This window comes from Gemmatimonas sp., from assembly GCF_021298855.1.
Lineage (GTDB): Bacteria > Gemmatimonadota > Gemmatimonadetes > Gemmatimonadales > Gemmatimonadaceae > Gemmatimonas.
On sequence record NZ_JAJTHI010000020.1, the window covers coordinates 115,343 to 173,013 of the forward strand.

47 protein-coding genes, 1 tRNA gene and 1 pseudogene (2 of these 49 running past the window's edge) are annotated in these 57,671 nt (G+C 69.6%); 3 read left to right on the forward strand and 46 right to left on the reverse strand.

The annotated features are described in order from the left end of the window. The 46 genes and pseudogenes from LW840_RS07775 to LW840_RS08000 form a co-directional block, all read right to left on the reverse strand. Window positions 1-627, reverse strand: partial view of a M14 family zinc carboxypeptidase gene (locus LW840_RS07775; RefSeq protein ID WP_291276757.1) — the start only. 2,241 nt of this gene lie to the left of the window's left edge; 627 of the gene's 2,868 nt are visible here — the first part of the coding sequence; the start codon lies at window positions 625-627; the stop codon falls past the left edge of the window. Between the two features lie 78 nt (window positions 628-705). After that, on the reverse strand, window positions 706-3,318 hold the full coding sequence (locus tag LW840_RS07780) for a protein kinase (protein ID WP_291276758.1): 2,613 nt from the start codon (window positions 3,316-3,318) through the stop codon (window positions 706-708). 93 nt (window positions 3,319-3,411) lie between these two features. Further along, on the reverse strand, window positions 3,412-4,665 hold the full coding sequence (gene ftsA, locus LW840_RS07785) for a cell division protein FtsA (protein WP_291267991.1): 1,254 nt from the start codon (window positions 4,663-4,665) through the stop codon (window positions 3,412-3,414). 374 nt (window positions 4,666-5,039) lie between these two features. After that, window positions 5,040-5,426, reverse strand: a pseudogene (locus tag LW840_RS17595) (FtsQ-type POTRA domain-containing protein); the annotation flags it as partial. Between the two features lie 2 nt (window positions 5,427-5,428). Beyond that, window positions 5,429-6,877, reverse strand: a complete 1,449-nt coding sequence (gene murC / locus LW840_RS07795; RefSeq protein ID WP_291267990.1) for a UDP-N-acetylmuramate--L-alanine ligase — start codon at window positions 6,875-6,877, stop codon at window positions 5,429-5,431. A gap of 64 nt (window positions 6,878-6,941) precedes the next feature. After that, window positions 6,942-8,045: a glycosyltransferase gene (locus LW840_RS07800; protein WP_291276759.1), complete on the reverse strand. Its 1,104-nt coding sequence runs from the start codon at window positions 8,043-8,045 to the stop codon at window positions 6,942-6,944. A 25-nt stretch (window positions 8,046-8,070) separates the two neighbouring features. Beyond that, a complete protein-coding gene (locus LW840_RS07805; RefSeq protein ID WP_291268928.1) occupies window positions 8,071-9,306 on the reverse strand; it encodes an FtsW/RodA/SpoVE family cell cycle protein in 1,236 nt (411 codons plus the stop codon). Further along, entirely contained in the window at window positions 9,303-10,730 is a 1,428-nt protein-coding gene (murD, locus tag LW840_RS07810) for a UDP-N-acetylmuramoyl-L-alanine--D-glutamate ligase (RefSeq protein WP_291267988.1), read from the reverse strand. Before murD ends, LW840_RS07805 begins: the two co-directional genes overlap by 4 nt. Window positions 10,731-10,740: 10 nt before the next feature. Continuing rightward, window positions 10,741-11,883: a phospho-N-acetylmuramoyl-pentapeptide-transferase gene (gene mraY / locus LW840_RS07815; RefSeq protein ID WP_291267987.1), complete on the reverse strand. Its 1,143-nt coding sequence runs from the start codon at window positions 11,881-11,883 to the stop codon at window positions 10,741-10,743. 9 nt (window positions 11,884-11,892) lie between these two features. Beyond that, window positions 11,893-13,302 carry a UDP-N-acetylmuramoyl-tripeptide--D-alanyl-D-alanine ligase gene (gene murF, locus LW840_RS07820; protein WP_291267986.1) on the reverse strand — a complete coding sequence of 470 codons (1,410 nt, stop codon included), beginning with the start codon at window positions 13,300-13,302 and terminating at the stop codon, window positions 11,893-11,895. Beyond that, entirely contained in the window at window positions 13,299-14,840 is a 1,542-nt protein-coding gene (locus LW840_RS07825) for a UDP-N-acetylmuramoyl-L-alanyl-D-glutamate--2,6-diaminopimelate ligase (RefSeq protein ID WP_291267985.1), read from the reverse strand. Before LW840_RS07825 ends, murF begins: the two co-directional genes overlap by 4 nt. Further along, a complete protein-coding gene (locus LW840_RS07830; protein WP_291261529.1) occupies window positions 14,837-17,014 on the reverse strand; it encodes a penicillin-binding transpeptidase domain-containing protein in 2,178 nt (725 codons plus the stop codon). The genes LW840_RS07825 and LW840_RS07830 overlap by 4 nt, the downstream gene beginning before the upstream one ends. Then, the gene (locus tag LW840_RS07835) at window positions 17,011-17,373 is read right to left on the reverse strand and encodes a hypothetical protein (RefSeq protein WP_291267983.1); all 363 of its coding nucleotides are present in this window, start codon (window positions 17,371-17,373) and stop codon (window positions 17,011-17,013) included. Before LW840_RS07835 ends, LW840_RS07830 begins: the two co-directional genes overlap by 4 nt. Continuing rightward, window positions 17,370-18,320 (reverse strand): 16S rRNA (cytosine(1402)-N(4))-methyltransferase RsmH, encoded by a 951-nt coding sequence (gene rsmH / locus LW840_RS07840; RefSeq protein WP_291261531.1) that lies wholly within the window; start codon window positions 18,318-18,320, stop codon window positions 17,370-17,372. Before rsmH ends, LW840_RS07835 begins: the two co-directional genes overlap by 4 nt. A 261-nt stretch (window positions 18,321-18,581) precedes the next feature. Beyond that, complete coding sequence (locus LW840_RS07845; protein WP_291276760.1) at window positions 18,582-20,282, reverse strand: hypothetical protein; 1,701 nt, start codon at window positions 20,280-20,282, stop codon at window positions 18,582-18,584. 158 nt (window positions 20,283-20,440) lie between these two features. Then, a tRNA-Val gene (locus tag LW840_RS07850) sits at window positions 20,441-20,514 on the reverse strand. A gap of 145 nt (window positions 20,515-20,659) precedes the next feature. Next, window positions 20,660-20,830 carry a hypothetical protein gene (locus tag LW840_RS07855; protein WP_291261533.1) on the reverse strand — a complete coding sequence of 57 codons (171 nt, stop codon included), beginning with the start codon at window positions 20,828-20,830 and terminating at the stop codon, window positions 20,660-20,662. 93 nt (window positions 20,831-20,923) lie between these two features. Beyond that, complete coding sequence (locus tag LW840_RS07860; protein ID WP_291267982.1) at window positions 20,924-21,931, reverse strand: hypothetical protein; 1,008 nt, start codon at window positions 21,929-21,931, stop codon at window positions 20,924-20,926. Next, complete coding sequence (locus tag LW840_RS07865; protein WP_291276761.1) at window positions 21,928-22,833, reverse strand: tetratricopeptide repeat protein; 906 nt, start codon at window positions 22,831-22,833, stop codon at window positions 21,928-21,930. The genes LW840_RS07860 and LW840_RS07865 overlap by 4 nt, the downstream gene beginning before the upstream one ends. Window positions 22,834-22,838: 5 nt before the next feature. Then, on the reverse strand, window positions 22,839-23,309 hold the full coding sequence (locus LW840_RS07870; protein ID WP_291267980.1) for a hypothetical protein: 471 nt from the start codon (window positions 23,307-23,309) through the stop codon (window positions 22,839-22,841). Window positions 23,310-23,319: 10 nt separating this feature from the next. After that, window positions 23,320-24,459, reverse strand: a complete 1,140-nt coding sequence (locus LW840_RS07875; protein ID WP_291273458.1) for a chemotaxis response regulator protein-glutamate methylesterase — start codon at window positions 24,457-24,459, stop codon at window positions 23,320-23,322. Continuing rightward, the gene (locus LW840_RS07880) at window positions 24,446-24,937 is read right to left on the reverse strand and encodes a chemotaxis protein CheD (RefSeq protein WP_291261538.1); all 492 of its coding nucleotides are present in this window, start codon (window positions 24,935-24,937) and stop codon (window positions 24,446-24,448) included. Before LW840_RS07880 ends, LW840_RS07875 begins: the two co-directional genes overlap by 14 nt. After that, window positions 24,934-26,634 carry a DUF4388 domain-containing protein gene (locus LW840_RS07885; RefSeq protein ID WP_291267978.1) on the reverse strand — a complete coding sequence of 567 codons (1,701 nt, stop codon included), beginning with the start codon at window positions 26,632-26,634 and terminating at the stop codon, window positions 24,934-24,936. Before LW840_RS07885 ends, LW840_RS07880 begins: the two co-directional genes overlap by 4 nt. Then, a complete protein-coding gene (locus tag LW840_RS07890; protein WP_291276762.1) occupies window positions 26,634-28,361 on the reverse strand; it encodes a DnaA/Hda family protein in 1,728 nt (575 codons plus the stop codon). Before LW840_RS07890 ends, LW840_RS07885 begins: the two co-directional genes overlap by 1 nt. 8 nt (window positions 28,362-28,369) lie before the next feature. After that, a complete protein-coding gene (locus LW840_RS07895; RefSeq protein WP_291261541.1) occupies window positions 28,370-29,074 on the reverse strand; it encodes a GTPase domain-containing protein in 705 nt (234 codons plus the stop codon). A gap of 83 nt (window positions 29,075-29,157) precedes the next feature. Further along, window positions 29,158-30,306 carry a DUF4388 domain-containing protein gene (locus tag LW840_RS07900; RefSeq protein WP_291267975.1) on the reverse strand — a complete coding sequence of 383 codons (1,149 nt, stop codon included), beginning with the start codon at window positions 30,304-30,306 and terminating at the stop codon, window positions 29,158-29,160. Window positions 30,307-30,314: 8 nt separating this feature from the next. Continuing rightward, complete coding sequence (locus LW840_RS07905; protein ID WP_291276763.1) at window positions 30,315-33,047, reverse strand: tetratricopeptide repeat protein; 2,733 nt, start codon at window positions 33,045-33,047, stop codon at window positions 30,315-30,317. 17 nt (window positions 33,048-33,064) lie between these two features. Further along, window positions 33,065-33,808, reverse strand: a complete 744-nt coding sequence (locus LW840_RS07910) for a chemotaxis protein CheC (protein ID WP_291267997.1) — start codon at window positions 33,806-33,808, stop codon at window positions 33,065-33,067. A gap of 41 nt (window positions 33,809-33,849) precedes the next feature. Then, entirely contained in the window at window positions 33,850-35,787 is a 1,938-nt protein-coding gene (locus LW840_RS07915; RefSeq protein ID WP_291267973.1) for a chemotaxis protein CheA, read from the reverse strand. Between the two features lie 14 nt (window positions 35,788-35,801). Then, window positions 35,802-36,167: a response regulator gene (locus LW840_RS07920; RefSeq protein ID WP_291262698.1), complete on the reverse strand. Its 366-nt coding sequence runs from the start codon at window positions 36,165-36,167 to the stop codon at window positions 35,802-35,804. Continuing rightward, window positions 36,164-36,556 carry a chemotaxis protein CheW gene (locus tag LW840_RS07925; protein WP_291262699.1) on the reverse strand — a complete coding sequence of 131 codons (393 nt, stop codon included), beginning with the start codon at window positions 36,554-36,556 and terminating at the stop codon, window positions 36,164-36,166. The genes LW840_RS07920 and LW840_RS07925 overlap by 4 nt, the downstream gene beginning before the upstream one ends. A 13-nt stretch (window positions 36,557-36,569) precedes the next feature. Next, complete coding sequence (locus LW840_RS07930) at window positions 36,570-37,586, reverse strand: RluA family pseudouridine synthase (protein WP_291267972.1); 1,017 nt, start codon at window positions 37,584-37,586, stop codon at window positions 36,570-36,572. After that, complete coding sequence (lspA, locus tag LW840_RS07935) at window positions 37,583-38,179, reverse strand: signal peptidase II (protein WP_291262701.1); 597 nt, start codon at window positions 38,177-38,179, stop codon at window positions 37,583-37,585. Before lspA (LW840_RS07935) ends, LW840_RS07930 begins: the two co-directional genes overlap by 4 nt. Window positions 38,180-38,181: 2 nt before the next feature. Then, window positions 38,182-38,718 carry a signal peptidase II gene (lspA, locus tag LW840_RS07940; RefSeq protein WP_291276764.1) on the reverse strand — a complete coding sequence of 179 codons (537 nt, stop codon included), beginning with the start codon at window positions 38,716-38,718 and terminating at the stop codon, window positions 38,182-38,184. A gap of 1 nt (window position 38,719) precedes the next feature. After that, window positions 38,720-39,154: a TraR/DksA C4-type zinc finger protein gene (locus LW840_RS07945; protein ID WP_291262703.1), complete on the reverse strand. Its 435-nt coding sequence runs from the start codon at window positions 39,152-39,154 to the stop codon at window positions 38,720-38,722. Then, a complete protein-coding gene (gene ileS / locus LW840_RS07950) occupies window positions 39,154-42,441 on the reverse strand; it encodes an isoleucine--tRNA ligase (RefSeq protein WP_291276765.1) in 3,288 nt (1,095 codons plus the stop codon). Before ileS ends, LW840_RS07945 begins: the two co-directional genes overlap by 1 nt. A 31-nt stretch (window positions 42,442-42,472) precedes the next feature. Beyond that, window positions 42,473-43,291 (reverse strand): purine-nucleoside phosphorylase, encoded by an 819-nt coding sequence (locus LW840_RS07955; protein ID WP_291276766.1) that lies wholly within the window; start codon window positions 43,289-43,291, stop codon window positions 42,473-42,475. Between the two features lie 98 nt (window positions 43,292-43,389). After that, complete coding sequence (locus LW840_RS07960; RefSeq protein WP_291262706.1) at window positions 43,390-44,001, reverse strand: DivIVA domain-containing protein; 612 nt, start codon at window positions 43,999-44,001, stop codon at window positions 43,390-43,392. Between the two features lie 17 nt (window positions 44,002-44,018). After that, window positions 44,019-44,726 (reverse strand): YggS family pyridoxal phosphate-dependent enzyme, encoded by a 708-nt coding sequence (locus tag LW840_RS07965; RefSeq protein WP_291276767.1) that lies wholly within the window; start codon window positions 44,724-44,726, stop codon window positions 44,019-44,021. Between the two features lie 11 nt (window positions 44,727-44,737). Further along, window positions 44,738-46,570: a DUF2723 domain-containing protein gene (locus LW840_RS07970; RefSeq protein ID WP_291276768.1), complete on the reverse strand. Its 1,833-nt coding sequence runs from the start codon at window positions 46,568-46,570 to the stop codon at window positions 44,738-44,740. A 13-nt stretch (window positions 46,571-46,583) separates the two neighbouring features. Continuing rightward, the gene (gene ftsH, locus LW840_RS07975) at window positions 46,584-48,554 is read right to left on the reverse strand and encodes an ATP-dependent zinc metalloprotease FtsH (protein ID WP_291262709.1); all 1,971 of its coding nucleotides are present in this window, start codon (window positions 48,552-48,554) and stop codon (window positions 46,584-46,586) included. 24 nt (window positions 48,555-48,578) lie between these two features. Next, window positions 48,579-49,115: a hypoxanthine phosphoribosyltransferase gene (hpt, locus tag LW840_RS07980; protein ID WP_291276769.1), complete on the reverse strand. Its 537-nt coding sequence runs from the start codon at window positions 49,113-49,115 to the stop codon at window positions 48,579-48,581. A gap of 31 nt (window positions 49,116-49,146) precedes the next feature. Next, the gene (gene tilS, locus LW840_RS07985; protein ID WP_291267969.1) at window positions 49,147-50,523 is read right to left on the reverse strand and encodes a tRNA lysidine(34) synthetase TilS; all 1,377 of its coding nucleotides are present in this window, start codon (window positions 50,521-50,523) and stop codon (window positions 49,147-49,149) included. A gap of 418 nt (window positions 50,524-50,941) precedes the next feature. After that, entirely contained in the window at window positions 50,942-52,312 is a 1,371-nt protein-coding gene (locus tag LW840_RS07990; protein ID WP_291267968.1) for an ammonium transporter, read from the reverse strand. Then, window positions 52,313-52,723: a P-II family nitrogen regulator gene (locus tag LW840_RS07995; RefSeq protein ID WP_291267967.1), complete on the reverse strand. Its 411-nt coding sequence runs from the start codon at window positions 52,721-52,723 to the stop codon at window positions 52,313-52,315. A gap of 252 nt (window positions 52,724-52,975) precedes the next feature. Beyond that, window positions 52,976-54,172, reverse strand: coding sequence for a glycosyltransferase (locus LW840_RS08000; protein ID WP_291276770.1), 1,197 nt, complete (start codon window positions 54,170-54,172; stop codon window positions 52,976-52,978). A 435-nt stretch (window positions 54,173-54,607) separates the two neighbouring features. On the opposite strand from LW840_RS08000, the gene LW840_RS08005 reads away from it, so the two are divergent. The 3 genes in view from LW840_RS08005 to LW840_RS08015 are tightly spaced (at most 2 nt apart) and all read left to right on the forward strand, a layout consistent with a single transcriptional unit that may run on beyond the window. After that, window positions 54,608-55,108: a hotdog fold domain-containing protein gene (locus LW840_RS08005; protein WP_291276771.1), complete on the forward strand. Its 501-nt coding sequence runs from the start codon at window positions 54,608-54,610 to the stop codon at window positions 55,106-55,108. Window positions 55,109-55,110: 2 nt separating this feature from the next. Beyond that, on the forward strand, window positions 55,111-56,154 hold the full coding sequence (locus tag LW840_RS08010; protein WP_291267964.1) for a nitronate monooxygenase: 1,044 nt from the start codon (window positions 55,111-55,113) through the stop codon (window positions 56,152-56,154). Next, window positions 56,151-57,671, forward strand: partial view of a penicillin acylase family protein gene (locus LW840_RS08015; RefSeq protein ID WP_291267963.1) — the 5' portion only. 885 nt of this gene lie beyond the right edge of the window; only the first 1,521 of its 2,406 coding nucleotides appear in the window; the start codon lies at window positions 56,151-56,153; its stop codon lies off the right edge, out of view. The genes LW840_RS08010 and LW840_RS08015 overlap by 4 nt, the downstream gene beginning before the upstream one ends.

Consider the following 57,671-nt stretch of genomic DNA (forward strand, 5'->3'; position numbering starts at 1 on the left):
CGACACGTACAGCTGTTCGCGAATCTGATTGATGACGGGCGAGCTTTCGGCCGTCAGCCGATACGCCAACTCCATGAGTGTTTCCGACGGGCCCGTCTCGCCCGAATGCAGACCACCCATGAGGTGATAGTGCGGCTTGGTCTGCGCCAGCAGCGTCTTCACCTGCGCGTCGGTCATGCCGCGCGGATCGGCGATGCGCGCGAGGTTCTTCCGGTTCTCGGCGAGCTGCCGCATGTTCGCGTCACTCGAGATCCAGACCACCACCAGCTCGCGTCCTTCGTCGGAGCGGCCGATGGTTTCGACCTTCACGCGCGGTGAGGCCTTCTCGAGGGCGCGGTAGTAGGCGAGCTGCTTCTCGTAGTGGGTGAGGATGCGCGGGGCACCCACGTGGTAGCCGAGTACGTCGCGCGGCGTGGGAATGCCCGGCGCCAGCGGGAGGTGGTCGACAAGGGGGCTCGAATGCCGCGGATTGGCGAGCCACTCCCGCAGGCTCTGCTCGTAGGTGGGGTCCTGCTTCTGGTTGGGATCGCGCGTATCGAGGGTTACCTGCTGAGCCTGGAGCCCGGCAGGGAGCGTCAGCGCCAGCGCGGTGGCGCAGCGGCGAAGCGAAGAGAAAAGCGTGGCCACGATGTCGGTAGGTGAAGGGGAGCGACGGTCATCGAAGTTACGCGGACGTACCGGGCGACGTTCGTTCGCGACCGTTGATCAGCGAGGCCGTCCCGTCTGCTGCTGCGCCCACCCGGTGAACACCTGCAGCTGCGACTCGCCGGTACGATCCTGCAGGACCGCGATTTCGGGCTTGGTGGGATGAACGTCCCACACGTCACCGATCTGGGTGACGGAGTCTCGCTGCACGATCGAGGCGCTGGCCCCGTTGAACGCGAGCGTAGCCCGCCACAGCGTGCCCCCGCTGCGGTAATAGAGCCGTTGCCCGTCGCCACCCCACGAGGCGCCGGATGCCCCCTGCACCGACACCTGCGTCACGGCACCGCCGGGGGCGAGCGCCTTGATGAAGAGATCGGCGCGCCCATTGCGCTGAGAGCGAAAGGCCACCCACTGCTCATTCGGCGACACCCGTGCGTCACGCGCGGACTCCCCCTCGGCAATCATCCGCGTTCGCGACGACGTGTCGTTCACCGGCATCGTGAACAACCCGTCGGGGCGTTCGATGAGCAGGACCGTGCCATTCGCAAGGATGGCCCGTGGTATCCCCAGACCCGCGATCACGCGGCGCGGCGGCGTGCTGCCGTCGACCGGCGCCAGATACACCCCGCGGGGCATGGTGCCCGTCGCGTTGCTCGTACGATACGCGAGCTGTCTTCCGTCGGGTGACCACACCGCATCGACACCATTGGTCACTTTCGTGGGCGCCCCCGATTGCGGATCGATGAGCCACAACTCGTCGGTGAAACTCTGCGACGTCGCGGCATTCAGTTCGGCAACGACGAAGCGACCGTCGGGCGACCAGCGGACGGACTGGTACTGCTTCCGCTCGGTCTCCACGGGTCGTGCGGTCCCGTCGAACGAGACGAACTGCACGTCCCCACCGACCGATCCTCGCAACACGGCCAACGTGCCGTTGGCGGCCATGACGGCATTGAGCCCGCCGGCACTCTTGGCGCTGATGCCCCCCATGACGCGCTCGGGCACCCCTGCGATTTCCCCGGTCGGGAGCGTGAAGCGCACCTTGTAGATCCAGCCGTCCAAGCGCCCGAAGAACAGATGCCCGTCGTGATACCCCACGACGTTCGACAACTCGAGATCGATCACCCGTACCGCACCACTGTCGATGGGCATGAGCACGAGCTTGTCGGCTTCGCCGACGTGAATCCGCGAACCGACGGTCCTGCCGTCGGGAAACGTGAACGGATTCGAGAAGTACGTCGCCTGAGGAACGTCGCGGATGTCGGCGATCACGCGCCCCTTCTGTTCCCCGATGCCGAGGCGCTGGATCGTGGAGGCGGGGGCAAAGACGAAGTAGTCGCCATGCGCCCACGAGGCCCCGAACAGCGAGCCGGGATAATCCAGCAGCGTCGTGGTCCCTCCGCCCTGGAGCGGAACGCGAAACACGGCCTTTTGGTCGCTCTCCGTACGCAGGAGCATGACGTTCTTGCCGTCCGGTGTGAACACCGGTCCAAAACCGTTCTCACTGCCAGCGATCGGCAGCGCGTCGAGACTGTCGAGATGCCGCACGTATACAACGGGATCACCGGCCTGCCCGATGCGTTCGGTCACCACCATCACCTGCCGCCCATCACGGGAGATTCCGAGGTTGAGTCCCACCGTAGAAGTGACCCGGACATCCGGCGGCAAGGCGACGGCGAATCGAACGGCGTCCGCTTCCGCGGACGGCGCGCTGCGCGCACCACCGAGATAGCCGCCGACAGCGGCGACCAGCACGAGCGCCGACGTCAGCCACAGCGCACGCGTGCGACGCGGCCCCGCCGTGCTGGTGGTGCCCGCTGCGACAATGGCGGCCGTTCGTGACGCATCCTGCAACGCGTCTGCCAACTCCTTCGTGGTCGCCCACCGATCCGCCGGGAGCTTCTCGAGCGCCTTGCGGATCGCCGCCTCCACGTGAGGGGGCACATTCCGGCGCGACGCACTGATCGCGCGCGGTTCCTCGGTCATCAGCCGCGCGATGATCGCTTGCGCGGTGGTGCCCGTGTGCGGCGGCTCGCCGGTGAGGCACCCGTAGAGGATCGCGCCGAGCGCGTACACGTCGCTGCGCGCATCGATCACGCGGTCGCCGGTGGCCTGCTCGGGGCTCATGTACTGCGGCGTACCGAGAGACAGTCCGGTTTGCGTAACGCGGGTCCCGCCGGCGTTGCTCACGGCCAGCGCAATGCCGAAATCGGCCACGAGCGGCTGGCCGTCCTGCAGCAGGATGTTTTCCGGCTTGAGATCGCGGTGAATGACACCGTTGCGGTGCGCATAGTCGAGCGCGCTCGCGATCGCCCCACCGAGCCGCATCGTCTCGCTCACCGACAGCTGCTTGTCCCGATCGAGCCGTGCCCGCAGTGTCTCGCCTTCCACGAACGGCATCACGTAGTACAGCAGCCCGTCCGCTTCTCCACTGTCGAACAGCGGCAGCAGGTTGGGATGCTGCAGCGTGGCCGTCACGCGTATCTCACTGAGGAACCGCTCGACCCCGAGCACCGCGCCAAGTTCGGGACTGAGCACCTTGACGGCCACCTTCCGGTCGTAGCGCACGTCGCGCGCGAGGAACACGGTGGCCATACCGCCGCGGCCCACCTCGCGCTCGAGCGCGTACGTGGCCGGAAACGACGACTGCAGTTGGTCGAGCAATGAGGTCATGGGGCGCAGGAAGGGGCGACCGACCGACACACTGGACAGCCTGCATATGCGAACGCCGATCACGGAGTGTGACCGGCGCCCACACCGCTACGATCAGAAGAAGTCCTGCAACCAGGTCTTCACCCGCGTGGCCAGCTTGTCCACGCCGCCACCACTGAGTGACGGCCGACGGGACACGACGCCACCCAGCGCGGCGCGATGCGCGCCGTAGAGCGCCAGTCCGGTCACGGTGGAAAAGCGGGGGTCCGCCACATTCTCCACGAGGCCGTCCAGCTTGGCCCCCGGCATCCCCACCCGTACCCCCAGGCCAAAGACATCGGCGGCCAGTTCCGTGATGCCCTCGAGCGACGATCCGCCTCCCGTGAGCACGATGCCGGCGTTGAGCTTGCCCTGATAGCCCGCCTGCTGCACCTCGCGCACGACCTTGTCGAAGATCTCGTCCATCCGCTGATGGATGATGTGCGTCATGAGCTCGCGCGAGATGTGCCGCTCGCCGTGCGTACCGGATGGCGGCATGGCGATGACTTGCGCGGGGTCGATGAGCGGCTCGTACGCGCAGCCGTACGCCTCCTTGAGCTGCTCGGCGTCGTGCTGCGTGATGCCGAGCCCCTGCACCAGGTCGCTGGTGACATTGTTGCCACCGTAGGGGATCGTGCCCAGATGCCGGATCTTGCCCTCGTGGAAGATGGCGAGATCGGTGGTGCCGGCGCCGAGCTCGACGAGCACGACGCCCAGCTCCTTCTCCTCTTCGGTGAGCACCGCCAACGCACTCGCGAGCGGTTCCAGCACGAGCTCGCGCGACTTGTATCCGGCCCGCTCGATGGCCTTGCGGAGGTTCATCGCCGGCGCGCTGCCGATGGTGACGAGATACATCTCGGTCTCGAGGCGCGTGCCGATCATGCCCACGGGATCGCGAATGCCGTCGGCCTTGTCCACCCGGTATTCCTGCGGAATGGCGTGCAGCAGCTCGCGGTCCTGCGGAATGGCCATGGCGCGCGCCACCTCGTTCACGCGGTCCACATCGGCGCGCGTGATTTCGTCGCCGCTGATGGCGACCACGCCCGTGGAGCACATGGCGCGCACGTGCTCTCCGGCAATGCCCACGTAGAGTCCGTCGGGCTGCACGCCCGCCACCCGTGACGCCTCTTCGACGGCGGCGCGGATGCTGCGGGTGGCCTCCTCGATATCACTGACCACTCCGCGGCGCAGCCCCATCGTGCGGGTGCTCCCCACTCCCAGCACCTTGAGCCGCGGCGCACGCGGCAGGTCGCCATGCACCGCCGCCACAATGGCGGTGGTGTGGGCGGTGCCAATATCGAGGGCGGCAACGATGGCTTCGGACGTCATGGCTGTCTTGCGATCACCTGGTTACGGAAGCGCAGGTCAAGCTCCACGGCGCGCAGGCGGTTGCGCGCGAGGTCGGCTTCCACCGGTAATATGTCCTTGAACCGGTCCACGGTCACCTCGGGGGTGGTCCGTACCGTCACCTCACCGAGCTTGACCCGGAATTCGTCGGGCGCTCCCCGCGTCTTGACCCGCTCGGCACGCTCCACCCGGCCATACAGCGCCGGTTCGGTGGCCCGGAGCCCGTCGAGCAGGTGCATGAGCGCACTGTCCGCGGTGGCCGAGAGCGGGACGTCCATGGGTACCCGGGCGGGGTCGATGGGGAGCCGATGGCCGGCGCCGTCGACGGGGTCGAGGCGTCCGTCCTTGCGCCGGACCAGTGCCACGGGCTCCCGCTCCACCACCTGCACGAGGATCGTGCCGGGCAGTTGACGCTCCACCTGCGCACTCGCCACCAACGGATGGGCTTCGAGCCGCTCGGCCAGCGGCGCGAGTTCCTGCCACACCGATTGCAGGGTGTCCACCTTGAGCAGCGCCAGCGCCTCGCCGCGCGGGGTGTAGCGCATCCCCTCGAACACCACGCGACGCACGTGGAAGAAGTCGAGACGGGCGAGCGCGCGCGGCCCCCACCACGGGCTGGCCAGGGTGGCTCCCACGGCGCAGACGATGAGGGTGACGCGTGCGAGCCGTTGCCAGCGCGGCGGTTCGCCGGCACCGGAGCGGTTCGGGGCACTCACACCCGTGTCCAGGATGCCAGCCGCCATGGTCAGTGGTGCGACGCCGTGGCGCGCAATCGTTCGAGTAGTTCGGGGCCAGTCCGGGTGATGTCGCCGGCCCCCATGGTGAGCACGACGTCTCCCTCACCGGCGAGGGCGTAAGCGTGTGCGGCGGCCTCCTGGCGCGGACCGCTCCAGCGCAGCACCCCCGACGTCATGCGCCCGCCGATCAGCGCCGAGGTGACCCCCGGTTCCGGGGTCTCGCGGGCACCGTAGATGTCGCACAACAGCACGGCATCGGCGGCGCTCAGTGCCGCCGCGAACTCCGCCTGGAGGTCTCGCGTGCGCGAATAGAGATGCGGTTGAAAGACGACGACGAGGCGGCGCGCCGGAAAGGCGTGGCGCGCGGCCGCGATGGTGGCCGCCACTTCCGTGGGATGGTGCGCATAGTCGTCGACGACGTCGATGCCACGCTCGCGTCCGAGGCGCTGGAAACGGCGTTCGACCCCGCGAAACGCGGCGAGCCCCGGTGCCATGTCGCCAACCGTCGCCCCCAGCGACAACCCGGCGCCGATGGCCGCCAACGCGTTGCGGACATTGTGCAGCCCGGGCACGGCGAGTCGCACCGGCCCAAGTGCTTCCCCATCGAAGTGCACGACAAAGCGGGCGCCAGTGCCATCGAGCACGAGGTCGTGCGCCACGAGGCGCGCATCGCCCGCCTGCGGGGCCGGTGCGGTGCCAGGCAGCGTGGCCGAATACGCGATGACGTCGCGACTGGTGGCCACCCGCAACGCCATCGCGCCCGCATCGTCGGCGCAGCGCACCAGCGCGCGCGCGGGCGTGAGAAACATCTCGAAGGCGCGGGTGATGTCGTCGAGATCGCGATAGATGTCGAGATGATCGGCCTCGACATTGAGCACGACGGCCACGTCCGGATGGAGGGCCAGGAACGAGCGATCGTACTCGTCGGCTTCCACCACGTAGGTGGAGCCACCCAGCCGGAGATTGCCTCCCCAGAGTCCCACCCGGCCGCCGACCACGCCAGTGGGATCACGACCGGCGCTCGCCAGTGCCTCGGTGGTCATGACCGTGGTGGTCGTCTTGCCGTGCGTACCGGCAATTCCCACCAGCGTCCCATCGCTGACCGCATCGGCCAGCGCTTCCGCTCGCCGCACCACGGCCAGACCGGCGGCCCGGGCGGCCTGCATTTCGGGGTGCGCCGCCGGAATGGCCGACGAGTACACGATGGCGCGCGCGGCGGCCACCATGTGCACATCATGCGGCGCCACGGTGATTCCGTAGCGCGCGAGATCGGGGGCGCCGGCCGGGTTGGCATCGGTGCCCTGCACCGGTACGCCGCGGCGTGCGAGCAGTTCGGCCAGGGCGCTCATGCCCGCGCCGGCGATGCCGATGAAGTGCACCGGCCGCGGATCGGCCGCATCGAGCAGCAGCGCGCGCGTGGGTGCGTGGTGTCGCGAGTCGGGGGGCGGGGAGGACATGCGGGAAATATGGCGGACTCGCCCGACGGCGCGTACTGCAGTCGAGCCGGTACCCGCTCGCCGACTAGGCGGTGCGGCCGAGGAGACGCAGCAGGTCGCGCGCGATGGCGTTGGCAGCATCGGGGCGCGCGCGCCGCGCCGCCGCGCGCTGCATGGCGTGCATCCGCACCGGGTCGTCGCGCAGTTCGCACACGGCGCGATCAAGCTGCTCCGCCGTCAGTTCCGATTGGGGCAGGTGAATGGCTGCGCCCGCTTCCGCCGTGGCGCGCGCATTGTGCGTCTGGTGATCCTGTGCCGCCGTGGGAAGTGGAACGAGTACTGGTGGAATGCCCCACGCGCACAGCTCCGCAATGGACATGGCACCGGCCCGCGAGACCGCCATGTCGGCTGCGGCATACGCCTCCGCGATGGGTGCCAGATACGGGCGAACGCGTACCAGCGGCCCTTCGTACTCTGCATATGCCGCCGCCTGCTGCCTGCCCGTGGCCCAAATGAGTCCGAGGCCGGTCGGGAGCCCGCGCCGTACCCACGCCGCCACCGTTTCGTTGATTGCGCGCGCACCCTGGCTGCCCCCCACCACCAGCACCACGAATGCGGCCTCCTGCAGCCCCCACGCGCGCCGTGCCTCCGCCTGCGCCAGGCGTGGCACCGGCGGTGGTTCGATGGGGCAGCCAAAGGCGTGGATGGTCGCGCCGGCAGCGGGCGAAAGGCGGGCGGCGGCTTCGGGAAAGCCGAGATAGAGGGCACGGGCGCCGCCGGCAAAGGCGCGCGTGGTGAGGCCAGGATGACTGTCGGGCTCGTGGAGCACGGTGGGCACACCGTGGCCGCGTCCCCAGGCAAGTGCCACTCCCGCCGCGTAGCCGCCCGTCCCCACGATCGCGGCCGGCCGCTGCTCGCGCGCCAGTGCACCGAGCCCACGCCACGCCGAAACCGCGCCGGCGAGCGTCCGCCAATTCTGCCACGGCCGCTGCCGGTAGAGCGGGTGCAGATCGAGCAACGTGTACGGGAACCCCGCCGTGGGCAACACGTCGCGCTCGACCCCGCGCTGAGCGCCGATGAAGTGCGGGTGCACCGCGGGGTCGAGTCGCACGAGGGCCCGGGCAATGGCCAGACCGGGATAGAGATGGCCGCCGGTGCCGCCGCCGGCGAACAGTACACGGGTGCTCACGGGCATGCACTCACGGCAACGCCCCTCACGTACGCGGCGCCACCAGCGGATCGGTGGCCGATACGCCGTACACCCGCTCCCGCTCACTGCCGATGTTCACGAGAATGCCGGTCATGGCGAGGGTGAGCACGAGATTGGAGCGCCCGTAGCTCACGAACGGCAGCGTGAGGCCGGTGTTGGGCAGCAGGCCGATCACGACGCCGAGATGGATGAACGCGGTAAACACGGTGGTGAAGGTGAGCCCCACCGCCACGAGGGTGAGAAACGGAGATCGGGCGTTTCTGGCAATGCGAAAGCCGAACCACCCGTAGAGGGCGAACAGCACCGTGATGCCCGCCAGGCCCACGAACCCGAATTCCTCGCCCACGACGGATCCGATGAAATCGCTCTGCGCGAGGGGAAGCCATCCCCGCTGCTGGTTGCCCTGTCCGAAGCCCACCCCCAGCAGCCCACCGGAGCCAACCGCGACAAAGGACTGGTATTGCTGATCCCCCGTGGGACTCTTGCGTTCGCTCGACGCCTGCTCCCCTTCCATGAAGCTGCGAATGCGCTCCCGCACGTAGGAGCTCTGCGACAGCTGGAAGGTGACGAGCGCGAGGCCGAGCGCGCCGAACATCACGAAATGCGCAATGCGCGCCCCACCCACGAACAGCAGCACGGCGGTGAGCAGGCAGAACATCATGGCCACCGAGTAGTCGGGCTCGAGAATGGCCAGCACACTGAGGGTGCCGATCACGACGGCGAAGGGCATGAGCCCCTTGCCGACGCGCCGTACGACCTCGCCCTTCTTGGCCAGCAGCATGGGGGTCCACACGAGGATCGCAAACTTGGCGAACTCGGAGGGCTGCAGGGATCCGCCGAAGAGATGGCGCCGCGAGCCGTTCACCTTCCCCGTGAACAGCACGGCGATCATGAGCAGGATACTGAGCAGCATGAGCGGCCAGGCCAACTGTCGCCATCGTTCGGCATCGATCTTGGCCAGCACGGCAAAGGCCACGATTCCCACGAGCGCGCCGGTGGCCTGCCGCAGCACGTAATGGTGGCCGGGCTGATCCTTGGCGACGGCCACGAGGGCGCTCGCACTGAAGAGGACCGCCAGTCCCACACTGAGCAGGATGGCGGTCACGAGCACGAGGGCGCGCCCCTCGAGCGACATGCGCCACCGTTCGCGCGTCCCCGCCAGCGCCGAGGCGCGCGCGGCACTCCCGCCGCCCCCGCCGACCGCGTCAGCCGGGTCGAATGTCGCGCCGAGGCCGGTCATGCGATGCCCTGCGCCAGTCGTGCGAACTCCTGTCCGCGCTCCTCGTAGTTGCGGAACATGTCGTAGCTCGAGCAGGCGGGTGACAGCAGGATGACATCACCGGCCTGCGCGGCCCCGCGCGCCACGCGCAGCACCGATTCGAAGTCGGTGCCGGCGGGCAGCAGGTGCACCGGAACCTGCCCCTCGAGCGGCCCCGCGAGGTCGGCCGCGATCTGCGGCCCGGCCTCGCCGTACGCCACGACGGCGCGCGCGATTCGGCGCAGCTCCGGTGCCAGCGTGGTGTAGGGTTCGCCCTTGTGACGACCACCGAGCAACAGCACGGTGGGACGTGTCATGCCGGCCACGGCCACCTGGGTGGAGGCGACGTTGGTGGCCTTGGAGTCGTTGATCCAGCGGATGCCCGCATAGTCCCCCACGGGTTCCAGCCGGTGCGCGAGCGCCCGGAACTCGCGGAGCGCACGCGCGAGCGTGGCCCGCGCCGCCGGTGTGCGGTGAGACTCGTCGGCCACCATGACGGCGAGCAGCGCCGCCAGGGCGTTGGCCACGTTGTGATCCCCCGCGAGCGCCAGGTCGTCGCGCTTCAGGAGAGGGGCCCCCATGACGTGCAGCTCATTGCGCTCGCGATCGAGCCAGGCATCCACATCGCAGCGCTGCGTCGAGAAGTGGTACCACTGGCCCGGCACCCCGCGCACGAGCTGGTGCACGTCGGTGTTGTCGGCGGTGGTGACCCAGCGGGATGCCATCGTGGCGTTGGCGAACAGCCGCTTCTTGTCGGCGTAATACGTGTGCACGCTGTCGTAGCGATCGAGATGATCGGGACTGAGCGTGGTGAGCACGCCAACGTCGGGGAGGAGGCCGGGCGTATCGTGCAGCTGGAAGCTGGAGATCTCGAGCGCGGCCCACGCTGGCGGATGCTCCCGCTGCGCCAGTTCGGACACGGGCGTGCCGATATTGCCGACCTCGGGGGCGTCATGCCCGAGCGCGCGCAGCAGATGCCCCACCATCGCGGTGGTGGTCGTCTTGCCGTTCGTGCCGGTGGTGGCGATGTAGCGCAGCGCGGGGGTGAGACGCAGCGCCACCTCCACCTCGCTCACGACGGGGATGCCGGCGGCCAGCGCGGTGCGCAGCGGCGGCGCCGACGGGGGTACGCCAGGGCTCACCACCAGGACGGCGGCGTGCGCCACGCGCTCGAGGTTGTGCTGGCCCACGTCCACACTGGCGCCCTCGCGTTCGAGCAGTGCCGCCGCCTCGCGCAGCGCCGGGGTGCTCCCCGCATCGGACGCATACACCGACACGCCCGCCTTGCGCAGCAGGCGCGCCACCGCGACCCCGCTGCGGCCAAGACCAATGATGGCGAACTCGCCAGTGCGCTCGGCGAGGCGCCGAGCCACCAATGCGGCGACTTCCTGGGGAGTGTTCGACATGGCGTCTCCGTCAGCGCAGCTTGAGGGTGCTGAGCGCGAGGATGGCGCACAGGATGCCGATGATCCAGAAGCGGATCACCACCTGTGTTTCCGGCCATCCCTTCATCTCGAAATGATGGTGCAAGGGGGCGCGAAGAAACACGCGATGCTTCTGCGCGTACTCGAGGCCGTACTTCCTGCGGCGATACTTGAACATGGTCCGTTGCAGAATCACCGACACCGTCTCGGCGACGAACACCGCGCCCACGAAGAGCAGCAGGAACTCGCTCTTGAGCAGAATGGCGATCGCTCCCACGGCACCGCCCAGGGCGAGCGACCCGGTGTCACCCATGAACACCTGGGCCGGGTGCGCATTGTACCACAGGAAGCCGATGCACGCGCCCACGACCGCCGCGCAGAACACCGTGAGCTCACCGGCGCCGCTCAGGTAGAACACCTGCAGATACCCGCTGGTATCCACGCGGCCAAGCACGTAGGCGAAGAGGCCGAGCGTGAGGACGGCGATGGCCACCAGACCGGACGACAGTCCATCGAGACCGTCGGTGAGATTCACGGCGTTGCTCACGCCGGTGAGAATGAAGGTGACCCACGGGATGTACAGCCACGCCGCCCAGCTCACCGCCGGTACGACCAGGATGTACTTGAAGAACGGCAGCGTGGTGCTCGCCCCGGGCAGTGTGGAGATGGGATCGAGCAGCAGATACGCGCCGAGCCCCAAACCACAGATCACCTGCCCCGCGAGCTTGTAGCGCTCAACCAGCCCTTCGTTCTTCTTGCCCTCGCGCTTCTGCTTGAGCTTGAGGTAGTCGTCGAGAAAACCGATGCCCCCCATCCAGGCCGTGACGGCCACGGCGAGCACCACATACCGATTGTCGAGCCGCGCCCACAGCAGCACCGGCAGGAACGTCGCGACGAGGATGATGAAGCCCCCCATCGTGGGTGTGGTGCCCTTGCCGGCGTGCGTGTCGGGAGTGCCCGCGCGCACCACCTGATGCACCGCCATGTCGCGCAAGCGGCGAATGATGGCTGGCCCGAAAAGGAAACACACCAGCAGCGCCGTGACGAAGGCGGCGCCGGCGCGGACGGTGATGTAGTTGAGCAGGTTCAGCACGCTGACATCACGTGCGAGCGGTTGCAGCAGGAAGTAGAGCACGCTGGATGGTTACGCGGTGGCCCAGGCCGTGATGGCCGGAACGAGCTGTTCGAGTCGCATGCCGCGCGATGCCTTGAGCAGGATGACGGCGCGCCGATCGAGTCGCGGCTCGAGCTGCGCCCACAGGGTATCGAGGTCGGTACTGGTGACCACGCGAGGATTGCCGGGCGCCAGCGCCTCGAGGGCGTCGGCAAACGCGCCCACGCCCACGACCAGTTCGGCCGGGGAGTCGAGCGCAAATCGCGCGATGTCGCGATGCAGCTGCGCGGCGCCGGCGCCGAGTTCGCGCATGCTGCCCAGAATCATCACGCGCTGCCGTCCCTGCCCCACATCGCCGAGCAGCGTGATGGCGGCGCGCATCGACGCCGGGTTGGCGTTGTACGCGTCGTTGAGCAGGATGGCGTCTCCCACCGGCTCCCACGTGCCCCGCATCCCCGGCACCGGCATCTCGGCCAGTCCCGCAGCGGCATCGGTCAGCGGCACTCCGCAGGCGCGCGCGGTCGCGATGGCCAGCATGGCGTTGGCGGCCTGGTGCGCACCGCGCACCGTGAGCGCGAAGCGCGTCCCGTCCACCTCGAGCCACGGGCGTCCCTCCGCATCCAGCCCCCAGGCCTCCGGCACCTGCCCGCTCCCCGTGAGTCCCGCCGCGATCACCGCCTGCGCCCGCGTGTGCGCCAGCGGCAGCACCTCCGGGTGCGCGGCAGGCACCACGGCGAGGGTCACACCGTGGAAGATGTCGCACTCCTCGCGCAGCACGCCCGCGAGATCGCCAAGCCCCTCGAGATGCTCCTCGCCGATGCTCGTGAGCACGGCCACGTCGGGGCCGGCGATCGCGCGCAGCGCGGTCACCTCGCCCGGCGCGCTGGTGCCCACCTCCACCACCGCCACATCCGCCTCGCTGGGAATGCCGAGCAGCGTGAGTGGCACCCCCACGGCGTTGTTGAGGTTGCCCGGTGTGGCGTACACGTGCAGCGTGCGTCCGAGCGCGGCCTTGAGCAGCTCCTTGGTGCTCGTCTTGCCGTTGGAGCCGGCCACGGCGATGACCGTGCGCCCCCACGCCTTGCGCCACGCGGTGGCCAGCTGCCCAAGGGCCACGAGCGTGTCGGGGACCACGTACGTGGGTACCCCGAGGCCCACCGCCCGGGAGGCATCGCTCACCACGAACGCCGCCGCGCCGGCGGCCTTCGCCGCGGCGAGGAAATCGTGCGCGTCGAACCGATCGCCACGCAGCGCCACGAACAGGTCACCACGCGCGATCTGTCGGGTATCGGTGGAGATACCGGCCAGCGCATTCGGCATGGCGGGCCCGGTGCCGAGCGCCTGCGCCACGCGTTCGAACGTCCAGTAGGGGTGGGCGCGATCGGGGGCAAGCGCCGGCACGGCATCGAACGCGGTGCCGGCCGTGGTGAAGGGGCTCACGTCGAACTCCCGGTGGAAGGCTCGGGGAGCTGCAGGTCACGCGCGAGCTCGTTCACGATGACGCTCTCATCGAAAGGATACGTGGTGGTGCCGCGGATCTGGTACGTCTCGTGCCCCTTGCCGGCCAGCACGATCACATCGTGCGGTCCGGCGATGCGCAGCGCGTGCGCGATGGCCTCACGACGGTCGGTGATGCGCGCCCGGGTGCCGTGCGACATACCGGCCGCGATGTCATCGAGGATGCGTTCGGGGTCTTCCGTGCGCGGATTGTCGCTGGTGACCACGGCCACATCCGCGAGCTCCTCGGCGATGCGGCCCATTTCGGGGCGCTTGCCGCGGTCGCGATCACCGCCGCAGCCGAACACGACGATGAGCCGGCTCGCGCGGTCGACGCTCTCCCGCGTAAAGGGACGTACCGCACGCAGGGCGCGATCGAGGGCATCGGGCGTGTGCGCGTAATCGCGCAGCACCGTGGGCGACGTGCGCAGCAGCTCGAGTCGTCCGGGCACCTGCGGCGCCGACGACAGCCGCTCGGCCACCCGGGCGACCGGTGCGCCCACCGCCAGCGCCGCGGCGGCTGCCCCGAGGGCGTTGGCAATGTTGAAGTCACCGATAAGGGGCAGCGATACCGGATGCGCGCCCGTGGGGGTGACGAGCAGGAAGCGGCTGCCACCCGCGTGGTACCGGATATCGCGCGCCGTGACGTCGGCGCCGGGATCGTGTACGCTGAAGGTGACGGCCCGCGGGGCACTGGTGATCCCCCGCCACGACGGGTCGTCGATGTTGAACGCCGCCACGCCATCGGCCGACAGCAGCCCCACGAGGCGCAGCTTGGCGGCGCGGTAGGCCTCCATGGTGCCGTGATAATCGAGGTGATCGCGCGTGAGGTTGGTGAAGACGGCGGCGGCGAAGGCGAGGCCATCGACCCGACGCTGATCGAGGGCATGCGAAGACGTCTCCATGGCCACCGCGCGGATGCCGCGGTCGACCAGCGCCCGCAGCACGCGCTGCAGCTCGACAGGCCCGGGCGTGGTGAGCCCCTGCCCGCCCGGCATGCTCTCGCCACGCGAGCCCAGCAGCACGCCCAACGTGCCAATGGAAGCGGCGGGCTGGTGCGGGTCATCGAGCAGATGGCGCAGCAGGCCCACGGTGGTGGTCTTGCCGTTCGTTCCGGTCACGCCCACCAGTGTGAGGGCGCGCGCCGGAAATCCGTGGAAGGCGGCCGCCGCGAGCGCCGCGGCACGACGTCCATCGCGCACGATGAGGGCCGGAAGGGACACGGCGGCAGCGGCCGCCGCATCTTCGGCGAGCGCCAGCGTGGCCCCCGCCGCCTGCGCGGCGGCCAACCAGGCGTGCCCGTCCTGCGCCGCCCCGCGTACGGCCACAAAGGCTGCACCGGGTGTTACCCGCCGACTGTCGTCGACCAGGTCGTGCAGCACCTCGGGGAGCAGCGGCGACGTGCCGACCAGCAGCCCGGCCTCCCGCAGCGTGTCGACCAGCAGCGCCACCGGCACGGCCGGCGGACGGGAAGCAGTCATCGGGGCGATTCCAGTTGCACGGTGGAGCCGGTGCGCACCACGACACCGGCGGCGGGACGGGTGCGCACGTGCGTGCCGTCCACGAGGTTCACCTGGAAGCCGGCGGCATACAGTGTGCGCGCCGCCTGTCGTGCCGTGAGACCGTAGACCGATGGCACGGGGCGCACGGCCGGTGACGGTGTGCGCCGCGATTCGCGCGGCGCCGCGAATGGCAATTCGACCACGATACGCGAGGGCATGGGTACGGGCTCCGCCTTGGGCGGCTCCGGGGCGCGCAGTGAATCGAAGCGGGCGGAATCCCGCTGGGCCGCCACCTGCTGCGCCGGCGTGAGGGCCTTGGGCGCCGGTGCCACCATGGGTCGGGCAATGCGGGCGAGTTCGGCGCGATCGAGCGAGGCGTTGCGCGTGGAGATGGCCGACTGCAACAGGTCGCTCACCATGGTGCCCGACACCAGCCCGCCGTAGTAGGTACCCTGCGGATCGATCAGGCGGGCCACGATGACGTACTGCGGGTTGTCGACGGGGAACATCCCGGCGAAGCTCGAGTTGTACCTGCCGATGTCGTACCCGCGGCCATTGTCGCGCACGCGTCGCGCCGTACCGGACTTGCCCCCCACATCGAAGGTCTGCAAGTCGGCGGCGGTGGAGGTGCCGCTGTCCACCACGCTCTTGAGCATCTCGCGCATCAGCGCCGACACCTCCTGGGAGAGCACGCGCCGCACGACGGTACGCGTGTGCCGGTAGAGCACCGCGCCCTCGGTGTCACGCACTTCCCGCACGAGGGACGGCTGCAGCAGTTCGCCGCCATTCGCGATGGCGGCATAGGCGGCAGCGATCTGCAGCGGCGTGGCGTTCATCGCGTACCCGATCGACATCTGGGCATGATCGAGGTCGGAGTACGGTGGCAGGCGCAGGCTGCCACGCGATTCCGACGGGTACGACACTCCGGTCGGGACCCCGAAGCCGAAATCGCGCAGGGCCTCGTACTCCTCGGCGTCGCTGAGCCTGAGCGCGGCCTGCACCGTCCCGATGTTGCTCGAGAAACGCACGATGTCGCGCACGGACATCTGCGCCGCTTCGTGGGTGTCCTGGTAGGTCTTGAGGGTGCCGTACTTCCAGCGTCCGTTGAAGGTGTTGAACTGCTGGTCGGGGGTGAGGCGCTTGAGATCGAGGAGCCGGGCAATGATGAACGGCTTCATCACGGACCCCGGTTCGAACGCCTCGGTGAGGCCGTTCCCGGTGGTGGCCTTGCCGTTGCGGGCGCCGGCAATGGCCAGCACCGCCCCGTCACGCGGGTCGAGGATGAGCACATCGCCGCCGCTGGCACGCGTACGCTGCTGCGCGTTGGCCAGCGCCTCTTCGGCGATTTCCTGCAGCTGCTGATTGATGGTGAGCACGACATTGTTCCCCGGCCGTGCCGCCACGGGCGTGAGCATGGGAGAGCCCAGTCGCCCGCCTCGTCCATCCTTCACGAGCGGATCACGCCCGGCCTCCCCCCGCAGCAGATGATCGAGTTCGCGCTCGATGCCGCTGATCGCCCCGCCGCTCGCCGTGGCCAGCCCGACGATGCCGCGCAATCCCTCGGGCGTGGAGTTCACCCGTTCCAGTCGCGGGCGCAGCCGGATGCCGTTGAGCCCCTTGAGCCGCGCCACGTCCGAGGGAGCGAAGCGCATGGGCAGCTCGACCCACTTGTACTCGCGGCGATTGAAGGCGCGCTTGACCCACTTGTCGGGAACCCGCAGCTCCTTGAACGCCTTGCGGAGCGCAACACGCGAGTCGACGGTTCGCACCGTGCCATCGACGCCCTTGCGCCGGGTGAGCCCCAGCTTGTGCGGTTCGACGATGATCTGCACCTCCTCGCGCGTCTCGACCAGCACGGTCCCGGTGGCATCGAGGATGGCCCCACGCGGCGGCAGCACCTGCACATCCACGACATGCTGGCGTTCCGCCTCTTTCCGCCAGCGCTCGTGCGCCACGATCTGCAGCTGCGCCGACTTCGCGACGACCGCCGCCGCAAACAGGACCAGGCTGATGTGCACCACCGAAGCCCGGGCGTGGCTGATGGCCGGGCCCTGCGATTCGCCATCGGCGGCGGCCCCCGCCAGCGGCGCCCGCGAACCGGGAACGGAGGGGGCGGGACGCGCATCGCTTCGCCCCGAGAACGGACCGATCATTGCGGCGGTACGCTGTCGATGATTTCGACATCGGTGACACGCCGGTCGGCGGCCACGGGCAGCGCGATGAATCGTGTCTGCGCCTCGCCGGGGCGGACCATGCCCAAGCGACGCTGCGCTTCCTGCACCACGGTGCGCCGGCTCGTGGCGCGACGCAGCTGACTCTCGAGATACTTCTCCTGCGCCATGAGCGAGCGCCGCTCCTCCTGCAACCGCTGGATCCGCGTGAGCGTGCGCACCCCCGTGGAGCGTCGCCACACCACGGTGGTCGAGACCGCCAGAAACAGGGCGAGTCCCAGTGCCACCACGGCGCGCCCCTTGAGGGGCGTGCGACGTCGGCGCGTGGCGGTGGCCATCACGGCGCGCGCCTCCACGCGCGCAGTCGGGCGCTGCGCGCCCGCGAGTTGGCCTCCACTTCGGCCTCGCCGGCATTGATGGGGCGCTTGGTGAGCGTTTCGCCTAGCGGTGCCCCGCGGCAGGTACAGACCATCTGCTTCGGCGGGCAGACGCAGGCGGTACTCCACTCACGAAACGCGTTCTTCACGAGCCGGTCTTCGCCGCTGTGATACGAGATGATCGCCAGCACCCCGCCGGGCGTGAGGCGGTCACGCAGCGCCGGCAGTGCGCGCTCCAGGCCGTCCAGCTCGTCATTGACGGCGATGCGCACCGCCTGAAAGATGCGGGCGAAATCGGGCGCGCCACTGCGCGGCCCCAGCACGGCGCGAATGGCATCGACCAGATCATCGGCCGTGGCCAAGGGCCGTCGTTCTCGGCGCCGGATGATCTCCCGCGCCAGTCGCGCGGCTCGTGGTTCGTCCGCGTAGGCGCGCAGCAGCGCCGACAGGTCGACCTCGTCGATGGAGTTGAGCAACTCGGCGGCGTCGAGATCGGCATCGGTGCCCATGCGCATGTCGAGGGGCGCGCCTTCACGAAACGTGAATCCCCGCGTCAGATCGTCGAACTGATGCGACGACACGCCGAGGTCGAGCAGAATGCCATCGAACCGCTCGGAATAGGCCAGCCCTGCTCCGCTCACGTCGGCGTAGTTGCCAAGGAGTGCGCGAAACTGCCCGGAGCGCTCGAACTCGGCGAGGCGCTCGCGCGCGGCCGCGAGGGCACGCGGATCACGATCGACGCCGGTGACGCGCATCCCTCGTTCGAGAAACGCCGCGGAGTGCCCGCCGCCCCCGAGCGTGCAATCGAGCACCGTGGAGGCGCCGGCAAGCAGCGCCACGATTTCCGGCAGGAGCACGGGCACGTGATACGCGCCGACGCGGCTGGCGGTCAGCGTACGGAAGGGGCTCACGCGCAGATGGGGCAGACGAACAGGCGCTTCATGAGAGCGGCAGAGGCGCCACGGTGGCGCGTGGAGGGGCGTCGCAACGGGGCATGATAGTGAGATGCGGACAGCAGCGTCAACAGACGATGACAGGCGCAACAATGTGCATTACCCGTGCATCCGCACGGATGTGATGCCCCTCGGTTGCCCCCTTCCCGACCGGGGCAAAACGTCTGCGGGCCCGCCGTCACGAGGACGGCGGGCCCGCGGGTACTGCGTGCGCTGCGGTTACTTGCAGATCGCCTTGATGAGCTGGTCGGCGTACGGATCGAGCTGCATGACGGCGCCCATGAGCTGCCGCATGGCATCGGGCGAGAACGAGCCACCTCTCGGCAGCAGAATCTGCGCTTCGACGAAGAGATCCTTGGCTTCCTTGGCCGGCGCACACTGCTTGCTCTGCTGCGCGGCCGTGAGCTTGGCCTGGCCGAACGCCACGTACGTGGCCCCCAACAGGAACTGCGACTGCGCCTTCAGGTTGTTGGGCGCGACCGAGTCGGCGTACTTGAGCACGTCCACCGCGGCGGTGAAGTCCTCGGTCGACTTGGACGCCGCGGCCTTCTTGTAGGCGTCATTGGCTGCCTGGAGGGCGAGCAGGCGCAGGTTCGTGGTGGTATCGCCCGCGGCGATGGCCGCCTTGATGGCGGGCAGTACTTCGTCACCCTTGCCCAGGTCCTTCAGCAGCGTGATGCGCAGCGTCTGGGCGTTCTCGACCGGCATCTTGGCGGCCAGCGCCTTGTCGAGCGCTTCGAGGGCCTGCTGGTTCTGGCCGGCGGCACGCAGCCCCACGATCTGCTCGTAGACGAGCGAGCCGTTGGCGGGGAACTTCGCGATGCCCTTCGAGGCCGTCTCCGCCGCCTTCTGGAACTGGCTGTCGGCGGCGTAGGCACGGGCGGTCCGGATGAAGTAGGTCGTGTCCGCGAAGGCCGTGTCGAGCTTGATGAGCTCGTCACCCTGTTCGAACGCCTGCTTGTAGTCCTTGGTGGAGAGCAGGATGAGCCAGCGCAGCTTGAGCAGCTCCGGGTCGCCCGGGTTGGCCTGCACCGCTTCGTCGATCACGGGCTTGGCGACCGCCGGGTTGGCCAGGGCGGCAATGGCTTCCACCACGTCCTTCTGGAGGCGCGGATTCTTGGGGTCGGTGGCCAACAGACGCGTGAGCGTCACGACGGCCGAGTCGCCCTGGTTGGTGTCGCGATAGCTCTGAGCGAGAATGGCAAGGCCCGGACGGCTCTTGGGATCGAGGTTCACGATCTCCTTGGCCAGCTCCAGCTGCTGGGCCGCGGGTGCCTTTTGCGTGACGAGCACGTTGGCCCAGCAGATGCGCGCCAGGGTGGCCTTGGGATAGGCCGCAATGCCCTCCTTGGCTGCCGCGATGGCCGCATCGTACTGCTGCTGCCGCGCCGCGTTGATGCACTTCTGCTCGAACTCGAGCTGCTTGCGCGCTTCCTTGAGCTCCTTGGCGATACCGCTCGACGCGTCGCCCATACCCTTCACGTCGTAAGTGCCGAGCGGCTGCACGAGCGCGTTGTCGCGGGCGAGCACCAGGTACGCCTCGACCTTGACGCCCGTGGGCGTCTTGGAGGCGATGCCGGTGATGTATTCGTCGGCGCGCAGCAGGGTTGCCAGCGCCTTCTGGTCATGCGGTTCGAGCGCCTCGGTAACGGGGAACCCGGACGCCTCGAGCGTGGCGGTGATGTCCTGCTTGGGCAGCACATACACCTGCTTGAACGGGAACTCGCTCCCCATGCGCGAGCGCACCGCGTCGGCGGCCTGCACCCCCAGGCCCTTGTCGCCGCTGCGGAACACCGCAACCATGACGCGCTTCGCGTTCGGATCGGGGACCCGGTTGTACTGGGCCGAAGCCGTCGAGGGCACGAGGGTGCCACCGAGGGCCAAACCAATCCCTGCGATCGCCTGGAAATGCCGTGACATCAATGTCGTAACCTCCGCACCTGAGCCGTGGACCCGGGAACCCCGGGGGGATGTCGCAACCCGTTGACTGTGCGAAGCCACGCGGGTCTGGGGGTAAGTCGAAGAAACTGCGGCCGCCGCGATCCGCCGGCAAGCTGCGGCCGTCGGTCTTGGTGGGATGGGCGAAGAGGGATTCGAACCCCCGACCCCCTGTGTGTAAGACAGGTGCTCTAACCAGCTGAGCTATTCGCCCGCTTTACGCCCCGTCGCGACCGCTTGCTGTAGCCAAACTACATCAAGGGTGGGGCGCTGTTCCCGGGAAGGCAGAACTTTAACCGGATTGTCACGTTGGGCGGGATCTTGTCCCTGCCACAAAGTGGAACATCCGTGCGGCGATCTCACCCCTTCAGGATCGCCAGCGGCACCAGGACCACATATCCCAGCACCAGCAGGATCGGCGCAACGGTTTCGCCACCGCGGGCAAGGTCGACGTAACCGAACAGAAGCGAGGCGGCAGCCAGGCCCCAGTACAGCAGGGGGCGCGAGCGCGAGGTGTCGTTCGTGGTCATACCGGGGAGATTAGGGCGCAGCGGGAGGCGCCACAAGGGACGGCAGCGAGCCGTGCCCCGGCGGCGGGGGTTGCCCCACAACCCAGCCGTGGCTCACGGCGTCACCCGGGACTCCGCCTCCGACACGCCGCCGTCGAGGATGGCCTGCAGCGCACTTTCCCGCGCGGCCGCCTCCTGCAGCGCGTCGGCGGCGCGCATGGCCTCCAGCTTCCGGCGATCGCGGCGCCGGCGGATCATGAACAGCGGCACGAGCACCAGCGAAAACAGCCCGACGGCGGCCGAGACGTTCGTCACGAAGGCGAGGGCGCCGTAGCGCGTGCGCGTTTGCGCGCGCCAGTGGTTCTCGAACGCCTCGCCGGTCATGCCGTACGCGGTGCGCACCGCCCGCTCGAACGAGCCGCTCTGTTTCCAGTACGTCAGGAAGTTGCCGAGGCCGGCGTCGCCGCCCAGTGCGTCCAGCTCGCTCACCACGCGGTGCGCCATGGCATAGCTCCACGACGCTTCCATGCCGCCACGGACAAAGCCGCGCTCGAGGGCCTCGAGCGTAGGCAGGGTTCGCCACACCATGCCGAGCGAGGTCTCGAAAGCCTGTTCGCGCGTCCACTCCCCGGCGGCGAAGCTGGCATAGCCCTCGTCGAACCAGCGTGGGGGCAGCGGCCCCAACGCCTCGTGCAGGGCGAGATGGGCCAGTTCGTGACGCAGCACCACACGCGGATCACCGGCATCGGAGCCTGCCCCGCGGCCTTGCATGACAATCCGGCGCTGGTCCGGGAACGCAAAGGCGGCGCCCCATTCGGGCGCGTGGGGACCGACCCAGGCCCGCAGTCGGGCCGCGTCGGGGGCGATGGCGATGAGTACCTGCTGCCGAGGCCGCGGCAACCCGGGGAACGTGTCGCGCCGCTGCGCCTCGGCCAGCAGTGCGCGGGCCAGACGTTCGTCCTCCCGCTCGGCCACGATGGTGAAGCGCCCCGCATCGAGCCGCACGCCAGGGTCGCGCGGCCCTCCCTGCGCCAACGCCGAGGAACGGAACAGGACCGCCGACAGGACCGTCAGGCGCAGGACCGCCGCCGCCAGCCGGCGCCGCAGCGGATGCCCGCTCACCCGTCGCGCGGCGGCGTTCCCCCCTGCTCCACCATGTCCAGCACTTCCGCGCAGCGTTTGCCCCATGGACTGAACTTGTTGGCCTTGCTTCCGGTTTTCCACGCCAGGCACGCATCGCCATGCCGGCCAGCGAACCAGTAGCACCTGCCCAGTTCGTACCACGCCTGGAGCAGGTTGGGTCCGAGTTCAAGTGCCTTGCGGAAGAATCCCTCGGCATCGTCGTACATCTCGCGCTCGCGATAGGCCATGCCGAGGTACAGGTGCGCGTAGAGTACGGCGCGGCGATCGAGATCGGCACGAATGACCGACGTCAGGTGCTCGATGGCCTCGCCATGAATCCCCTTGCGGAGGCAAATGTAGCCGACGTTCACGTGCGCCAACGGATACTGCGGTTCGCGCTGCAGGACGCCCCGCAGCACCTGCATTGCCTCGTCATGCGCGTCACGCAGCATGAGCGCCCACGACAGCAGGGTCTCCGCCTCCACATGGCCGGGGGCCAGCTCGAGTGCCCGGCGAAAGGCCGCCTCGGCCCCCTCGAGTTCGAGCAGCGACAGTCTCGACCATCCCTTCTCGACGAAGGTGGAGGCCCCGAGATGATCGACCCGGGCCGATGACCCGGGCGTCGCCGTGCGCACCTGGGGGCGTCCCTCGAACTGCTTCCACTGCTCGGCCAGCCGCTTCACCGCCTCCTTGCGCGCGCTGGCCCGGTGCAGCGCCGCATCGGCTTCACGGAAGAGGGCAATGATCTGCTGCTTGAGCGCCTCCCGTTCGGCCGCGTCCAGCGGGCTTGCCGCGTGGCGCCCCGCCGCCTCAGTGAGCGCGGCCTGCAACTGCTGCAGTTGCGTGTCCAGTTCGGCGGCCGTTGGCGCCGCGGCCGCACGATCGGGCGCGGCAGGTGACATCCCATTCATGCGGGCTGTGGGAAGCGGGCGGGATCGATGACCCAGACAGGGGAATCCATGCGAGTGAACATACCGCAAACGGCCGGATGCGCGGGGACCTCCTCCCCGAGCATTGCGCGTGGCCGCACGAGCGCCGTTTCCACGGCGACCACGTCGAGCACGGCGTGCACGAGACCGGCCAGATGCGGCGGTGCCGCGGCATGGGCCCGCAGAAGGAGCAGCCGATCATCTGGACGGCGAGTGTGTCCCCCACCGGCCTCCTCGCCAATGGCGAGGGCGTGCACGGGAAGCAGCGTGCCGCCGAACGGGACAAGCGCGGAGGCGGTGGTGGCTCGCTCGACGCGCAGCACGCACTCCACCGGGATGGCCAGGCGAAACGGGCCGTGCTGGGCCATCACGACGGTGCTGCGCTCGACGACGGGTCGGGCACGATGGCGCGCGGTGGTGGCGATGACCGAGCGGAACATCGTCGTCACGCGGGGCGCTTCATGCCGATTCCCGCAGCGCCGGGCGACGCGCGAGCGCGCCAACCTGCGCCGCGATGACGGAGGCCAGTTCGTTGAGCGGGACGACCGCGTCGGCGCCGCTGGCCCGCAGTGCCGCTTCCGGCATCCCCGGCACCACGGAGGTGACGCGGTCCTGCACGACCACGCGCCCGCCTGCGGCGCGAATGGCCCGCGCCCCTTCGGCAGCGTCGCACCCCATCCCGGTGAGCACCACGGCGACCGTCTGGGAGCCGTACACCTGGGCGACCGACACGAACAGGGGATCGGCGGCGGGGCGTACTCCCCATTGCGCCGGATCGTCACCCAGCCGCAGGTGCGGCACTTCGCGTGGCCCCTGCAGCCGCACGTGCCGCCCGCCCGGCGCGATGTAGGCGTGCCCGGCCCGCAGCGGTTCGCTGTCACCGGCCTCGTGTACCGTGAGCGCCGACGCGGCGTCGAGCCGCCTGGCCAGGCTGGCGGTAAAGCCCGGCGGCATGTGCTGCACCACGAGCACCGCCGTGTCGGGCCACGCAGGCAAGGCCGGGAGCAGCTGCGAGAGCGCTGCCGGTCCCCCGGTCGAGGCCGCGATGCACACCACCCGCGAGGGCGCACCGGCCAGCGGCACCTGCCGTGGGACCGCGCGCGGCGGTACGGGCAGCTGCCCCGCCGTCAGCACCGGGTGCGCGGCCACCTGCACCTCAACGCTGGCGCGCAGCGCCTGCAGGAGATGATCGCGTACCGTGTCGAGATCGAGGCTGATGGCCCCCGACGGTTTGCGCACGAAATCCACGGCCCCCCGTTCGAGGGCGCGCAGCGTGGCGTCGGCGCCGCCGTCGGTGCCGCCGGCACTCAGCATCACCACCGGGCGTGGATGATCGCGCATGATGAACTCGAGCGCCGCGAGGCCGTTCAAGGCCGGCATGTCGACGTCGAGCGTGACGATATCCGGGTCGAGCGCCGCGACCTGCCGTACGGCATCCCGGCCGTCCCGGGCCGTGCCGACCACGGTGAACTCGCCTGTGGACTCCACCACTTCACTCACGAGCTTCCGCATGAAGGCGCTGTCGTCGACGACGAGCACGCGCGTCGGACGCGTGCCCCGCGGGCCCGCGGGGCCGACCGGCTGGTCAGAGCTCGACATCGTCGCCCCGCACGCTGCGCACGACGATGCGGCCGGTGGCCACGTCGAAGGTCAGCGAACGCCCCATGGCGCCCCCCACTGCCTCCCCCACGATGGGCACGTCGTGCGCGGCGCACGCCTGGCGCGCCGCCTTCACGTTGCGCACGCCGAGTCCCATGGCCCCGGCCGGGAGGAGCGGGCCGAACATGGAGGCACCACCAATGAGCCGCGCCTTGATCTCGCCGCGCGCACCGCAGGCACGCATGCGCTCCAGCATGGCCGGCACGGCCGTGGACGGAAACTTGCCGGGTCGCGGGGGACGGGATGACAGGGCCGCGTGCGGCAGGAGCACATGCGCCAGCGCGCCCACCCGGTCGGTGGCGTCGTACAGGGCCACGGCGACGCAGCTGCCCAGGCCGGTGGTGACGAGCGTGAGCTCGCCCTGCCCCACCTCGATGTCGGCGATGCCAACCACGACGGGCGCCGCGAGCACGTTCATGCGTCCGCTCCGTGCGCGGCCAGCACCGCCTCGTTCACGACGGACGGCGTGGCGGACGGCTCGGGGAAGACCTGGTCGGCCGCCGGCAGCATGGCTGCCAGATTGGCCATGACGATCCGATTGCCGGGCTCGAGCGCCAGCGCCTGCTCCCACGCCAGACGGGCGTCGTCGAGCGCCCCTCGCCGGTAGTGAATGTTCCCCAGCTTGAGGTACACATCGGGGCCGTGCAACGGCGCCAGGCGCACCACCCGGACGAACGCGTCGCATGCCTCGTCGTAGCGCTGCGCGCGGTAGAGGTAGTCGCCCAGGTTCTTGTGCAGGTGCGGACAGTTGGCGTCCTCCAGCAGCGCGTGTTCGAGCGTCCGCGCGGCCAGTTCGTAGCTGCCGCGCCGCTCGTGCACCACCGCGAGGTTGTTGTGCAGCGGCACGGCGTGCGGGTACACCGCCAGCCCTTCCTCAAGCAGGGCGACCGCCCGGCGACTGTCGCCGGCAAGCGCCGCGGCCAGACCGGCGGTGTGGAACCACGCGGCCGAGGGCTGGCGAGCGCCCCACTGGGCTCGCGCGGTCGCCAGCAACACTTCGGCGGCGGCGAGATCGCCGTCACGCAGCGCCATGTCGGCCCGGGACAGGGCGAGCCGCGGGTCGGGGAGCGACCCGGCACGACGCACCGCCTCGTCGAGGGCGCGCGAGGCGCCGGCGCGGTCACCGGTCTGCTCGAGGGCGAAGGCCAGGTTGTGCCACACCGCCGACGGTGCCTCCGGCTCCTGGGCCGCCCGCGCGAACGTGGACGCCGCGTCGGCCCATTCCCCGCGGCGGGCGTGCACCAGCCCCAGGTGAAAGCGGGAGATGCCATCGGACTCGCGCAGCTCGAGGACGCGGCGAAACTCGCGCGACGCCTCATCGAGCATGCCGGTGCGATAGAACGCGATACCGAGGTTGCGATGTTCGGCCACGCGGCTCTCGGGGGGCGGTTGGCGACGGGCCGAGCTGCGCCCCACCCGCTGCGCATAGCCGGTGGTCACGAGTCCGTACAGCGCCTTGCCCACATCGAACTCACTCAGGCCGGAGCGTTCGATGAGCGCGTGGACGTCGTGCGTTCCGTCGAGCAGGGCGGCAAGGCGCTCCTGCGCCGGCGAGAGCGACGCCTCGTGCGCGCTGACACGCGAGCGGTCGACCTCGAAGATGAGGTCGAAGGACGGAATCTTCTTTTCGATCAGCGACCATTCGTCGATGCGGCGCGCCCCTTCCAGCAGCAGGGCGTCGGCACTGATGGAGACGAGGGGCGCCTCAGGCGACGTGTCGTCGTCGGGCTCGAAGGTGAAGGTGCCCTGCGTCCAGCCAAAGAGGTGGTAGACCACTTCCTCGACCTGCGTCCGGAACAGCTGCCCCAACAGGTCATGATCCACCAGCTCGGTGGCGAGCAGCGCCTTGGCCAGATCGCGGTCGTCCTGCACCTGCCGCTGGGCGGCGAGCCGCGCGAGTTCGTCGGGGGCAACGGCACCGAGGCGCACGAGCCGATCACCCAGGCGGTCGCGCCGATTGACGATGGAGGCGTACACCACGCGCCCGTCGGCGAAGTGGACGGTGCCGAAGCTCCCATCGCGCGCGATGCTGAGGCACCCCGTCTTCTGCCCCAGGGAGAGGAGCTGGAGGACGTCGGCGAGACTGGCCTCGCTCAGGTTGCCGTGAATGGCCATTACCGGTACTCCTCGATGAGGCGACCGCCGAGCTCCGGCCAGCGCCACATGGTCTTCTCCCCGTCTTCGAAGAACCGGTCGCGCTCTCCGGGTTCGAGGCCGGCCAACTGGTCGAGGCGCAGTCGCTCGCGCGCCGCGAGCAGGACCACGAGCCCGCCTTCGAAGCGCGATCGCAGCCGGTCCGCCAGCCCGAGCATCTCCTTGGGCGGGCGGGAGCTGGTGAGCACGACCTGCCCCCCGCGGCCCACCAGCAGGTTGAAGAGGTGGAACAGCTCGTCCTGCGTGCGCTCCTTCCCTTCCAGCTCCTGCACGTCGTCGAGAATGAGGACATCGGCGTGCCGGTAGCGCACCCGCCAACGCTCCACGCCGCCCTCCTGCATCGCGGCGATGTATTCCTCGACGAACTGCCGCGCCGGCAGGCACGCTACCTGTTTGCCCGGCCACCGGGCCTTCACCGCGTTGCCAATGGCGTGCGCGCAGTGCGTCTTGCCGCTGCCGGCGGGCCCGTGCAGGAACAGCGGATTGTAGCCGGCGCCCGGCGCGTCGATGACCGCATCGATGGCGCGCACGGCCAGCTGGTTTTCGGCTCCCACCTGAATGGCGGCCCGGGTGAAACCCGGTGAGGGCGGCGGCAGCGGCAACGCGGCGGCAATGGTGTGCTGCAGCAGCTGCTCGGCGGCCGGAATGGCCTCCACGTTGCGAAAGGCGCCATGACCACGCAACCCCGGCGCGATGGCGACCGCCTGCACCTCGAGGCCACGCAGATGATCGACGGCGGCGGCATAGGCGCGCAGCAACCCCTCGGCATCAATGGGCTGGGGCGCCTGCAACGCCCGCTCGAGGACCCCCACGTTCCAGCCGTCGGCGCGATAGGTGCCGATGGCCTCGCCAATGCGCACGCGCCAGGGTTCGACACGCGTTTCCACTTCCATCAGCACATCGGCCAGGAAGCCCTCATAGTCCGCGCCGCTGGGAATGATGGCCCGAATGCGCTCGGGGGTGGACGGGGCGGTGGGTGCCGCATGCACGCCAAGCACGGCGCGCACTTCGTCGGAGGCGACCGGTCGGCCATCCAGCTGCTGGTAGGCCGTGAGCTTGTTGAGCGCTCCCTTGAGCTCCCGCACGTTGCCGAACGGGAGGCGCGCCACCTCGTCGAGCACCCCATCGGCGAAGGAGAGGGAGCGGTCTGCCACGACATTGCGAAGAATGGCGAGACGCATTTCGAAGTCGGGCGCCCCCACATCCACCACGAGCCCGCCCGACAGCCGCGAGAGGAGGCGCTGGTCGACATCGGGGATCTCCGATGGCTGGCGATCGCTCGTGAGGACCAGCTGCTGGCCACCGCCGAGCAGCACGTTGAGCAGCCGCCGCAGTTCACTCTGCGTCTCCTGCTGACCGGTCAGGAACTGCACATCATCGAGGATGAGCAGATCCGTCTGCGCGAATGGCTCGAGCAACAGCTGCGGCTGTCCCGATGCCACGGCGCGGTGCAGCAGTTCGGCGACTTCTTCACCCGACGAGCAGCGCACACGGAGCGCCGGTTGCACCTCGCGGACACGATGGGCGATGGCCGCGACGAGATGCGTCTTGCCAAGCCCCGACCCCCCGTAGATGAAGAGCGGGTTGTAGGCCTGCCCGGGGGCGTCCGCCACCGCGCGAGCCGCCGAGACAGCCAACCGGTTCGAGGCGCCCACCACATATGTGTCGAATCGCAGGGAGCGATCCATGCTGCTGGTCACGCGGCGACTCCGGCGCCAGTGAGGACCCCCTGCACCATCGGGGCTTCCAGTGCGGGCGCATACACCGGTGTGCGGAAGGCCGCGTTGGCCCGCTGACCGGCCGCGGTCCCGTCTTCCGCGCCCAGCCGCCGCAACACGGTGCGCCCCAGCGCCCGCAGCGTGTCGAACACCCCCACGCCGTTCAGCGCATCGGCCGCGTATTCGGGGACGGCGCGGAAGTTGATCGCCGCCGACAGCTCGGCCACACTGGTCGCGAGCGACGGCGGCAGGTCCTGCTTGTTGTACTGGAGCACGATGGGCAGCGCCCGGGCGTCCACGCCGTGTTCGGCCAGGTTCGCGTGCATGTCCTGCAGGCTTTCGATGTTGTCGTCCCACCGGTGCCGCTGACTGTCGGCCACGAACGCGACGCCGTCGGCGCCCTGCAGTACCAGCTGCCGGATGGCCTTGTAGTACGGCTGACCGGGCACGGTATACAACTGGAAGCGCACCTTGTACGCGCCCACGGTACCGAGGTCTACCGGCAGATAATCGAAGAAGAGGGTGCGATCACGACGCGTGGCGAGCGACGTGAGCGATCCCACCTGCCCGCTCGGCAGCGCCGAATGCAGGTAGGTGAGATTCGTCGTCTTTCCCGACCGACCGGGGCCGTAATAGACCAGCTTGCAGGTGATCAGCCGCGTGGCGTGATCGACAATGGGCATGTGCCCGCTCCTCTTCGTCGCCGCACGCCGGTGCAGGCACCGGCGCGTCCTCTCCGTGGACGGTGCGCCATCGCCCCCGTACCCTACGGGTGCAACAACGCGTGCAATCGAGCGGCCAGCCCGATGGCCTCACGCACCTGATCGGCGTTGGGCGGCGGTTCCGGCGACTGCAGGGCGGCATTCCAGTGCGCCATCGCCCCACGCAAATCCCCGGCGCGTGCCAGCGCATCTCCCTGCTGGCACAGCGCACGGCCGATCTGCCCGTCGGTAGGCACCGGAGCGCCGTCCGGCGGCTGCTCTTGCGGGAAGGACGGTTCAACGGGCGCTGGCGCAACCGCCACCGACGTCATGCCGCCGGCCCGCCTCGGGGCAGCGGCCAGCGGCAGCCCTTCGGAACTGAGTACGCCATGTGCCACCGGGTCGAAGAGCGAGTCTTCGTCCGGTTCCGCGGGCCCCACGGTGGCCATGTAGGAGCCCGATGGTACCCAGAGTTCCGCGGTCACCGGCACGGGAGTCGGCACCGCCGCGGTGGAGGCCGGCGGCGAGGAGACGAGCGGGGGGGAGGGCTGCTCGGCGGTGGTGGGGATACTCGCCATCGCCGGCGGCGTGGGATTGCGCCGCGGCGCCGTCTGACCTTCGCGCAGCGTGAGCAGCCCGGCCCCCAGCAGGTCGTGCACGAGGAGGGCCACATCCGTGACGTCCCGCTGCATGACGGCGGCCAGCGACATGAGGTCGCGCTGCCCATCGACGCGCGTGAGGATGTCCCATTGGGGCGGCGTCAGGCGCAGCAACGGCAGCTGCTGCGGTTCCACCTCGACGAATGCCGGAATGACGCGCGCATGCGGCACCCGGGCCTCGATGTGCTGCCACACCTCGGCGCGCATGGCGGCTTCCATGAGCAGCGGCTCCACCGTGAGGCGGACCGCGCTGGCGTGCGCTGGCCGTTGGGCGGGCGCGAAGCGGAAGGTGCCGTCGCGCCAGAGCAGCACGTCCTGCACGGCCGCTTCCATGGCCGCGCGATCGCTCTCCCGGCGCCGCGGCGCGGCCAGCTCGTGCACGCGGTCGGCTCCCACCACCTCGGCGTCCACGATCGCACCGGCCTCGAAGGCCAACTGCGCGCGGCGCCCCTGCAGCGGTGCGTCACAATGCAGCACACCGGTCTTTCGCCCCAGGGCCAGCAGTTGCAGGACCTCGGTCAGTGCCAGATCGCGGAGTCGTCCTTCGAGCGCCATATGTCGCCTCAGGCCACGAATGCCGCGATGACCGGCACCGCCGGGGGCGAGGCGCGCCGCACCGGCCCGACACGTGCCTCATCGAAGATGAACATGTCGAACGCCTCGGAATCGGTCGGCACCGTGCTGCGGGGACTGCGCGCGAGCGCGGCGCGCGCGCGGCTGCTCCACGGCTCCGCGTCGTTGAGCCGCGAGAGGCGACCCCAGCGATCCACCGCATCGCGCAGACGGGACTGTTCGGCGAGCAGCACGCCGTCCATCCACATGGCCTGCGGATGTTCGGCGTCGTGGCGCAGCACCCGATCCACGGCCACGCGCGCATCGGCCCGTCGTCCCTCGGCCTGCAACACCTCGGCCAGGAGCGCGAGCGCGTCGAGGTCGGTGGGTATGGCCATGAGATGCTCCACCAGTGCGGTCCGCGCGTCCGGCAGACGGCCGGCGCCGCGATGCACACGGGCCAGCTCGACAACGGCGTCGGGCCAACCGGGCGCGGCGGCGAGCGCCGCCACCAGCTCGAGACGTGCGGCAAGCAGATCGCCGCGGTCACGCAGCAGACGGGCAATCGCCACCCGCGGGGTGGGGCGCGTGGGGTCGTGCGCGAGCGCGCGACGATAGAAGCCGAGCGCGAGCGGTTCGTCACGCAGACGCACCGACACATCGCCGGCGTAATGCAGCAGCGCCGCACTGTTCACGTCACGCCGCAGGACACGGAGCAGCGTACTCCGTGCCTCGTCGCGATAGGCCGACGCATCGAACGCCGTGAGCGAGGCCGCCAGCAACACGAGGACGTCGGCGCTCTCGTTCCCCTGCCGCATCAGTCGGCGCAGCAACGGCAGTGCGCCCGCCTCGCGACCCAGCAGACACGCGGAGCGCGCCTCCCCCAGCGCGGCGCGCATCCAAAGCGCGCGCCAGACAGTGTGCTCCTCCGACGACGCCGATGCCTTGGCCGCGTCGGCATCGGTGTCGAGGACCGTCTCCAACAGGTCACGCGCGGCGCGATAGCGCTCCACCGCTTCGCCGTGCAGGACGCGCACGCCGTAGTCATCGGCGGCGTCGCAGTGGCGGCGGGCGCGTTCGCCCACGGTTGGCAGCGCGGGCCTGTCCTGCGGTCGCTCCGGGAGCAGCGCATCGACCTCGCGGTCGCCGATCGCCACGCCCACCAGGGGCGTACCGCCCACCTTGCTCAGCAGATCCACCGGGCCCACGGCGTCGGGGCACTCGCGCTGCAAGGCGATTCCCACCATGAGGCGGTCCTCCCTGTGCACCGAGGCCGCCGCAAGTGCGCGCTGCGTTTCGCGCACGGCACCATCGCCGTCGCCAAGGTGCTCGAGGACACAGGCCAGAGCGTAGCGCGCCTCCGCATGGGCCGGGCGCGCCTCGATGGCCTTGACCAACGCCGAGCGTGCCTCCTCGAGGCGTGCCGTTTGCGCCAGCACGCGCCCCAGCACATGCCACACGTCGGCCTCCCGGGGGTGGAACTCGGCCAACTCGCGGAGCAGCGCCAGTGCGGCCACGGTGTCGTCGTGCCGGGCGTACCAGCGCGCCAGGTTGAGCCGAGCCAGCACCAGTGAGGGATCGAGCTCCGCCGCGCGCTGGAAGGCCTCGCGCGCGGCCTGTGTTTCGCCGCGGTCTGCGAGCGCCACCCCGAGGTTGTTGTAGGCGAGGGCGTGGCGAGGATCGATACGCAGCGCGCGCCGGTAGCTCTCGGCCGCACCGGAGACCTCCCCGGCCTGATGCAGGGCCACGCCGTGCTCGTTCCACCCACGCGCGGTTTCTTCCATGCCCAGCAGCCGCTCGTACCGCGCACGGGCCGACGCCGAGTCGCCGTCGAGCAGATCGAGTTCGGCAAGGGCGTGCTGCACCAGGCGCACATCCTCGCCCTGGGCCAGCGCCCGTTCGAATTCCACGCGCGCCTCGCGGAAGTACCCGCGCTGCCGGAAGGCGAGGCCCAGCCCGTGGCGGGCGAGCGCGCCGTCGGCTTCGACGGTCATCACCCCGACCGCCCCGGCGTCGTGATGCGCCTCCGTGGCCTCGATGACGAGATCCCCCTGGAGCGCTTCCAACGCCGGATTGAGCTCCGCCGCACGGCGGGCGGCGTCGCTGGCCGACTCGTGATGACCCATGTCCCCCAGCACGAACCCACGCAGCAGGTGCGCGTCGGCCTGGTCGGGGAATTCGTGCACCAGCGCATCGAGACCGGCGAGTGCCTGTTCGTTCTGGCCCCGCTGATACAGCACCTCGGCGAGATGGAGCCGGGCATGGCCCACGGCTCCGGCGTTCACGGCCCGCTCGAACCATCGCTGTGCCCGCCGCAGGTCGCCGGCACGCTGCTCGATGAGGCCGCGTTCGAACAGCGCGTCGGCATCGTCGGGGTCCTCGGCGATCAGTGCATCGAGCTGGTGCACGGCCTCGTGGGTGCGCCCGAGGAGACGGACGAGCCGGGCCCGCTCACGCCGTGCCGCGCGGTCATGCGGATTGTCGGCGATGCACGCCTCCACGGCGGCGAGCCGGGCATCGCACGCCCCCGGTTGCCTCGCGGCAATCTCCAGATTGCGCGCGGCGGCCCGCAGACGCGGATCGAGCGCCAGCGCCCGGAGGAACGCGTCCACCGCCTCCGCGTGCAGCCCGCGGGTGTGATACAGCACGCCGAGGTTGTTGAACGCCCCCGGGTCCTGCGGATCGATCCGCTCGGCCAGGGCGCGCAAGAGCCCGGTGGGGGAGCCGGCAGGAGTCGCCTGCATGGGACCGCGCCTCGCCGTCAGGCCAGGCGAATGGCGCGCAACATGACCTGCAGCGACACCGGATCGGGCAGCAGGAGGAAGTACCCGCGCAGCGTGAGCTCGGACTCGCACAGCAGGAACTCGCTCTCCACGCACAGGACCGCATCCGGGTCGGGAGCGAATTCGCCGACGGCGCTGGAGAGCACCGCGGCCGACATGTCGATCACGAGGGTGGGCGGCGACGGCAACAGCAGCATGCCGAGGAAATCGCTGAGGGCATTCAGGTACGCCCCGCTGAGGATGTTTCCCGTTTCCTTGATGGCCGAGGACTCGAGCTCACTGAATGCGACGGAGCTTCCCACGGGGCGCCGCAACATGATCTCGGCCAGCCGCATGACGGTGGGCTGGGGGAACACCAGCAACGTGCGTCCCGACAGATCGCCGAGCATGTGCATCATGACGGCCGCGACAGGCTCCTCGTGCGGCGAGAACTGGGCGGGCAACTCCTCCAGGCTCGCGACGGTGATGGCGGGCACCTTGATCATGATGGTGCTGCCTGTCATCTGCGAGAGGGCGGTGGCGGCGTGGCCGGCGCCGATGTTCGCGATCTCCCGCAGCGCATCGAGCTGAATGCTCTTGAGGGCGCGGACCGGGGTGGCGGGTTGCGCCGACAACGACGCGGCACCGCCACGGGGCGTTGCCGTGGTCACGGCGCGTCCCGGGGCCGCCGTCGCGACGGAGGACCCGCCGACGCGCGCCTGGCTGATGTCGTTGTGCTGCATGATCACGTCCGCCTTGAAAGATGCATCCCCGTGTGCCACCGTCACACGATGCTCGGCACATCGATGATGAGTGCCGGGCTGCCGTCGCCAAGCACGGTGGCACCGCTGAACCACGGTGCCGCGCCGTGCACCACGTCGAGCGGTTTGACCACGATGTCCTGCTGGGCGACCAGGGTGTCGACCAGCAGCGCTGCGCGGCGACCGCCGGAATCGACGATGACGAGATGCCGATCGCCGGCTGCGCCATCGTGGCGTTCGGGGGTTGACGAACGAGTGAGCCCGAAGAGTTCATCGAGCGCCACCAGCGGAACGAGGTCGTCGCGAATGGTAACGGTGGGGCGCTCCGTGTGATGCCCACGCAGGGATTCGTGATACTCCGTGGCTTCGGTGACATGGATGGCGGGGAGGGCGAAGGCGCAGCCGGCCACCTCCACGAGCAGCGCGCGGGCAATGGCGAGCGAGACCGGCAGGCGCAGCGTGACCACCGTCCCGGTGCCCTCAATGGTCTCGAGCTCGAGCTGCCCCCCCAGGGCGCGCACGCGCGTGTTCACGACATCCACACCCACGCCACGTCCCGAGAGGCTCGTCACGCGGCGCGCCGTGGAGAAACCGGGATGCGCGATGATCCGCAACAGCGCGTCGTCGTCCAGCTGCTGCACCTCGGCGGCAACGAGCCCCTGCGCTCTCGCCCGTTCCAGCACCGCGCGCCGGTCGATACCGCGTCCGTCATCCTGCACCTGAATGATCACGCTGGCGCGATCGCGCACCGCGCGCAGCGTGAGCTCACCACGAGCCGTCTTGCCGGCCGCCACTCGCGCGGCCGGGTCTTCGATGCCGTGGTCGAGCGCGTTTCGCAGCAGGTGCAGCAGGGGATCGCCGATGGCCTCCAGCAGCGACCGATCGAGCTCGATTTCCCGCCCCTCCATGGTGAAGGCGACCTCCTTGCCCAGTTCGTGACTCACGTCGCGGACCAGGCGGGGAAAGCGGTCGAACACCTGGCCCACCGGCAGAAGGCGCGTCTGCAACACTTCGTCCTGCAGGGCGCTCACGAGGCGCGCGGCGTCGCGCGCGGCGCGCAGCACGTCGCGATCGGGGTGGTCGAGGGCCTCGATGGCGCGCAGGAGTCGATCGCGGGTGATGACCAGCTCCCCGGCAAGATCCAACAGGGTGTCGAGGCGCCTGGCGTCGATGCGCACCGTGCGTGCCGTCGCGGGTGCGGCAGCGCGTGCCCCCTGCTGCGCCGCCTGCGTGGCTCCCGCCGGCACGCGCACGTGCACCTGTGCCACTTCGCCGACGCTGCGCACCGCCTGCTCGAGTGCCTCATCGGTGACGTGGCTGGCCAGGACGATGCGAAAGCGGCCGTCGAACGTCTCGTCCTGCCAGCGCGGCGGTTCCGGATGCGTAGCACGGATCTGCCCGAGCGTGGCGAGCTTCGCGAGCACCAGCATGGCGCGCACGCCCTTGAGCGGGCAATCGTCCACCAGCAGTACATCGAGGTGGCGAATCGTAGCGGCGGCGGCGGCGACGGGCGGCCCCGACGGGGGCAGCGCGTCTTTCGTGGGGTCGGGTGCCAGCGGCACCGACACCGGCGGGCGAAGTCGCACGAGCAGGCCGCCAACCATTGCGGGCGCCGTCTCCCCCCCGCGCGCCACATCGTCGAGCGCGGTGCGCAGCACGTCGGTGCCCTCGAAGAGCAGCGCCAGCAGATCGGCGTGCACCGCTTCATCGCCACGTCGCACCGGCTCGCATCGCGATTCGAGAGCGTGCGCCAGGCGCTCGACGGTGCCATAGCCCATCGAGCCGGCCATGCCCTTGATCGTGTGCATCCCGCGGAAGAGCGTGGCCACCAGCTCGCTCGTGTCGCGCGGGCTCGCCCCGGTGCGTCCAGCCTCCTCGAGCGCAAGCAGCGCCGCGTCGAGCTCCGCCAGATGTTCGCGCGCTTCGGCCTGAAACAGGGCCGCGTAGCGCGCCGTGTCCATCAGGATGCTCCGGGTCAGGCGGCGAGTACGCGGTTCACCGCTTCCAGCACCCGACTGGGCTGGAACGGCTTGACCACAAAGTCCTTTGCGCCCGCCTGGATGGCCTCCACCACGAGCGCCTGCTGGCCCATGGCGCTGCACATGAGGATGCGGGCGTGCGGATCGTGCGAGGTGATCTCACGCACGGCATCGATGCCCCCCATGTCGGGCATCACGATGTCCATGGTGACGAGGTCCGGGCGCAGGTGCTTGTACTTCTCCACGGCCTGGATCCCGGTCTCGGCTTCGCCGACCACCTCGAATCCCGCCTGGGTGAGGATGTCCCCCACCATGGTGCGCATGAAGATCGCGTCGTCGCAGATCAGTACCGTCTTGCTCACCGTGTTCTCCCCTCGGCTGAATGCAGATGCCGCGCACAGAGCGCGACCGCGTCGAGGATGGTGGCGTCAGGGGGGCCGTCCGGATCTTCCGGCGCGGCCGTGCGCACATCCAGGACACGGTCCACGGCAAGCCCGATCGGCCGGGCGCCGTACTGGAGGAGGACGATCGACCCCGGCGTAACGGCACGCTCTCCGGTTCGCAGCGCCTGCAGGTCCAGCACGGTGACGATGGCGCCCCGCACGTTCACGATGCCGGCCTGCAGCGGCGGGGTGCCTGGCACGGGCCGTACCCCGCCGGGGCGGACGACCTCGCGCACCTGGGCCACCGGGATCCCGAAGACCTCGTCGCCGGAGGTCACGGTCAGCCACTGCGGGCGAGCCTCCTCCATGCCTTCGGCGGCGTCAGTCGTCGGCGAGTTGGGCAGCTGGGGGGTCGGCAGTGGTCCGATAGAATCCGAAGACATCGAGCGGGTCCTGATGCGTGGCGAGCTCCGGCCTGTCGCTGAGGGTGGCCAGCGACTGGCGCAGGTCGGGGGGCAGCGGCGAGCGGAGATCGATCACGTGGCCGGAGATGGGGTGCCTGAAGCGCAGCCACGCGGCGTGGAGGAAGTGACGACGCGGCGGTAGGGCGGCCAGCTTGCGCCCGCCACCCCCGCCGTAGACATCGTCGCCGATCACCGGGTGTCCCACACTCGACAAGTGCACGCGGATCTGGTGGGTACGTCCACTGTGCAAGTGGGCGCGCAACAGGTCCACACTGTCGAAGCGTGCCAGTCGGACGAAATCCGTGCGGGCGGCCTTCCCCCCAGGGACGATTGCCATGCGGGTCCGGTCTCGCGGATCCCGCGCGATGGGCTGGTCGACGGTAAGGGTATCGCCGCTGAGGTGCCCCCAACAGACCGCCACGTAACGGCGGGTGACCTGCCGGGCGGCGAGGGCGGTACTGAGGAGGCGGTGGGCGGCGTCGGTTTTCGCCACGACCAGCAATCCCGAGGTGTCCTTGTCGAGGCGGTGCACCAATCCTGCCCGGTCTTCCCCGCCCCCCTCCGCCAGCGGCTCGCCCCGTCCGACGAGGGCATTCACCAGGGTGCCCGACCAGTTGCCCGGAGCGGGGTGCACGACCATCCCGGCCGGCTTGTTCACCACGAGGAGGTGCTCGTCCTCGAACACGATATCGAGCGGGATTTGCTCGGGGACGATCTCACGGCCGGGCGGCGGCGGCACCACCACGTCCACGCGATCCCCTTTTTCGGTGCGATAGCTGGCCTTGGCCCGCGTCCCGTTCACGAGCACGTGGCCGTTGGCGATCAGCGTCGCGGCCTGCGTGCGCGACACCCCGGCGCCGCGCGCCACGAGCAGATCGAGCCGCTCACCGGCGTCGTCGGGCACCGTGATCTGACAGGTGCGCTCCGCGCTCACGCGGAGGGGCCGTCGGGTGGCTGCGGCTGGGCCTTGGCGGCCGCCAGGAGCGCCTGATCTTCCTGCCACAGGGCAATGACCAGGCACGCCGCCCCAATCGTGACCGCGGTGTCGGCCACGTTGAAGGTCCAGAAGCGCGTCGTGCCGATCCCGATGTCGATGAAGTCCACCACGCCTTCGCGCAGGCGTATGCGATCGAGCAGGTTGCCGATGGCGCCACCCACGATGACCGGTACGCCAAGGGCGGCCAGCCGCGAGGTGCGCGTGAGATCACTGGTGGCCCGCAGCAGCACGACGACGATGACGATGCTGAGCACGGCGAAGATCCACCGCGAGCCGGGGCCCAGATGCATGCCGAACGCGGCGCCAGGGTTGTACGACAGCGTGAAGCGCACCACATCGCCGATGATGCGATGCGGCATGTGCCGCGGTACCAGATGTTCGACCGCGAGCGCCTTGGTGACGAAGTCGGCCGCCACCGTGACGGCCACGATGATCCAGAACAGGACGGTGGTGGACGCGGCGGGGCGGTCGCTGAGCGCCACGTGCGCGGCGGCGGTGCGAACGGCCGATGGCCGAGTGTTGGACGCCATGATTACGGAGCGAGGTCGCGCGAATTGGTGGGCGAGGGCGTCGCCGCCTCGCCGGCGGCGGCCTGCGCCGCCAGTTCGCGACGCTCTTCCCGCCAGAGCACGAGGGCCAGGAGGAACGCGCCGCTGCTCACCGCGATGTCGGCGATGTTGAAGGTCGGCCACCGGTGCACGCCGAACCCGATATCGAGAAAATCCACCACCCCGTACTCGGAGCGAATGCGATCGATCACGTTGCCGACGGCACCGGCCGCCACCAGCGCGATGGCCAGCACGCGCCGGAAATCGTGCTGCTCGGTCTGCTGGTACAGCCGACCCAGGATGACGAGTGCCCCGGCGGTGAGGCCCATGAAGAGCCAGCGCGAATACGGACCCAGGTGCAGCCCGAAGGCCGCACCCGGATTGTAGACGAGCGCAAAACGGAACCAGTCGCCGAAGACCGGCCGAGGCGTCGCCGCCAGCGTCGCCTCGGCCACCAACTTGGTGATCTGATCCAGCAGGACGATGACGACCACCACGGGAATCGCGAGAATCGCCTTCACGTCATCCCTTCTTGGAGTCTTCCTCGCGCTGCTTGCACGCGATGCAATACCGGGCATTCGGCAGCGCATCGAGGCGCTCGAAGGCAATGTCCTCGCCGCACTGGTGGCACTTGCCGAAGGTCTCCGGCGCCTTGTACAGCCGGCGGAGCGCCTGGTCGATGTGCCACAGGAAGCGCCCTTCCTTGGAAGCGAAGAGGAACGCCTTCTCCCGCTCCATCGCGTCGGTGCCCTGATCGGCCATGTGGAAGGAGTAGGCGCTGCTGTCCCCCTCCGATGCCTCGCCGTTGGGGCCAAGGGTATCGCTGTGATGGCCGAGCTCCTTGAGCACGCGCTTGCGCTCCTCGAGCAGTCGCTTCTCGAAGTGTTGCAGCTGCTTCTTGGGCATCGCCTTGGGCTTCTTGGCGTCTTTCGTCGACGCGGTCTTCGATTCGGCCATCACGACTGTTCCCTGGTGAGTGCAAGCTGCAGCGGCCGTCCATCGACGTCGCCCGCCTGCGTTGCGGTCCACATGGCGCCGTCTCCCGGGCCGGAGAACAGCGATCCCACCTCTCGCCCGAGCAGCAATCGCACAGCGAGCACTTCGTCGGCGATGCGGCGGCGATGGGCGGCCACGGCGCCTTCCAGCTCCTCGTCCCCGGCCACCGCCAGGGTGATGCGATCACTCACCGCGAGCTGCGATTCCTTGCGGAGCCGCTGTACCCGGCTGATGACCTCCCGCGCCAGCCCCTCGGCGCGCAGTTCCGGCGTGATCGTGGGATCGAGCGCAACCCCATACCCGCCGTTTTCCTGCACCACCGCCGCCCCCGACGCGCGCCGGATGATGGCGACGTCCTCCGGGGCAATCAAGCGCTCGGCGTTGGCGACGGTGATGGTGACCGGGTTTCCGGCCGCCAGCTGGCGCAGCAGGTCGACCGGCAGCCCCGTCACGGCCTCGGCGACCTGCGGCGTCTCCTTGCCGAACTTCTTGCCCAACGTGCGGAAGTTGGCCTTCGCCTCGAGGGAGACGAGCGCATCGGTGGAGCTGACGAACTCCACCTGCTTCACATTCAACTCCGATGCCAGCAGCCCGCCGAGGGTGGCCACCAGGGTGGCATCGCCCGGCACGACACACTGCATGGACGGCAGCGGTTGACGCACCTTCACGTCGGCGACGTCGCGGGCCGCGTGGGCGAGACCGGCGAGGGTGCGCAGGTCGTCCATGGCCGTTTCGAGCGCCTCATCGACGGGGGTCGGCTGGTCCCGCGTGTACGACGCGAGATGCACCGAGGTGCCCGTGAGACGGCGGTGCACGGCGTCGGTGATGAACGGGGCGAAGGGCGCGAGCAGCCGACAGGTCACGACCAGCACCTCGTGCAGCGTGGCAAAGGCGGCCCGGTTGTCGGCGCTGTCCACGTCGTAGAAGCGGGCCCGACTCTGCCGGACATACCACTTGGACACGTCGTCGTCCATGAACTGCATGACCCGACGGGCCGCCAGCGTGGCGTCGTACTGGTCGAGGTGCTGATTCACCTCGCGTTCTACGCGGGTGAGCCGCGAAAGGATCCAGCGATCGAGTGCCGGGCGCTCCGCGACCGGCGGGTCGGCGGCACCGGGTTGCCAGCCGAAGTTGGCGTACTGCGCGAAGATCCCGTTGTAGACATTGCGGAAGGTGAGCAGGAAGCGCCCGGCGGTTTCGCGAATGGCATTCTCGTCGAAGCGGCGCGGCACCCACACCTGACTGGACGCCACGAGGAACAGGCGCACGGCGTCGGCCCCGTGCCGCTCCATGACGTCCCAGGGGTTCACCACGTTGCCCTTCGACTTGGACATCTTCTGGCCGTTCGCGTCGAGCACCAGGTCATTGACCACGACATGACGATACGGGGCGGCCTGATCGTTCGCGTTGTGCGGCAGCGCGTCACCCAGCGTGGTGGCGATGGCGAGCAGCGAGTAGAACCAGCCACGCGTCTGGTCGACCCCTTCGCAGATGAAGTCGGCGGGATACTGCGCCGCCACCACCTCGCGGTTCTCGAAGGGATAGTGCCACTGGGCGAAGGGCATGGAGCCCGAGTCGAACCACGTGTCGATCACTTCGGGCACGCGGCGCATGGTGCCCGTGCCGCTCTTCGCCGGCCAGGTGTACTGGTCGATATGCGGCTTGTGCGGATCGAAGTCGTCGGGCAGGGGCCGTCCGATGCGCGCCGCGAGATCGGCGTAGCTGCCGATGACCTCGATTTCGGCGGGATCCTCGTCGTTGACCCAGACGGGGAGCGGCGTCCCCCAGTAGCGATCGCGCGAGATGGCCCAGTCCACGTTGTTCGACAGCCACTCCCCGAAGCGGCCGGTGCCCACTTCGCTGGGGTTCCAGTTCACCAGGCCGTTGCGCTGCAGCAACGCCTCCCGCACGGCCGTGGTACGCACGAACCACGACCCGCGCGCGTAGTACAGCAACGGGGTGCCGCAGCGCCAGCAATGGGGGTAGGCGTGCATGAAGGTCGTGGCCTTCCAGAGCACGTCGCGCTCCTTGAGCACTTCGAGGATGCGCGCATCCGCCTTCTTGACGAACTGTCCGGCCACTTCGGGGACGCCTTCGACGAACTCGCCGCGGGCGTCAACCGGCTGCACGAACGCGAGCCCGTGTCGCTGGCCGGCGGCGTAGTCGTCGGCACCGAACGCCGGGGCCATGTGCACGACCCCCGAACCGTCCTCCGCCGAGACGAACTCCTCGGGCACGATGATCTCGTGGCGGCCCTGCTCCGGGTACGGCACCCAGTCGAGCGGACGACGGTAGCGGCGACCGGCGAGGGCGCTGCCCTTCATGGAGCCCACCACGTCCCAGCGATCGGCCCAGTCGGCGCCCAGCACGCCCGGCACCCGCGCCTCAGCGAGGATGATCGTCCACTCGGCACCGGTCTTCTTGCGCAGCTCCGCATACACCAGGTCGGGGTGCACGGCGAGCGCGGTGTTGGAGACGAGCGTCCACGGCGTGGTGGTCCACACCAGGATGCGACGCCGCGTGGCGGGCGCGTTGCCCTCGGCGTCGAGCAGGTCGAGCGCCACGTACACGCTCGGATCCTCCACCTCGTCGTACCCCTGCGCGACCTCGTGGCTGGAAAGCGCGGTGCCACAGCGCGCGCAGTACGGCAGGATCTTGTGGCCGCGCGTGAGCAGCCCCTTGTCGTGCATGGTGCGCAACGCCCACCACACGCTTTCCACGAAATCGTGCGAGTAGGTGACGTAGGGATTGTCGTAGTCGAGCCAGTAAGCCGTACGATGGGACAGCTTTTCCCATTCGCCGCGGTACTTCCACACGCTTTCGCGGCAGCGGCGGTTGAACTCCGCCACCCCCACCTGTTCAATGAGCTGCTTGCCGCCGAGCTTGGCGATCTCGCTGGGATCGACGCCCTGCCGCTCCGCCTCTTCGCGCTGCAGCTCCTTCTCCACCTCGATCTCCACGGGGAGGCCGTGCGTATCCCAACCGGCCTTGCGCGGCACGTAGAACCCCTGCATGGCGCGGTGGCGGCAGAAGAGGTCCTTGATGGTGCGCGCGAACACGTGGTGAATGCCCGGGCGGCCGTTGGCGGTGGGCGGCCCCTCGAAGAACACGAACGGCTTCGCGGTGGCGCGCGCGGCCTGCGACGCGGCAAACAGCTGCTCGTCGTCCCATTGCGCGAGAATGCCGCGTTCGAGCGCATCGGCGGTGGAGTCGGGGAGCAGCGGATACAGCACGGCGTCCTGCGTCATGGGCACCAATGGAGAGGATCGAAGCAGAAGGTCACAGGCGTGCCAGCACGCCGCGCACCACGGCGGACAGCGTGGGCTCGGCACGCCGGGCCACGGCAATGATGTCGGCCACGTTCGCCGGCTTCAGCGCGTCGGGGAGACACTGATCAGTGATGATGGAGAGCCCCAGCACGCGCATGCCGCCGTGCACGGCCACGATGACTTCCGGCACCGTGCTCATGCCCACCACATCGGCGCCGATCCCGCGCAGAAAGCGATACTCGGCGCGCGTCTCGAGATTGGGCCCCTGCACCGCCACATAGACGCCCTCGCGCAGCGTGATGCCGGCGGCAACGGCCACCTCACGCGCCAGGCGCCGCAGCGCCGAGTCGTACGGCTCCGACATGTCAGGAAAGCGCGGCCCGAGCGTTTCGTCGTTGGGGCCGATCAGCGGGTTGTCACCCAGCAGGTTGATGTGATCGGCCATGAGCATGAGATCACCGGGAGCCCACAGGGGATGCATGCCACCGCAGGCGTTGCTCACGATGAGGGTCTCGGCGCCCAGGGCGCGCAGCACGCGCACCGGGAAGGTGACCTGCTGGAGCGAGTACCCCTCGTACGCGTGGAATCGCCCCTGCATGGCCATGACCGTCCTGCCGGCGAGCGTGCCGCACAGCAGGCGTCCCGTGTGCGACTCGACAGTGGAGAGCGGGAAGGTGGGAAGCTGCCCGTACTCGATGACCTGCTCGATGGTCATCTCGTCGGCGAGGCCCCCGAGGCCCGTGCCGAGGATGATGGCCGCCTCCACCGGTCGCGGGAATCGCTGACGGATGGCGCGTGCACAGGCCTCGATGCGTTCGCGGGTGTGCAAGCCGAGCGCCGGATGCGACCACCCGACAGCCGGGGGCTCCGGCGTGTCTGGCAGCAGCGGTCGCGAGGCGGGCCCGGAGGATGTCCCCGCGCCGTCGCTCACGGCTCCTCCTCCGCGATGGCGTCGAGCCACGACGGCGTGCGCGACCGGTGTCGCGGCGGCAACTGACGCAGCTCCCGCGCGACCGCCGACTCCGTGTCGCCGTCTGCCGTGCGCGGCAACGTGAAGTCGGGGATGGGTTCCTGCTCGACGGGGGTGAGTTCGGCCAGCTGCCGCTCGAGCTGATGGCGCAACTGCGTGACATAGGCCCGCCGCGTGCGCCAGAGCCCTTGCAGCTCCTGCTGGGCGCGCGCCACTTCCTCCCGCACGCCCGCCAGCTGTCGCTCCGCCTCCTGCTGCGCCTCGCGCACGATGAGTTGCGCTTCGCGTTCGGCCTGCTCGCGAATCTCGCCGCGCAGCTGCTGGGCGCTGACCAGTGCCTCGTTCAGGGCCTTGTCACGTTCGCGGAACGACTTGAGCTGCTCGTACAGGTTGCGCGCCTTCTGTTCGAGCTCCTGGTTGACGCGCGCCAACCGTTCGAGCTCTTCCGCGACCTGGTCGCGAAACTGATCGACCCGCGCGCGATCGTAGCCGCGCAGCGCATTGCCGAAATCGTATCGGCGGGCGTCGAGCGACGTGAAGCGGAACCCCTGGAAGTTGTCGTCGGTCATTCGCTGTCCGGAATGCGTCAGGTCCGACTGCCGAAAAGCACGGTGCCGAGGCGCACATGCGTGGCCCCTTCCTCCACGGCGATTTCGTAATCGCCGGACATCCCCATACTGAGCCACTCGGCCGGATGACCGGCCGCGCGCACCGCCTCGCGCGCCGCGCGCGCGCCGGAAAACACGGCACGCAGCAACGCTTCGTCGGCCTCGAACGGCGCCATGGTCATGACCCCGCGCACCCGCAGCGACGGGAGCGCACGCAGCCGCTCGGCGATGAGGACCACCTCGTGCGCCGGCACCCCGCTCTTGCTCGCCTCGCCACTCACATTCACCTGCAGCAGGACATCGAGGGTGGCGCCGACTCCGGTCGCTTCCTCGTGCAGTGCCACCGCCAGTCGCTCACTGTCGAGTCCGTGGAAGAGCGCAAAGCGCAGCGCGTGGCGCGCCTTGTTGCGCTGCAGATGACCAATGAGGTGCCAGCGCACCGGCACGGTGACCTGCGCCATCTTGCCTTCCGCTTCCTGCACGCGGTTCTCGCCAACGTCGGTGATCCCGGCGTCCCACACCGCTTCAACCGCTTCCGGCCCGTGGGTCTTGGTGACCGCGACCACCGTCACGTCCTGCCCGTGCCCGCCGCGCGCACGCGCGTCGTGGATGCGCGCACGCACCTCCGCCACCGCGTTCCGAACGGCCTCTGGCCGCAGCGCCGTTACGTGCTCGGAAATTGGCATAGCACATAAGGTTAGACACCGTTGCACCCCGACACAAGTAACGTGTCGGTGCGTGTGGTCAGCTGCGTGCAGCGCAGCAGCTCCTGCGCGGTGTGTGCCGCCGGATCGGCGTGTGCCGGGAGTGGATCCAACGCGCCGACGGGGAGCAGATCGCGGCTCGCGCGCAGTGCCCGCAGGTCGAGCGCGGTGCGACCGCCCGGCACGGTGCTGTCGGGCGCGTACACCAGTCCCTGCAGCGCCCACCCACTGGCCGGATCGAGGCGGCGCCGGTCGGAGGCCTCCAGCAGGGTGCTCACCCGCACTGGCCGTCGTGCCATGCGGGCAGACTGCATGACGCCGCGCAGCGACGCACTGCTTCCCGGCCACGGCGTCACCGCGCGGCCATCCAGCAGCCGCTGCGCTGCCAACTGCGCGCGGTACCAGGAGGCGCCGAGCAGCGGGACCGTGACCACCGCCACGTCCGTGCGATACTCCTCCACCTGCTGCAGATACCAGAGAGGAAAGCTGTCGTTGTCGCCGCCGGTCACCAGGACGCCCCCGGGGGGCACCGCGTCGAGCAGGAGGCGCGCGTACGTCCGCGGCAACGACGCGACCGGCTCTCGTGTGCGGTCGGCGACGGGCCGGTTGCCCAGAACAGGCACGAGGACCAGCGCGAACGGCAGCAGCGCCACCGGTGCCGGCAGTCGCCGGGCAAGACCGGCAGCCAGCGCCGCCACACCGGCCGCCGCCAGCACGCCCCATGCCCAGAAGGCGAGGACGAAAAAGTAGTCCCGTTCGCGGGCCTCGTGCGGCGCGCCATCGGGCAGCACGCCGACACCGAAGGTGGGACCTGCCCGAAGGTTGAGCCACACGGCCACACCGAGCGTGGCCGAGGTGAGCAGCACCGCCAAGCCGCGCCCGAGGCGCGCATCCACGTGCCAGACGCGGCGCAATCCCAGCGCGGCCAGCCACACCCAACAGAGGCTGAGCGCCGTTCGACCGAAGGCCGCCGTGGGAAACGGGTGGGCAGCAAAGGCCACTTGCCAGTCGGCCCACTGGAAGACATTGGCAACCTGCAGCCAGAGTGGCGCCTGGCGCGGCCACAAGCCGGCCACCTGGTACTGCTCGCGCCGAAGCACCGCGAGCAGCGCCTGCCAGTGCTCGGGGTTGCCACTGTCGAGTGCCGGGTTGCGCACCGACAGCAGCGGCAACAGGGACACCGCCGAGAGGCCGAGGAGGCATAGGGCCAGCCAGCTGGCCATCTCACGCCGCGTGGGGCGGGCGCCACGCCAGGCCAGCACGATCGCGGCGGGGAGGGCGACCAGCAGCGAGAGATGCAGCGGGACGGCCAGCCCGGCGAGAAAGGCCACGAGAGCGCGGCCACGGGCACGCTGCCCGTCGCTGCTGTCGTGGCGGCCGGCGAACTCGCCCGCGGCGAGCATGGCGACGCTGGCCAGCATGGTGACCGCGTACACCTCGGTTTCCGTGGCGTTGTTCCACACGCTGAACATCGTCCCGGCCATGACGGCACCCACCACGGCGCCGCGCGCCCCCAGTGCCCGGGCCATCATCCATGCCGTGAGCCCGCCGGTAAGCGCTGCCGCCCACACGGACAGCAGCGTGACCGCCCGCGGCGGTGCGGCGCTGGCAAACAGGCGGGTAGCGACGTTGCCGAGGACCACCCAGAGGGGGGTGCCCGGCGGATGCGGGATGCCGAGGGTATGCGCCGCCGCCATGAACTCGGTGGCATCCCAGAACGTGAGATCCGGGGCGGCGGTGCTCAGGTACAGCCCCAAAAGCACCATCGTCGCCACGACTGCGGCGACGATGGCGGAGGGCAGTTGGATCCGGGCGGGAGCGTTCAAGCCGGCGTGTGGATCACGCCGGGGCCACCTCAGGGCCGCCCAGCAGCGGCGGCGTCATGGGGCGCGGCGCCGCCACCGGCGGCGGCGCGAGGGGCGCCGGTGCCGAGGGGAAGTCGGGCCCGCTGCGCGGCGGCAGCGGCTTGCCCTCCTTGAGCACGAGAATGTCGTCCCGTGTGAGCGTTTCGCGCTCGAGCAGGCTGTGGGCGACGGCATCGAGGAGCGTGCGATGCTCCGTGAGCACGGCCACGGCCCGCGCGTGCGCCTCGAACGCCACGCGCTTGACTTCGCCATCGACCAGCTGCGCCGTCTGCTCTGAGACCTCACGGCGCGACTGGATCTCGCGACCCAGGAAGAGCTCCTGCTCGTTATCCCCCACGAGGATGGGCCCGATCGTGTCGGAGAGCCCCCATTGCGTGACGTAGCGCCGCGCGATGTTGGTGGCCTGCTGAATGTCGCTGGCCGCCCCGGTGGTCACGCGATTGTGCCCGAAGACGATTTCCTCGGCGGCACGCCCGCCATACGCCATGACCAGCCGCGCCTCGAGTTGCTCGCGCGTCACGGAGACGCGGTCGTCTTCGGGGAGCGTGAAGGCGATGCCGAGGGCCCGGCCGCGCGGCACGATGGTGACCTTGTGCAGCGGATCGTTGCCCGGGACCATCATGGCGCACACGGCGTGACCGGCCTCGTGGAACGCCGTGAGGCGTCGCTCCTCCTCCTTCATGACGAGCGACTTGCGCTCGGCTCCCAGCATGACGCGATCCTTCGCTTCCTCGAGATCGCTCATGTAGATCTTGTCGTGATTCTTGCGGGCGGCGAGCAGCGCCCCTTCGTTGACCAGGTTGGCGAGATCGGCACCTGCCATGCCCGGCGTCCCGCGCGCGAGCGAGGTCACGCTCACATCCTCGGCGATGGGCTTGTTGCGCAGGTGCACCTTGAGGATGCCCTCGCGGCCACGCAGGTCGGGGGCGTCGACGACGATCTGGCGGTCGAAGCGGCCCGGGCGAAGCAGCGCGGGGTCGAGCACGTCGGGGCGGTTCGTGGCGGCGATGAGAATGACGCCGTCGTTGGACTCGAAGCCGTCCATTTCCACGAGGAGCTGATTGAGCGTCTGCTCGCGCTCATCGTGACCGCCGCCGAGGCCGGCGCCGCGGTGCCGGCCCACGGCGTCGATTTCGTCGATGAAGATGATGCAGGGCGCATGCGCCTTGCCCTGTTCGAAGAGATCGCGGACACGCGACGCGCCCACGCCCACGAACATCTCGACGAAGTCGGATCCGGACATGCTGAAGAACGGACGCCCCGCCTCGCCGGCGACCGCCTTGGCCAGCAGCGTCTTGCCCGTGCCCGGTGGCCCCACCAGCAGCGCCCCCTTGGGGAGACGGCCACCCAGCTTGGTGAACTTCTGGGGATCCTTGAGGAACTCGATGATCTCCTGCAGTTCGACCTTGGCTTCGTCAGCCCCCGCCACATCGGCAAACGTCACCTTGGGGGTGTCGCCGCTGAGCAGCTTCGCCTTGCTCTTGCCGAACGAGAAGGCCTTGTTGCCGCCCGCCTGCATCTGGCGGAACAGGAAGATCCAGAAGCCGATGAGCAGCAGGTACGGCAGCATGGTGACGAGCAGGCTGCCGAAGTTCGCCCGTGGCTCCGTCGTGGCGGTCTTTACCCCCGCCTTGTACAGGTCTTCCTGCTCCTTGGGCGCGGACCCCTGCACCAGCCGCACGGTAAACCGCTTGGCCGGTCGGTTGGAGACGCGGACCTCCTGGTTGAACTGCCCCGTGAGGACATTGTCGGTGAACGTGGCCTGCTTGATGTTGCCGGCGGCCAGTTGCTGGCGGTAATCGGAGTAGCCGATTTCCGGCGCGGCCGCTTCACGGCCGTTCCCGTACGACAGGAACGCCACCGGGATGAGGAGGACGAGGATCCAGAACGAAATCGTCTTGGACAGTCGGCCCCAATTGGTGGGCTTCTTTGGCGAGGGCGTCATGTTTGGTGCCATGGGATAACCGCCTTACTGCAGGCTGGCCACGTACGGCAGGTGCCGAAAATTCTCGGCGTGATCCAAGCCGTACCCGACCAGAAATTCGTGCGGGGCATCGAACCCGATGAACCGCGTGGGATGGTGGAGCTCCGTCGCGATGTGCTTGTGCAACAGCGCGCAGATCTCCAGGGACCTGGGCTTCCGCTTCCCCAGCAGCTCGATGAGCCGATTGAGGGTACGGCCGGAGTCCACGATGTCCTCGACGAGAAGAATGTGTTTGCCTTCCAATTCCGTTTCCGGATCGTAGAGCAGACGCACCACGCCACTCGATTCCATGGCATCGCCGTACGACGAGGCCACCAGGAAGTCCACCTGCAGCGGACGGGCAATGTGCCGCACCAGATCGCTCAGGAAGATGAAGCTGCCCTTGAGCAGCCCCAACACCAGGAGCTCCCCGTCGGGGTAGGCATCCGTGATGGCAGCGCCCAGCTCGCGCACACGCGCATCGATGGCCGCCGCATCGTACACGATGCGCCGCACGGCGCGCCCGTCGAGACGGGGATCCACGGATACCACGGACAGCGGTGCTCCAGAATGCTCAGTCAAACTCGCGCTCACACCGGTACCAGATCAGTTCCGGCCTCCCGGGCCGGGACGGTGCCGCAAGACCGCGGCAAACGCCGGGAACCCACATCGGTTCGCCGGCGGCCAACATGACGGGCCACGTGGGACGATCGAGCACGGGAACCCGCAATTCCGTAAAGTACCGGGTTACGCGTCTCCCTGCTGGTGCTCCGGCCGTACGAATGCGATCACCGGGCTGCCAGGGGCGCACGGCCACGGACGCTCCGGCGGGCAGACCGATGCACCAGGCATCCGTGGCCAACGGCTCCACACCCAAGCGACGAAAGCGCCACCGCCCGAACCGGGGCGGCAGCGCATCGACGGAGCCGGAGAACACCGGCCACCCCGAGTCGCGACCGGTAGCGCGACGCACTTCGAAGATGTCGCTCCGCCCGTCCCGACGCCGGGCAATGGTGGCCCCGCCGGCGAGCCGGATGTGCGCCCCACAACGGTTTGCGGTGGTAAACCGCACCGCTGCACGAGTTCCGTTGGCATCGAGCGTGACGCCGGCGCGGGCGCAGATGGCTGGCCAGAGCACGGCGCGTCCCTCGGCCGTTGTGCCCTCGAGGATCCGGGCCGGCACCATGACCCGCGTCCGGTCGCTGGCGAGCACGAGGCCGCACCCGTCGAGATACTGCTCGACCTCCCGACGCCAGGCTGCGGCCTGCTCCCCCAGCGCCAGCATGGCCTCCCCGAAGCCGGGCGACGCCGTCTCCAGCGCAGGGAGCAGTTCATGGCGGACCCGGCCGCGGAGAAAGCGGAGCGAGGCGTTCATGGGATCGTCGAGGTACGGCAGCCGTTCGCTGTCCACCCAGCGAGCAAGCTCCTGCCGCGACACGCCCAACCAGGGGCGCACCACATCGGACGTGGCGGCGAGCGCCGCCAGCCCGCGGGCTCCGCTGCCGCGCAGCGCCCGCATGACGACAGTCTCCAACTGGTCGTCGCGTGTGTGCGCGGTGGCCACGCGGGCGCGAAACCCCTGCGCGACCCGGCGGAGAAACGCCCACCGGGCGTCACGCCATTGTTCCTCACTGTGTCCCCCCACCCGCGCCCGCTCGCGCACCACCGTCAGCCCCAGGCGGCGTGCCTGCGCGGCCACCAGGCTGGCGGCCTCGGTGGCGTAGTCGCCGGTGGCGTGGTCGTAGGTGGCGACGGCGGCGATGCGCGGCCGTGCCCACCGGGCCATGGCATGCAGCAGCGCCATGGAGTCGCGCCCGCCCGACACGGCCAGCACCAGCGGGCCGTCGACGGCCTGCAACGCCACGTCGAGCACGGCGTGCAACAGATCGCCAGGGGCGATATCGTCGGGGGGGAGGTCGTCCCGCGGGAACTCCTGCTGCTGCCGATCCATTCCGCACAAAAGCGATGGGGACGGTGTGGCGTCAACCGGTGCCGCGCCGAACCTGGCCACCGGGCGGGGGCCACGCCCCCTACCCTGCCCGCCCGGGCTCGACTAGTGTTGTCGTGGTCTGGCGCGCCGCCATCACGTTCGACGTCGCCAATCTTTCGTCTCCGGAGACTCACAGTGGAATCACACGGCACCCTTGGCACCATCTGGGCTTCGTTCGGGATGACCGCCTACTACATGGCGCTCACCTGGATCAACATCCTGCTCGGGCTGTTCCTGTCGCCGCTGTTCGTGATTCCGCTCACGTGGCTCAAGCAGAAGCAGGGCGGCTTCGAGTCGTAAGGCGTCTGCCCCGTTGCACACGAAGGGCCCGCTCGAGGATCGAGCGGGCCCTTCGTGTGCAGTCCCTGGTCGGCGCCCTTTACGCCACGCGCGGTACGCGCCCCAACTCCGTGGCCGGAAGCACCACGGCGTCGCTGAGCGAGGTCTTGCGGCCGGTCAGGTCGGACAGATCGCCACCGTGGTACGCCTCTTCGCCGTGTTCCGCGAGGTCGATGCCCTGCACTTCGACTTCCACCGGCACGCGCAGTGACATGACCGCCTGCAGCGCGTACAGGATGATCACGCTGGCCACCGCGGCAAAGGCAATGGTGGCCACAACCGCCAGCAACTGCACGCCAATGAGTGACGGATTACCGTGCAGCAGACCGTCGGCGCCGGCGGGGTTCACGGCCTTCGACGCAAAGACGCCCGTGAGCACGGCGCCCATGATGCCGGCCACACCGTGGCAGGCAAAGACGTCGAGGGTATCGTCGAGGCGCGTCTTGGGGCGGTAGTGCAGCGCCGCAAAGGAGAAGGGGGCCGCCAGCGCGCCCATGAGCAGCGCCGACAAGGGCGTCACGAAGCCCGCGGCGGGGGTGATGGTGACCAGCCCCACGACGGCACCGGTCGCGGCGCCAACGGCCGTCGCGCGTCCCCCCTTGAACAGTTCGAGTGCCAACCACGCAATCATCCCCGAGGCCGCCGCAGTGTGCGTGGTGACGAGGGCATTGGCGGCGATGCCGTCGGCCGCCAGCGCCGACCCGGCGTTGAAGCCGAACCATCCGAACCAGAGCAACCCGGCGCCGAGCAGCGCGAAGGGCACGTTGTGCGGCACGTTGGGAAGGCGCTTGAAATCCCGGCGGGGGCCAAGGAACAGCGCCAGCACCACCGCCGTGGTCCCGGCGGAAATGTGCACGACGGTGCCGCCGGCAAAGTCCAGGGCGCCGAGCTTGCGGAGCCACCCCCCGTCTCCCCACACCCAGTGCGCCAGCGGGTCATAGATGATGGTGGTCCAGATGACGCCAAACGCCAGGTAGGCGACGAATCGCATGCGGTCAATGACGGCACCGGAGAACAGGGCCACCGTGATGCCGGCGAACATCGCCTGGAAAGCAGCGAAGAGCAGGTGCGGCAGCAGCGCCGAGTAGGTGGGGTTGGGTGCACTCGTCACGCCGGCAAATCCCAGCCATTCGAAGCCCCCAATCCAGGACGACCCGGGACCGAAGGCGAGGCTGTACCCGAAGAGGACCCACTGGACCGTGACCACCCCGAGCGCGCCGAGGCTCATGAGCATGGTGTTGAGGGCGCTCTTGGTGCGCACGAGGCCGCCGTAGAAGAACGCCAGCCCGGGCACCATGAGCAGCACCAGCGCCGTGCTGATGAGCACCCATGCCGTGTCGCCGGCGGATACGGTGGGCGAATCAGCCTGCGCGGCGGCGAGGAACGGGAGCAGCATGCTCGGTGACGACATTCAGCGAGACTCCCGCGTGGGCACACGCATTTCGAGTTGAGTTTGGCGCATGACCTCGTCGGCGTTCACCGCCGTCAGCGCGTTGTTGTCGCTCTCGCCGGTGCGGATGCGCACCGTGCGCTCGAGCGGCAGCACGAAGATCTTGCCGTCCCCCACCTCACCGGTGCGCGCGCCGTCGCAGATCGCCTGAATGGTGCGCTCCACAAACTCTTCGGAGCAGGCCATCTCGATGCGCACCTTTTCGTGAAACTCCAGCACCACGGACTCGCCGCGATACTGCTGTACCACGTCGCGCTCACCACCGTGCCCGCTGACCCGGGAGAGCGTCATTCCGGTCACGCCGACCTGGAACAGCGCGCGTTTCACGTCGGCCAGCTTTTCCGGACGGAGCACGGCAACGATGAGCTTCACGAAGACTCCGGGCAGAGTATGGAACCGTGGGCAGCAGGCGCATGCACGCGCTTTCGTGTCAATTCTGCACGAACAGCAATACAGCCGGCATTGTTTCCGCCAGCATTCTCGGCATTCGCCGCAATCCCCGTGCATTTCGCGCACGAATTACCGTGAGGGTGCCGGGCGAGCGACGCAAACCCGAACATATGCCGTCCATCGCGCATGCGCCCGTCCCGGTCCAGCCAGCCGACGGCGCCGTACTGCAGCCCGTCAGGCCGGCAGCGATTCGAACGATCGCCCACGCCAGGCCTTGGGGCGTCGCGCCGTACTCAGCGTGAGCCGCCACGCGGCCGCGAGGTCAGCCAGCCACGAGCACCAGAAGCTGATGCCGCGCTCGGCATAGCTGCCGCGCAGCGCCCAGAGCATGAACAGACGGATGAACAGCGCCGACCCGTTCACCAGCAGCAGCGCCCGCCAGAGCATGGCGTGGGGGGCATTGGTGAGGGCGATTGTTCCCGTGGCGAGAAGCGCGCCGAGCACGAGCAGCGTGGGCAACGGCAGCCCCTGCACCGCCCACACCAGCGCCACGTCGAGCCAGCGGCGCCACATGGGCGTGGCGTCCTTGAGATCGAAGCTGCGCCCCCACTCGCGCCACATTTCGCCCAAGGAGGCATATGACCGCACCTGGATGATCTGCGAGCCGTCGAGGAAGCCCACGCGTGCACCGTTGGCGGCCAGGTGACGCGCGAGCGTGACGTCGTCACACCACGACGTGCGGGCGCAGGAGTACCCGCCATTGGCGAGCAGCAGGTCACGACGCGCGATGAAGCATTGCCCGTTGGCCAGCACCCGATCGGGCGGGGGCTGCGTGGCCCCGGCTGCGCCGCACCGATACACGAGCGTGGTGAGCATCGCCGGCTGCACGAAGCGCTCGGCCGCCGTCTGATCGCGGAACTGCGGCGAGAAGCTGGCCACGTCGTACCGGTCCTGCTCCACCGCGTCGATGACCGCCCCCACCAGCCCCGGCGCGGGCACGGTGTCGGCGTCGATCCCGAGCACCCAGTCCCCCTTCGCCTCGCGCAGGCCGCTCTCGAGCGCCCACACCTTGCCCACCCACCCCGGCGGCAGCGGGTCATCGGTCACCAGGCGAATACGCGGGTCCTTGCGTGCCGCCGCCTCCACGAGCTCGCGGGTGCCGTCGGTAGACCGGCTGTCCACCACCAGCACTTCGAGCAGTGGCGCCTCCTGCTGCATGAGCCCGTCGAGGCACGGGCCCACCCGATTCACCTCGTTGAGCGTGGTCACCATGACCGTGACCGTAGTGTCGGTACGCGGTGTCCGGCGGGGGGCGATGGGCGGCCGACGCGAGTAGCCTGGGGCCAGCCGAGCCAGCAGCACGAACAGCAGCCACACCTGCAGCCCCAGCAGGACGACGCCGATCAGACGCCCGGCATCGGCCAGGAGCACGGGCAACGTCATCGCCACTCCCGGGCATCCGACGCGCGGCCGGCGGCCGCACGATCGCAACGGGCAGTGGCCAGGGCCGAAGAGAGCAGCAGCGGTGCGGGGACCATCACGAACCAGTTAAGGTGGCCAAACACGCCGGCGGGCACGAAGCGCGCCCCCCGAATGAACTGGGCAGCGGCCCCGTCCGGTTCCGCCCGGAATTCCAACCAGGCCCATCCGGGGCGCCGCGTCGCTGCCCGCAGCGGCCGGTGGCGTGACGGGGTGAAGGCTGCGACCCGCCACCCATCGGCCCCCGCTCCAACATACAGAAGGCCAGAATCCCCCTGCGTCTCCGGCTGGCCGGGCTGGCCCGGTCCTCCCACAACGCGAAAGTGGCGACTTGCCGCCCCATGGGGTAGCCTCTCTCCATCGACACCACCCCGTTTCCTGCTCCCCGTGTCACGCGCCAATCCCTCCCCCGGTCGCCAGTTGCTGGCCAACTGGGACCGCCTGCACCGCCTTCCGCTCGGCAAGCGGCTTTTCAGCTGGGCCGTGGGCTACACGGCGCCGTACACCGGCTCGGTGGGCGGCGTCTACACCGACGTGCGCCCGGGTTATGCCCGCGTCGAGCTGCGCGACCGGCGTGCCGTGCGCAACCACCTGGCCTCGGTCCACGCCGTGGCGCTCGTGAACCTGGCCGAAATGGCGAGTGGCGTGGCGCTCATGACGGCGCTGCCCCCCGGCGTGCGTGGCATCGTGACGGGGCTGTCCATCGAGTATCGCAAGAAGGCCCGCGGCCAGCTGACCTGCGAATGCGTGGCGGCGGTGCCGTCTGCCGTGTCACCCGGCATGACCGAGAGCGTGACGCACGAAGTGCGCGCCGCCATCACCGACAGCGCCGGGGAGGTGGTGGCCGTGGCTACCGTGCACTGGCGCCTGTCTCCCCCTTCCGCGTGATCATGGCCACTCCTCCGCTCCCGCCTTCGCCGTTGGGCGAGACCGCGCTTACCCGCCACGCGGGCATTCGCGTGCCGCTGATCTGCGGCCCCATGTACCCCTGCAGCAACCCCGAACTGGTGGCCGCGGTGAGCAAGGCGGGCGCGCTGGGGATCGTGCAGCCCATTTCGCTCACATACGTGCACGGCTTCGAGTTCCGGGCGGGGCTGCGCCGCATCAACGCGTTGAGCGGAGGCGCCCCCATCGGCTTCAACGCCCTCATCGAAGCCTCCAGCAAGACGTACCACAATCGCATGGTGCGGTGGGTGGAGACGGCGCTCGAGGAAGGGGTGCGCTTCTTCCTCACCTCGCTGGGGAACCCGCGCTGGGTGTGTGAACGCGTGCATGCCGCTGGCGGCGTGGTGTACCACGACATCACCGAACGCAAATGGGCGCTCAAGGGGCGTGACGGTGGCGTGGACGGGCTGGTGGCCGTGAACCGCGAGGCCGGTGGTCACACGGGATCGCGTGACGCCCGCGCGCTGCTCGACGAGATCGCCGACCTGGGGTTGCCGGTGGTGGCGGCCGGCGGCGTGGGAGAGCCGGCGCAGTTCCGCGCGCTGCTCGAGATGGGCTACGCCGGCGTGCAGCTGGGAACCCGCTTCATCGCCACCACCGAGTGCAACAGCGACCTGCGCTACAAGCAGGCGATCGTGAACGCGACGTCGCAGGACGTGGTGCTCACCGAACGGCTTACCGGCGTCCCGGTGTCGGTGCTACGCACCCCGTACGTGGACCGCCTGGGCACCACGGTGGGTCCGATTTCCCGCCTGCTCTTCAAGGGGCGCAAGACCAAGCACTGGATTCGCACCTGGTACGCCCTCCGCTCGCTGCGGCAGCTCAAGCGCTCGAGCGTGGACGGGGCCACCAGCGACTATTGGCAGGCCGGTCGGAGCGTAGACGCGATTCACGACATTCGCCCCGCCGCCCAGATCGTGGCGGAGTTCGCCGCGTCGCTGGCCGACGTCCCCACTGGCCATTCGCACTCTGTGGAGCAACCGACATGACCGTGCGTTCACGCCGCCATTCCTGGATTGCCGGTGCCGCCGTGCTGGCGCTGGCCGGTGTCCCGTGGCTCACCGCCCACGCCCAGTCCATCAGTGCGCGGGGATTGCATGCGCCGGTGACGCTCACGCGCGACAGCGCCGGCATCGTGCACATCGAGGCGCAGAACGAGCACGACCTGTTCTTCGCGCAAGGCTACAGCGCCGCCCGCGACCGGCTGTTCCAGCTGGAGTTGTGGCGCCGGCAGGCCACCGGCACCATGGCGGAAGCGCTGGGGCCGCGCTGGGTGGCGCGCGATCGCGCCGCGCGTCTCATGACGTACCGCGGCGACATGGACACCGAACTCGCGCACTACCACCCGCGGGGCAAGGCCATCATCGAGGCGTTCGTGGCCGGCGTGAACGCGTGGGTGGACCGGGTGCGTGCCGATGCCTCGCTCATGCCTCCCGATCTCGCGGCGCTCGGCATCACCCCCGGGCACTGGACGCCGGCGGTCGTGGTATCGCGCCACAATGCGCTGGCCAGCAACGCCAGCGATGAAGCGGGGCTGGCGCGTGCCGTGCGGATGCTGGGCAGCGACGCGGTCAAGCGCCGGCGGCGCTTCGAACCGGGCAATGTGCGTCTCGCACTGGACAGCGCGGTGGCGCAGCTCGTCGCCACGGTGACCGATGCGCGACTGCTGGCCGACTACAGTGGATCGCGCAGCGCGCCGTCCTTCCGCGCCGACGAGCTGGCCGCCTCGTGGCGCCGGCCGTCAGCGGCACCGGCCGACTCGACCGCGCGCCTCGAGACCGACCGCTGGGAGAGCAACAACTGGGTGATCAGCGGTGCACGCACGGCGAGCGGCAAGCCCATCGTGGCCAACGATCCGCACCGGGCGATCTCGCTGCCGTCGCTGCGCTACCTGGTGCACCTCAAGGCACCCGGCTGGGATGTCATTGGCGGTGGTGAACCGGGCATCCCCGGGGTGGCCATCGGCCACAATCAGCATGGTGCGTGGGGGCTCACGATCTTCGGCATCGACAGCGAGGATCTGTACGTGTACCAGCTCGATGCCGCGAACCGCGCCTATCGCTATCGGGGCGGCTTCGAGCCGCTGCGCGTGCTTGCCGATACGGTGCGCGTGAACGGGGGCGGCGCGGTTCCCGTCTCGCTGCCCTACACGCGGCATGGTCCGGTGCTGTACGTGGACAGCGTCCGCCACGTCGCCGTGGCGCTGCGCGCCGGATGGCTGGAGCCCGGTGGCGCGCCGTATCTCGCCAGCCTGCGGCTGGATCAGGCCACGAACTGGACCGAAGCGCGCGCGGCACTCACGTATGCACGCATGCCCGCGCTCAACTGGATCTGGGGCGATACCAGCGGCACCATCGGCTGGCAGACCGCCGGCGTGGCGCCCGTGCGGCGCAACTGGGAGGGGCTCATGCCGGTGCCTGGCGATGGGCGCTTCGAGTGGGATGGGTTGCTGCCCATTGCCCAGCTGCCACACGAGACCAATCCCGCCCGTGGCTATGTGGGGACG

Bases quoted from the DNA above. Each gene is read 5' to 3' on its own strand.
- LW840_RS07855 (WP_291261533.1), bottom strand. From the start codon at position 20,830: ATGACCACGAACGACACCTCGCGCTCGCGCCCCCTGCTGTACTGGGGC.
- LW840_RS07895 (WP_291261541.1), bottom strand. From the start codon at position 29,074: ATGCCCATTGTCGATCACGCCACGCGGCTGATCACCTGCAAGCTGGTC.
- LW840_RS07925 (WP_291262699.1), bottom strand. From the start codon at position 36,556: ATGGAGGAGGCTCGCCCGCAGTGGCTGACCGTGACCTCCGGCGACGAG.
- LW840_RS07945 (WP_291262703.1), bottom strand. From the start codon at position 39,154: ATGGCCGAATCGAAGACCGCGTCGACGAAAGACGCCAAGAAGCCCAAG.
- LW840_RS08010 (WP_291267964.1), top strand. From the start codon at position 55,111: ATGGCCACTCCTCCGCTCCCGCCTTCGCCGTTGGGCGAGACCGCGCTT.
- tilS (WP_291267969.1), bottom strand. From the start codon at position 50,523: ATGGATCGGCAGCAGCAGGAGTTCCCGCGGGACGACCTCCCCCCCGAC.
- LW840_RS07890 (WP_291276762.1), bottom strand. From the start codon at position 28,361: ATGGATCGCTCCCTGCGATTCGACACATATGTGGTGGGCGCCTCGAAC.
- LW840_RS07905 (WP_291276763.1), bottom strand. From the start codon at position 33,047: ATGCAGGCGACTCCTGCCGGCTCCCCCACCGGGCTCTTGCGCGCCCTG.
- ftsA (WP_291267991.1), bottom strand. From the start codon at position 4,665: ATGACGTCCGAAGCCATCGTTGCCGCCCTCGATATTGGCACCGCCCAC.
- LW840_RS07900 (WP_291267975.1), bottom strand. From the start codon at position 30,306: ATGGCGCTCGAAGGACGACTCCGCGATCTGGCACTGACCGAGGTCCTG.
- LW840_RS07875 (WP_291273458.1), bottom strand. From the start codon at position 24,459: ATGTCGAGCTCTGACCAGCCGGTCGGCCCCGCGGGCCCGCGGGGCACG.
- LW840_RS07830 (WP_291261529.1), bottom strand. From the start codon at position 17,014: ATGATCGGTCCGTTCTCGGGGCGAAGCGATGCGCGTCCCGCCCCCTCC.
- LW840_RS07990 (WP_291267968.1), bottom strand. From the start codon at position 52,312: ATGTCGTCACCGAGCATGCTGCTCCCGTTCCTCGCCGCCGCGCAGGCT.
- LW840_RS07910 (WP_291267997.1), bottom strand. From the start codon at position 33,808: ATGCAGCACAACGACATCAGCCAGGCGCGCGTCGGCGGGTCCTCCGTC.
- LW840_RS07780 (WP_291276758.1), bottom strand. From the start codon at position 3,318: ATGACCTCATTGCTCGACCAACTGCAGTCGTCGTTTCCGGCCACGTAC.
- LW840_RS07880 (WP_291261538.1), bottom strand. From the start codon at position 24,937: ATGAACGTGCTCGCGGCGCCCGTCGTGGTTGGCATCGCCGACATCGAG.
- ileS (WP_291276765.1), bottom strand. From the start codon at position 42,441: ATGACGCAGGACGCCGTGCTGTATCCGCTGCTCCCCGACTCCACCGCC.
- ftsH (WP_291262709.1), bottom strand. From the start codon at position 48,554: ATGACGCCCTCGCCAAAGAAGCCCACCAATTGGGGCCGACTGTCCAAG.
- LW840_RS07960 (WP_291262706.1), bottom strand. From the start codon at position 44,001: ATGACCGACGACAACTTCCAGGGGTTCCGCTTCACGTCGCTCGACGCC.
- LW840_RS07885 (WP_291267978.1), bottom strand. From the start codon at position 26,634: ATGGCCATTCACGGCAACCTGAGCGAGGCCAGTCTCGCCGACGTCCTC.
- murC (WP_291267990.1), bottom strand. From the start codon at position 6,877: ATGTCCTCCCCGCCCCCCGACTCGCGACACCACGCACCCACGCGCGCG.
- LW840_RS07965 (WP_291276767.1), bottom strand. From the start codon at position 44,726: ATGCCAATTTCCGAGCACGTAACGGCGCTGCGGCCAGAGGCCGTTCGG.
- LW840_RS07825 (WP_291267985.1), bottom strand. From the start codon at position 14,840: ATGACTGCTTCCCGTCCGCCGGCCGTGCCGGTGGCGCTGCTGGTCGAC.
- murD (WP_291267988.1), bottom strand. From the start codon at position 10,730: ATGTCGAACACTCCCCAGGAAGTCGCCGCATTGGTGGCTCGGCGCCTC.
- LW840_RS07865 (WP_291276761.1), bottom strand. From the start codon at position 22,833: ATGTCACCTGCCGCGCCCGATCGTGCGGCCGCGGCGCCAACGGCCGCC.
- LW840_RS07805 (WP_291268928.1), bottom strand. From the start codon at position 9,306: ATGACCGGCCTCGGCGCGACATTCGACCCGGCTGACGCGGTCGGCGGG.
- LW840_RS07845 (WP_291276760.1), bottom strand. From the start codon at position 20,282: ATGTCACGGCATTTCCAGGCGATCGCAGGGATTGGTTTGGCCCTCGGT.
- lspA (WP_291262701.1), bottom strand. From the start codon at position 38,179: ATGGCGTCCAACACTCGGCCATCGGCCGTTCGCACCGCCGCCGCGCAC.
- LW840_RS07915 (WP_291267973.1), bottom strand. From the start codon at position 35,787: ATGGACACGGCGCGCTACGCGGCCCTGTTTCAGGCCGAAGCGCGCGAA.